Source organism: Streptomyces sp. NPDC002787 (genome assembly GCF_053592095.1).
In genome coordinates, this window is the sequence record NZ_JBSFVC010000002.1 from 370196 (window position 1) to 427689 (window position 57494).

Genomic DNA, 57494 nt, shown 5'->3' on the forward strand with positions numbered 1-57494 from the left:
GCAACAAGCTGCGCCGCGGACACTACGGCGTGGCAGCCGAGTTCGGTCACATCCGCATGGTCCCGGACGGGCTGCTGTGCGGCTGCGGCTCACAGGGCTGCTGGGAGCAGTACGCGTCCGGGCGGGCCCTGGTCAGGTACGCCAAGCAGCGCGCCAACGCCACCCCGGAGAACGCCGAACTCCTCCTCGGCCTCGGTGACGGCACCCCCGACGGCATCGAGGGCAAGCACATCTCCATGGCCGCCCGCCAGGGCGACCCCGTCGCCGTCGACTCCTACCGCGAACTCGCCCGCTGGGCCGGCGCCGGCCTCGCCGACCTCGCCTCCCTCTTCGACCCGTCGGCGTTCATCGTGGGCGGCGGCCTGTCGGACGAGGGCGAACTGGTCCTCGACCCCATCCGCAAGTCCTACAAGCGCTGGCTCGTGGGCGGCAACTGGCGCCCGGTGGCTGAGGTCATCGCCGCCCAACTGGGCAACGAGGCGGGCCTGGTGGGCGCGGCGGACCTGGCGAGAGAACCCGACCCGATCATGTAGACACCGGTCGGCGGCAACCCCGCGCCTTTCACGGGCGCGGGGCTGTGTCGATATGCGGCTCCGCCGCGTGGGCGCGACCAGCCCCCATCAGTCAGCCGAACGAACGACCCGTGGTTTCCCGGCGCTCCCGGCGGAGCGTTGCCGCGTATCTTGATCCGCATGGCGACCACCACGCTGCCCAACTCCCGTACCGACCCCGACGGTTCGGCAACCATCCGCGTCCTCAGCTACAACATCCGCTCCATGCGGGACGACACGGACGCCCTCGCCCGAGTGATCACCGCCTGCGCCCCCGACCTGGTCCTCATCCAGGAAGCCCCCCGCTTCTTCCGCTGGCAGAAGAAACTCGCGAGGCTCGCCGCCGCCTCCGGCCTGGTCACCCTCTCCGGCGGCGCCACCGCCTCCGGCCCCGCCCTGCTCTGCAACCTCCGCGCCACGGTCGAGCACACCGAGGACGTCCTCCTGCCCCTCACCCCCGGACTGCACAGGCGCGGCTTCGCCACGGCGGTGGTCCGTTTCGGCCGCGCCCGCCTCGGCGTCCTGTCCTGCCACCTCTCCCTGCAGAAGGACGAGCGGTACGAGCAGGGCGGCATGCTCCTCGACCGCCTGGCCGGCCTGGGCGTGACGCACGCGGTCGCCGGCGGCGACCTCAACGAACGCCCGGACGGCCGTACGTTCCGCCGCCTGGCCGGCGAACTCCAGGACTGCTGGACCACCTCCCCCTGGGGCGGCGAGTACACCTCCACCCCCGCCGACCCCCACCAGCGCATCGACGCGATCCTGGCCACCCCCGGCATCGAGGTCCTCGGCTGCGGCGTCCCCCTCGACCACCCCGGCATCACCGAGGGCGACCTGCGGGCGGCCACGGACCACCTGCCGGTCCTGGCCGCCCTCAGGGTGCCCGCCGAGTCCTGACAAGGGCGGGGGCCCACCCGGAACGCTCCCCGGGCGGGCCCTCGTACGGCTGTGGTGGTTCGGTCAGACGACCGCGCCCCGGCCGGGATCGTCGTCGTCCTCCTCGTCACCCTTCATGCGCATCACCAGCGTGGCGAAGCCGCCGAGGAAGCCGCCGATGCCGAGGGTGGTGAGCCACCAGGTCATCTCCCAGCCGAGCAGCACGGCGAGCAGCAGCAGGACGGGACCGCCGACCACCCCCAGCCAGGCGAACTTGGCGGTGGCGTCGGCCTCCGGCAGCGGGGGCGGCTCGGGCGGCACGAAGTGGCCCTCGTCGTCCTCGTCCTCGGAGTCCTTGTCGCCCTTGTCCGCCTTGTCGAGGTCCTCGCCGACCGGGTCGGGCACGCTGTAGTCGCGCGGACCCGCGCCGACGCCCGGGGCGAACGCGACCGAGCTGCCCAGCGGCTTCGGGGCCGCGGGCCCGGCCGTGTCGGGGGCCTTGTCCGCGGAGTCCTCCGGCTCGGCCTCCAGCAGGGCCAGGTCCTCCACCGACCTGAACGGCTTGGCGCCCGGCGGGTCCGGCGGCTCCTCGCCGAACCCGGCGACGATCGCCCGCCACGCGGCGTCCTCGTCGAACGGCACGTGCTGACCCTCGCCCACATGCGGCTCCTCGCCCGGCGACTCGCCGGACGAGGAGCTCACGGAGCCGCCTGCGGAGCCGCCCGGGGAGTCGCCCCGCGAGTCGCCGTGGCGCTCGCCGAGGGGCGCTCCCGTCTCCTCCGGCTCACGCTCGGAGTCGTGCTCAGCCACCAGTGGCCGTCCCTTCCCTCTGCCCCAAGGATCCCGGACCGATCTGCTCCACGGACCCCGAATCAGACTGCTGTACGGATTCCGCCTCGGACTCCTTCACACGTGCCGCACCGGACTCCGTCACACGCTCGGTCCCGGACTCCGCGACGAGCCGGGTGACGAACGCGTGGCTCTCCTCGAAAATGCGGTCCGCGTCGTGGTCCAACGTCGCGACATGATGGCTCTGTTCCAGCAGGATCTCCGTGACGTCCGTCGACGACACCCGGCCGAGGACGCGCTCGGAGTCGACGGGCGGCACCACATGGTCCCGCGCGCTGTGCAACAGCAGCAACGGCTGGGTGACCTGGGGCAGTTCACCGTCGACGAGGCGGAGGAAAGTGCGCAGCGAGTGCGCCGCGTGCAGCGGCACATGGCTGTACCCCACCTCCTCGACGCCCTCCTTCGCGATGTCGCTGGTGATGCCCTTCGTGGTGGGCACGAAGTGACGGAGCACGGGCAGGGCGTGCGCGGCCGGGCCGTGCACCTTGTTGGCCGGGTTGACGACCATCACGCCGTCGACCGCGTCCCCGTGCTTCGCGGCCAGGCGCAGCGCCAGCGCGCCGCCCATCGACAGCCCCGCCACGAAGACGTGCGCACAGCGCTCGCGCAGGGACCGCAGCTCGCGGTCCACCTCCGCGTACCAGTCCTGCCAGCCGGTCGGGCGGAGGTCCTCCCAGCGGGTGCCGTGTCCCGGCAGCAGGGGCAGCGCGACTGTCAGTCCCCGCGCGGCGAGGTACTCCGCCCAGGGGCGCAAGGACTGCGGGGACCCGGTGAAACCGTGGCAGAGGAGGACTCCGACCTCCCCTCCCTCGTGGTGGTACGGCTCTGCGCCAGGAAGGACCGGCACGGTTCGGTCTCCTGTTCATGAGAAGGGTGTGAATGAGTCCGGATGTGGTTCACCGTACGCGACCGCACTGACACCGACCAGGGGCTTCGCGCGGTGGAGGGCCGGTGAAGGAGCCGGTGGGGGAGCGGGCGGGGGCCATCGGGGTACTCGACTCCGGCCGGGCCTGTCGGACCCTTCCTCAGGCGTCCGGGTTAAGGTCTGATCCACAGAACACAGAGAGGCACTCGGTTGTTGTACGGCGCGATGAAGGTCGCTATCGGGGGACCGCTCAAGGTCACCTTCAGGCCCTGGGTGGAGGGCCTGGAGAACATTCCGGCCGAGGGCGCCGCGATCCTCGCGAGCAACCACCTCTCCTTCTCGGACTCGTTCTTCCTGCCCGCTGTCCTCGACCGCAAGGTCACGTTCATCGCGAAGGCCGAGTACTTCACCACCCCGGGAATCAAGGGCAAGCTGACGGCCGCCTTCTTCAAGGGTGTCGGTCAGCTCCCGGTGGACCGCTCCGGCGCGCGGGGCGCGGGCGAGGCCGCGATCAAGAGCGGCATAGAGGTCATCGAGAGCGGTGAACTGTTCGGTATCTACCCCGAGGGCACCCGCTCGCCCGACGGGCGGCTCTACCGCGGTAAACCGGGCGGCCTGGCCCGCGTGGCCCTCGCCACCGGCGCGCCCGTCATCCCCGTCGCCATGATCGACACGGAGAAGATCCAGCCCCCGGGCAAGGTCCTGCCGAAGGTCATGCGCCCCGGCATCCGGATCGGCAAGCCCCTCGACTTCAGCCGCTACCAGGGCATGGAGCACGACCGCTTCGTCCTGCGCGCGCTGACCGACGAGGTCATGTACGAGATCATGAAGCTCTCCGGCCAGGAGTACGTCGACATGTACGCGACCGCCGCCAAGCGGCAGATCGCGGACGCGGCCAAGGCGGAGAAGGGGGCCGAGAAGGCCGCCAAGGCCGCCCTCGCCAAGGCCGAGAAGGAGCAGGCGGCCAGGGAACTGAGGGAACAGGGTGAGAAGACCCGGGCGGACAAGGACCGCCCGGCTTCGTAACGGCCGCGTTCCCGGGTACGGTCGCGTTCCCGGACGGGACGTCGTGGGTGGGGTGGGGGAACATGCCGAGGCTTGAGCGAGTCATGACGATGTCGGTCGAGCAGCCGCTGTGGCGTGCGCTCACCGGCTACCGGGTCCTGACGATGATCTACGCGATCGGCCTCTTCGTCAGCGCGTACGACAAGTTCGAGCGCCCCTGGCTGGCCATGGCCTACTACGCCGTCCTGGCCGGCTGGACACTGCTGACCCTGCCCAAGGTCGCGGGCGCGGTCCACTGCACCAAGCGGTTCCTCGCGGCGGACCTCACCATCGCGATCGTCGGCATCCTGCTCACCCGGCTCGCCGACTCGGCCGCGCGGGTGGAGGCCGGGGGCCCGACGCTGCCGTCGATATGGACCGCGGGCGCCGTGCTGGCCTTCGCCATCAAGGGCGGCTGGCGCTGGGCCGCCTTCGCCTCCACGCTCGTCGCCGTCGCCAACCTGATCCACCGCGGCGCCCCCACCCGCGACACCATCCACAACGTGCTGCTGGTCTGGGTCGCCTCCATCGCCATCGGATACGTCGTCGAGGTGGCCCGCGCCTCCGAGCGCACCCTCGCCCGCGCCCTGGAGATCGAGGCCGCCACCCGCGAGCGGGAGCGCCTCGCCCGCGACATCCACGACAGCGTCCTGCAGGTCCTCGCCATGGTCCAGCGGCGTGGCACCGCCCTCGGCGGCGAGGCCGCCGAGCTGGGCCGGATGGCGGGCGAGCAGGAGGTCGCCCTGCGCACCCTGGTCTCCGGCGGCCTGGTCCCCGTCTCCCGGATCTCCGAGGACGCGGCCCAGGGAGCGCTCGTACGGGCGGTCGATGAACCGGACGACCCGGCGGTGGACGACAGCGCGACGGGCCCGGTGGACCTGCGCTCCCTCCTCGCCCCGTACGCCGGCGCGAAGGTCACCTTCTCCGAGCCCGGCGCCCCGGTGCCGCTCGCCCCGGGGGCCGCGCGGGAGCTGGCCGCCGCCGTCGGCGCCGCCCTGGACAATGTGCGCGCGCACGCGGGAGACGGGGCCCGGGCCTGGATCCTGGTCGAGGACTGGCCGGAGGAGATCATCGTGACCGTACGGGACGACGGCCCCGGCATTCCCGAGGGACGGCTCGCCCAGGCCGAGGGCGAGGGCCGGCTCGGGGTGGCCCTCTCCATCCGGGGGCGCCTGCGCGACATCGGCGGCACGGCCGAACTGATCTCGGTCCCGGGACAGGGCACGGAAGTCGAACTGAAGGTACCCAAGGCCGCGGAAGGGCCTAAGGGCGTACGGGGGAAGGCGGAGAAGCAGTGACGGAGAGCGTGGAGAGCGTGGGGAACGGCCGGCCGGTGGACGGACGGGCACAGCCCGGCGGGGGCGGCCCGATCAAGGTGATGGTGGTCGACGACCACCCCATGTGGCGCGACGCCGTCGCCCGCGACCTGACCGAGTCCGGCTTCGACGTGGTCGCCACGGCGGGCGACGGGGAGCAGGCGGTACGCCGCGCCCGGGCGGCCGCGCCCGATGTGCTCGTCCTGGACCTGAACCTGCCCGCCAAGCCGGGCGTGCAGGTCTGCAAGGAACTCGTCGGCGCCAACCCGGCGTTGCGGGTGCTGGTCCTGTCGGCGAGCGGGGAGCACGCGGACGTCCTGGAGGCGGTGAAGTCCGGCGCGACGGGCTACCTGCTGAAGTCGGCCTCGACCGAGGAACTGATCGACGCCGTACGCCGCACCGCGGTCGGCGACCCCGTCTTCACCCCCGGGCTCGCGGGCCTGGTCCTCGGTGAGTACCGCCGCCTCGCCTCCGAGCCCGCCCCGGCGCCGGGCGCCGACGAGCCGAAGGCCCCGCAGCTGACCGACCGCGAGACCGAGGTGCTGCGTCTCGTCGCCAAGGGCCTGAGCTACAAGCAGATCGCCGAGCGCCTCGTCATCTCGCACCGCACGGTTCAGAACCACGTCCAGAACACCCTCGGCAAGCTGCAGCTCCACAACCGGGTGGAGCTGGTCCGCTATGCCATAGAGCGCGGTCTCGACGACGAGTAAATGCCGTACATCACCCCATAGAGTGAAGGTGAGTTGATCGACTCCGATCAACTCACCCTCAATCAGCCGCAATTCGCCGGAATTGACCTGCCGTTCATGCCGAAGTGACCTGGATCACCATTAGCGTGACCCTCACACCAGGCAACCGCGGCGAAGGGACTTTTCCATGCGCGTCGGAGTACTGACCGGAGGCGGCGACTGCCCCGGGCTCAACGCCGTCATCCGGGGCGTCGTCCGCAAGGGCGTGCAGGAGTACGGCTACGACTTCGTCGGCTTCCGGGACGGCTGGCGGGGACCGCTGGAGAACGACACCGTCCGCCTCGACATCCCCGCCGTGCGCGGCATCCTGCCCCGTGGCGGCACCATCCTCGGCTCCTCGCGCACCAACCCCCTCAAGCAGGAGAACGGCATCCGCCGTATCAAGGACAACCTCGCCAAGCAGGAGGTCGAGGCGCTCATCACCATCGGCGGCGAGGACACGCTCGGCGTGGCCGCGCGCCTCTCGGACGAGTACGGCGTCCCTTGCGTGGGCGTTCCGAAGACGATCGACAACGACCTCTCGGCCACGGACTACACCTTCGGGTTCGACACGGCGGTGGGCATCGCCACGGAAGCGATCGACCGCCTGCACACCACCGCCGAGTCCCATATGCGCGTCCTCGTCGTGGAGGTGATGGGCCGTCACGCGGGCTGGATCGCGATCCACTCCGGCCTGGCCGGCGGCGCCAACGTCATCCTCATCCCCGAGCAGCGCTTCGACGTCGACAAGGTGTGCGCCTGGGTGACGTCCCGCTTCAAGGCGTCGTACGCGCCGATCGTGGTCGTGGCGGAGGGGGCCATGCCGAAGGACGGCGAGATGGTCCTGAAGGACGGGTCGCTGGACTCCTTCGGCCACGTCCGGCTCTCGGGCGTCGGCGAATGGCTGGCCAAGGAGATCGAGAAGCGCACGGGCAAGGAGGCCCGTACGACGGTCCTCGGCCACGTCCAGCGAGGCGGTACCCCCTCCGCGTTCGACCGCTGGCTCGCCACGCGCTTCGGGCTCCACGCGATCGACGCCGTCCACGACCGTGACTTCGGCAAGATGGTCGCGCTGCGGGGCACCGACATCGTCCGCGTCCCGATCGCCGACGCGACGGCCAGGCTGAAGACGGTGGATCCGAAGCTGTACGAGGAGGTCGGCGTCTTCTTCGGCTGAGGGCGCCTGACAGCTCGGGGGTGCGGGTGCGTCGGCGGGTGCGGGTGGGTGGGGCTTCTCGCGCAGTTCCCCGCGCCCCTGAAAAGCAGGGGCTGCGCCCCGTGCTTTTCGGCCCGCAGCCCCGTCGCCTTCCAGGCCCGCAGGGCCTGTGCTTCTAGGGGCGCGGGGAACTGCGCGACCAGCCCCCACCCACCCGCACCCGATCCACGACCCCGCGGCTCTAGATCGCCCGCAGCGACTGAACCCCCGTCACCAACTCCCGCACCACACTCACCCCGTCCAGCGTCAGCACCGACTCCGGATGGAACTGCACCCCCGCGAACCCGGGCCCACGCAGCGCATGCACCTCCCCACCTCCACTACGGCTGACCTCCACCCCGTGCGCCGCCAGCGCCACGGCCGTCTCGTCGTCGCAGTGGGCCACGAAGCTGTTGTAGAACCCGACGGTCTCAGGACGCCCGAACAGATCGATCGCGGTCTGCGCCCCCTGGTACGGCACTTCCTTCCGCACGATCGCCAGCCCCAACTCCGCCGCGATCAGCTCATGTCCGAGACACACCCCGAGCACCCCGTGCCGGTTCTCCCGGAGGGCCGACGCGGTCAGCGCCCGCAGGAACCGCATCCTGGGGTCGTCCACATCCCCCGGATCCCCGGGCCCGGGCCCCAGCACCACCACCCCCTCGTGCGCGAGCACCGCCTCCCGCAGCCCCGGCTCGTCGTACCGCCGCACCGTCACCTCCAGCCCGACCGACCGCAGCAGATGCGCGAGCATCGCGGTGAACGTGTCCTCCGCGTCCACGACGAGCGCGTGCCCCGCGAACTCCTCCGTCCGCTCCCGCATCCGCAGCCAGAACGGCGCCAACGACCCCCGCCGCGCGTCCAGCGCCGCCCGCACCCGGGGATCCTCGGCCAGCCCCGCCCGCACCCGCTCCCGAGCCGGCCGCCCCGGCCGTACCCCCAGCGCCGCCAGCACCCCCGCCGCCTTCGCGTGCGTCTCCGCGACCTCGCCCGCCGGGTCCGACCCCCGCACGAGCGTGGCCCCCACCGGCACCTTCAGCCGCCCGTCCACCGAGATGTCGGCGGTGCGGATCAGGATCGGCGAGTCCAGGGTCTGCGCACCCCCCGTGTCCCGCCCCACCAGTGCCAGCGCCCCGGCGTAGTACCCACGCCCACCCACCTCGTGCCGCTCGATCACCCGGCACGCGTTCTGCACCGGCGACCCGGTGACCGTCGCGGCGAACATCGTCTCCTTCAGCACGTCCCGCACATCCAGCGACGACCGCCCGCGCAGCTCGTACTCGGTGTGCGCGAGGTGTGCCATCTCCTTCAGCCGGGGGCCGATCACGACGCCGCCCATGTCGCCGACCGTGCACATCATCTTGAGCTCCTCGTCGACGACCATCGAGAGCTCCTCGATCTCCTTGCCATCGGCGAGGAAGGCCAGCAGGTCCTCCGGCGTCGGCCCGCCGGCCGGGTAGCGGTACGTCCCGCTGATCGGGTTCATCACCACCGTCCCGCCGGACATCCGGACGTGCACCTCCGGGCTGGCGCCCACGAGGGTCCGCTCACCGGTGTGCACCACGAACGTCCAGTACGCGCCCCGCTCGCCCTCCAGCAGCCGCCGGAACAGCGCGAGCGCGTCCGCGCGGCCGAACCCCGGGACAGAGCCCTCGTACGTCCGCCGGATCACGAAGTTCGCGCCCTCGCCCCGCCCGATCTCCTCGCGCAGCACCCGGCCGACGATCTCCGCGTACTCCTCGTCGTCCACGTCGAAGCCACCGCCCTCGACGCGGACGTCGTGCGCGGGCAGCTCCGCGAGAGCCCGGTCCAGCGGCAGCTCGTAGGACTCCTCCGGTGTCAGTACCGACAGGGGCGTCCCGTCGTCTCGGACGTCGAAGCCGCGTTCACGGATCTGCCGGAAGGGGACGAGTGCCAGCCCCTCGTCGGGGAGGTCGGAGAGCCGCTCGCAGGTGGTCACCGGGCCGATCAGCAGCTCCACCGTGTCGTGGTCGAGGCCGGGGGTGCGGCGGCGCAGCAGGGCGAACGGGCGGTCGTCGTACGGGAGCCGGGTCAGGTCCATGGGTTCCTCTTCCCTGGGGATCACGGATCGCGGTGAGGGTGGTGATCGGGGAGGAACGGCCGGGCCCTGGAAACACCGAAGGCCGCCCCTCCGGGCGGCCTTCGCGAAGTCTTGCGTACGCGCAGTCAGTGGGCCGCCGGATGAGCGGTCCACCACCAGTTCTGGATCGAGTGCGCGAACATGCGCCGCACCCTACCGGACAAGTTCCGAGAACTCACGTGATCGACACCCCGCGGTCTGCCTGTGATCACATCCGCATCCGCACTGAGGCGGCCCCCACGACAGGCGCCGATGGACCCGCTCCGATCGAGCGGGGTTCGTCTCACTTGATGAGCAAGGGGGTGGACGCCCGACACGACCCCGTAATGTGGACGTCGTGACCGTGAACGCTAAGTCCAGCGCGAGCGCTGGCAACACCTGGCGAGACCTGCCCGCGGCGCAGCAGCCCGAGTACCCCGACACCGAGGCTCTGCGCGCAGTCGTTGCGGAGCTCGAGTCGTATCCGCCGCTCGTCTTCGCGGGCGAGTGCGACCAGCTGCGCGCCCGGATGGCGTCCGTCGCCAAGGGAGAGGCGTTCCTCCTCCAGGGCGGCGACTGCGCCGAGGCCTTCGACGCCGTGTCGGCCGACCACATCCGCAACAAGCTGAAGACGCTGCTCCAGATGGGCGCGGTCCTCACGTACGCGGCCTCCGTGCCGGTCGTGAAGGTCGGCCGTATCGCCGGGCAGTACTCCAAGCCCCGCTCCAAGGGCACCGAGACCCGCGACGGCGTGACCCTGCCGACGTACCGCGGCGACTCGGTGAACGGCTTCGACTTCAACGAGGCCGCCCGGATCCCGGACCCCGAGCGCCTGAAGCGGATGTACAACGCCTCCGCCTCCACGCTCAACCTGGTCCGCGCCTTCACCACCGGCGGTTACGCCGACCTGCGCCAGGTGCACGCCTGGAACCAGGACTTCGTGAAGTCGTCCCCGTCCGGCCAGCGCTACGAGCAGCTCGCCCGCGAGATCGACAACGCGCTGAACTTCATGCACGCCTGCGGGGCCGACCCGGAGGAGTTCCGCACCGTCGAGTTCTTCTCCTCGCACGAGGCGCTGCTGCTCGACTACGAGTCGGCGCTGACCCGCGTGGACTCGCGCACGGGCCAGCTGTACGACGTCTCCGCGCACATGGTGTGGATCGGTGAGCGCACCCGGCAGCTGGACCACGCGCACATCGAGTTCGCCTCGCAGATCCGCAACCCGATCGGGATCAAGCTCGGCCCGACGACCACGGCCGAGGAGGCGCTGCAGTACATCGAGCGCCTCGACCCGGACCGTGAGCCCGGCCGCCTCACCTTCATCGTGCGGATGGGCGCGGACAAGGTCCGCGACAAGCTGCCCGAGCTGGTCGAGAAGGTCACCGCCTCCGGTGCGACCGTGGCCTGGGTGACCGACCCGATGCACGGCAACACCTTCGAGGCGGCTTCCGGCCACAAGACCCGCCGCTTCGACGACGTGCTCGACGAGGTCAAGGGCTTCTTCGAGGTCCACAAGGGTCTGGGCACCCACCCGGGCGGCATCCACGTGGAGCTCACCGGCGACGACGTCACCGAGTGCGTGGGCGGCGGCGACGAGATCTTCGTCGACGACCTGCACCAGCGCTACGAGACGGCCTGCGACCCGCGACTCAACCGCAGCCAGTCCCTGGACCTGGCGTTCCTCGTCGCGGAGCTGTACCGCGACTAGTGACGGCTGGGGCAGCGAAGTGGAGTGGGGCGCGGATCACATACGATCCGCGCCCCACTCCACTTTTGCGGTTCTTACGGGCCGGGTAAGGTTAGGTTAGCCTCACCGATCATCGGGATGGCGCTCTTATCGATCCCGGCGGGAGGTGAACCGCGTGTTCGTCTGCAGTTGCTTCGGCGTCACCGAGCAGCAGGTCAAGAAGCACGCGGCGGACGGCGCCTGCACCCCTCGCCAGATCGCCTCGGCCTGCAAGGCGGGCACGGACTGCGGCTCCTGCGTACGCCGGATCCAGGCGATCCTCGGCAGGGGCGCGTGCCCGCGCCGTGACTCGGCCGACCAGGGTGAGTCGGTCTTCAGCGAGCTCGAGGAAGCGGCGTAGCTCAGCTCTCGGGCTGCTCGATCAGCTGCGCGATGTAGAGCGCCTCGCCGAGCTTCTCCAGCAGCTCAAGCTGCGTGTCGAGGTAGTCGATGTGGTGCTCCTCGTCCGCGAGGATCGACTCGAAGATGTTCGCCGAGGTGATGTCGCCCTTGTTGCGCATCACCTCGATACCGCGCTTGAGGCGGTCGATGGCCTCCACCTCGATCTGCCGGTCGGCCTCGAACATCTCCTTGACCGTCTGGCCCACGCGGACGTGGAAGAGGCGCTGGTAGTTCGGCAGGCCCTCAAGGAAGAGGATCCGGTCGGTGAGGACCTCCGCGTGCTTCATCTCGTCGAACGACTCGTGCCGCGTGTACTTCGCGAGCTTCGTCCAGCCGAAGTTCTCCTGCATCTTCGCGTGCAGGAAGTACTGGTTGATCGCGGTCAGCTCGGCGGTCAGCTGCTCGTTGAGGAATTCGATGACCTCGGGGTCGCCCTGCATCGCAGAGGCTCCTTCCAAGCGGGGGACTGGGAGGTTGCGCCGCGATGATTGCACCGCTGTCGAAGATCGTCCAGTAAGTGCAAGCTTAGTAAGTAAGTGCAGCCTTAGTTTGAAATGTCCGAGTCGGGTGGGGGCTGGTCATGTGCACCACTCGGGGTCTGTCAGGATGGAGTCATGGGTCAGCCGGTGGAACGCGAATCAGGAGATCGCGCATCTGAGAACGCGACGTCGTCGCAGCTCCCGCCGGGACAGCGGCTCCAGCGCGGCTGGCCGGTCACACACTACGGGCCGGTCCCCAGGTTTCGCCCCGAGCGCTGGGACTTCCGGGTCTTCGGCGCCACCGCCGACGGCGAGAAGCACTGCTGGACCCACGACGAGTTCACCGCCCTGCCGTACGCCTCGATCGTGGCCGACCTGCACTGCGTGACGAAGTTCAGCATGGTCGGCGCCGAATGGGGCGGCATCCCGGCCCGTACGATCCTCGAGCACGCGCCGCCGGCGCCCCAGGTCACCCATGTGATGGTGTGGGCCGAGTACGGCTTCAGCTCCAACCTCCGCCTCGCCGACTTCGCCGACGACCGCACGATCTTCGCCACCCACAAGGACGGCGAACTCCTCACCGCCGAGCACGGCTTCCCCCTCCGCCTCGTCGTCCCCCACCTGTACGCCTGGAAGGGCCCCAAATGGGTCCGCGGCATCGAGTACATGACCGCCGACCGCCGCGGCTTCTGGGAGGAGCGCGGCTACCACAACATCGGCGACCCGTGGCAGGAACAGCGGTACTCGTACCAGGAAGAGCCGGGGGAGGGGCCCGAGCTCTGACCGGGCCGGTAGGCTCGGTGCCCGGTACGACACCGAACGGGCAGGGAGCCCTGATGGCAGTGTTCAACGTGACCTTCTCGGAGACTGCGGCGCGTGTGCGCGACAGCCTCCCGGACGACCGCCGTGAGCTGCTCCAGCGTGGCCTCGCCATACTGACCACGGACCCCCGTCACAAGATCTCGTCGCCCATCTCCGGTGACGAGAACACCCGCTCCCTCGCGCTGACTCACACCATGGCCATCGAATACGTCGTCAGCGACGGACTGCTGATCGTGCTCGTGGTGCACCTCATCGACACAACCCACGTACTGTTCGAGAACGAGGACTGACAGCGCGCGTCTCAGCCGTCCCGGAGCTTCTTCAGCCGCTCCACGTCCGCCGCATGGCCCTCCTTGCCGCCCGGTGTCTCGATGATCAGCGGGACGCCCGCCGTGGCGGGGTGGGTCATCAGGGCGCGGAACGGGTCCTCGCCGATGTGGCCGGCGCCGATGTTCTCGTGGCGGTCCTTGTGGGCGCCGACCACGTCCTTGGAGTCGTTGGCGTGGATCAGCTTCAGCCGGCCCTCGCCGACGGTGTCCACCAGCAGGTCGAGGGTCTGGTGCATACCGTTCGGACCGGTCAGGTCGTGCCCGGCCGCGAAGATGTGGCAGGTGTCCAGACAGACGCCCAGCTTGGGGTGGGCGTCCAGCGCCTCGAAGTACGGGCCGAAGTCCCAGGTGCGCGAGCACAGCGAGGCCCCCTGGCCAGCCGTCGACTCCAGCAGCAGATACGGGTCGTCGTCATGGGTCAGCTCGTCCAGCAGCGGCAGCAGATACTCCCGCACCTGCTTCAGCGCCACCGACCGGTCCCGTCCGCCGGTCGCGCTCCCCGTGTGCACGACGACCCCGAGCGCGCCGATCTCCCGCCCCCGGCGCAGCGAGTGGCGCATCGACTCCACGGATTTCTCCGCGGTCGCCTCGGTGTGAGAGCCGAAGTTGATCAGGTACGGCGCGTGCACGTACGCGGGGATCGACTCCTCGGCGCAGGCCGCGCGGAACTCCTCGTCCTGTCGGGGATTCCCGACCGGAGTCGCCCAGCCGCGCGGATTGGCCACGAAGACCTGCACCGTCTCGGCCTTCAGGTCACGGGCGTACGTCAGCCCCACGGAGTTCAGACCCCCGGCGACGGGGACATGCCCGCCGACGGGGTTGCGGGACGGGCCGGAGGGGCTGGGGGCGGGGTCGGGAAGGGCGGGGGACTGCTGAGTGCTCACCGCACCAGGGTGTCATGCGGCCCGCGGTGCCCGGCCGCCGGTTCGAGGCGACGGCCGGGCCGACCCCGTCAGCCGATCTCGATCGTGATCGTGGACCCCTTGGGCGCCGTGTCGCCGCCGTCCACCGACTGGCCCTTGACCTCGTCGCCGAAGAATCCGAGAAACCCTCGGTCCTCCTCGACCTCGAAGCCGGCGGCCTTGAGCCTCTGGGTCGCCTCGTCGACGCTGTCGCCCACGACGTCCGGGACCTCGACCATCACGGGGCCCTTGGAGACCGTCAGGGTGACGGTGTCGCCCTCGCCCACCTGCTTGCCCACGCCCGGCGACTGCTCGGCCACGAGCCCCTTGTCGAACTCGGAGTTGACCCGCTTCGAGGCGATCTCCACCTTGAGGCCCGCCTCCTCCAGCTCGGCGGTGGCGTCCTCGACCGAGGCACCGGACACCTCGGGCACCTCCACCGGCGCGCCCCTGCTCACCACGAGCCGGACGGCCGAGCCGGAGGAGACCTCGGTGCCGGAGCCGGGCTCGGTGCTGATCACCTGGCCCTTGATGACCTCGTCGCTGAAGTCCCGCGTCACGAGGCCCGGTTCGAGTCCGTCGTTCTGCAGCCGGGTCTTCGCGACGTCCAGCCGGTAGCCCTTCAGAGCGGGCACCTTCACGGTCTGCGGACCCCTGGAGATCGTCACCGTCACGGTGTCGTTGTCCCGGATCCGCTCCCCGGGCGCCGGATCGGTGCTGATCACCTTGCCGCGCTTGACGGTGTCACTGAACGCCTGCTTGACGTCGACGCCCAGCCCGGCGCCTTCGAGACGCTTCGTGGCGTCCGCCTGGCTCTGCTGCAGCACGGCCGGGACCTGCGTGAACTGGCCCGAGTTGATGTACCAGACGCCCCCGCCCACGCCGAGGACCAGCAGCACGGCGACGACGACCGCCACCAGTCCGCGCCGGGGCGCGGGGGCGTTGCGGGTGCGCCGGGGCGGCGGCGGAGGTGACTCGAACCGGCTCGTCCGGTTCAGCTGGTCGTCAGGGCCGACGGGGGCCGACCGCGACACGGACAGCGAGCGCGGGATCACGCTCGTCCGGTCCTCCGCGGTGGCGTGGCCGCCGGCTATCGCCTGCGGCGGTACCGCGTCCAGCTGCTCGGCGCTCAGCCCGGCCCGCGCCTCCAGCGTCTGCGCGAGCAGCGCGACGGCGTCGTACGGCCGCAGCTCCGGATTACGGGCCGTCGCCGAGGCGACCAGCGCGTCCAGCTCGTACGACAGCCCCGGCACCGCCGCCGACGGCGGCGGCACGTCGTCGTGCAGCGCGTGGTAGAGCACCTGCGCCGGGGAGTCCCCGGAGTGCGGCTTGCCGCCGGTGAGCATCTCGTAGAGCATCACGCCGCACGCGTACACGTCGACGCGGGTGTCGGTCGTGCCGTGCTCCAGCTGCTCCGGGGCGAGGTAGGAGACGGTGCCGAGGACGGAGCCGGTGGTGCTGGTGACGGTGTCCACGCCCCGGACCAGCCCGAAGTCGGCGACCTTGACCCGGCCGTCGTCCCCTATCAGCACGTTCTCCGGCTTCATGTCCCGGTGCACGAACCCGGCGCGGTGCGCGGCGCCGAGGGCGGCGAGCACCGGCTCCAGGATGTCCAGCGCCGCCCGGGGCTGCAGCGCCCCGCGCTCGCGCAGCACGTCACGCAGGGTGCAGCCGGCGACGTACTCCATCGCGAGGTAGACGTACGAGCCGTCGGTGCCCTGGTCGTAGACCCCCACCACGTTCGGGTGCGACAGCCGCGCCACCGACTTGGCCTCGCGGATGAACCGCTCGACGAACGTCCGGTCCGCGGCCAGCGTCGGATGCATCACCTTGAGCGCGAGCACGCGGTCGAGGCGGGTGTCCACGGTCCGGTAGACCGTGGCCATCCCGCCGACCGCGATCCGCGCCTCGACTCGATACCGGCCGTCGAGCACCTGGCCGACAAGCGGGTCCTGAAGGGTCGTGTCCACGCCGCGAGTCTACGAGCCGCCACCGACACCCGAATCACTTCCGTGCCGAACGGGACGGACTGCAGCAGACCTGTGACCAGTCGGGGAAGGCTCTGCGCCCCATAGTTCGGGGGTGCGTGTCGTTCGGCGGGTGCGGGTGGCGGGTGGTTGCTCGCGCAGTTCCCCGCGCCCCTGAACAGCAGGGGCTGCGCCCCTTGCTTTTCGGCGCGAACAGCCCTTGCGCACCCGCCGAACCACACGCGCCCCCGAGCCATGAGGTGCCGTTCAGAACGCCGGACGCTCAGGATCCAGCCACGCCATCCCCTCCCCTGGCGACGACGCCTGCGCGAAGTACCGCCGGGGAATCCGCCCCGCCCGCCACGCCAGCCGTCCCGCCTCCACCGCGTGCCGCATGCCCTCGGCCATCAGGACCGGCTCCTGGGCCCGGGTCACGGCGGAGGCGAGCATGACACCGGCGCACCCGAGCTCCATCGCGAGGGCGACGTCCGACGCCGTACCGGCCCCCGCGTCGAGGATCACCGGCACGCGCGCGTGCTCGACGATCAGCTGGAAGTTGTGCGGGTTGCGGATGCCGAGCCCCGACCCGATGGGCGACCCGAGCGGCATGATCGCGGCGCAGCCCACGTCCTCCAGCCTCCGCGCGAGGACGGGATCGTCGTTCGTGTACGGCAGCACGGTGAAACCGTCGTCGACGAGCGTCTCGGCGGCGTCGAGCAGCTCGATCGGATCGGGCAGCAGCGTGCGCTCGTCGGCGATGACCTCCAGCTTGACCAGCGAGGTGCCGAGCGCCTCGCGCGCGAGGCGGGCCGTCAGCACGGCCTCGCCCGCCGTGAAGCAGCCGGCCGTGTTGGGCAGCACCCGGATGCCCAGGCGGTCCAGCACGGACAGGACCGAGCCGTGCACGGACGCGTTCACCCGGCGCATCGCCACCGTCGTCAGCTCCGTGCCGGAGGCCACCAGTGCGCGCTCCAGGACGTCGAGGCCGGCCGCCCCGCCGGTGCCCATGATCAGGCGGGACGAGTAGGTGGTGCCGCCGAGGACGAAGGGGTCGTCTGCCATGGGATCAGCCTCCTTGGACGGCGGTGAGGACCTCGACGCGGTCCCCCTCGGCGAGGGCGGTGGTCGTCCACCGCGCGCGGGGGACGACGGTTTCGTTGAGCGCGGCGGCGACACCGGAGGCGGACGGCGTGAGCGTCCGTACGACCGTGTCGAGGGCCGTGCCGGGAGCGATCTGCCGCCGCTCCCCGTTGACGAGGATGCTCAGTGTTCCGGTGGCGCTCACGCGGGCTGCTCCATCAGTGCGTGGGCGGCGCCGGCGCGGAACCGCAGCGGAGTGAAGTCACGGGCCTCCTCGGGGAGTTCACCGGTGGTCAGGACATGTGCCATGACATCGCCGGTGACCGGCGTGAGGAGCACCCCGTTGCGGTAGTGGCCCGTCGCCAGGAGCAGGCCGTCGAGTCCGGTGGGGCCGAGGAGCGGGGCGTTGTCGGGGGAGGCGGGGCGCAGGCCCGCGCGGGTCTCGGTGAGCGGGAGTTCGGTGATGCCGGGGACGAGTTCATGGGCGTCGCGGAGCAGCTCGTAGACGCCGCCCGCGGTGACCGTCGTGTCCCAGCCCAGCTCCTCGCTGGTCGCACCGACGACGAGTTCGCCGTTCTCGCGCGGCACCAGGTAGACGTGGCTGCCGCGGACCACCGCCCGTACGGTCCGGCTCAGGAAGGGCGCGTAGGGCTTCGGCACGGTCAGCCGCAGCACCTGCCCCTTCACCGGCCGTACCGGCGGCAGCACCTCGGCCGGGACCCCCGCGAGCCGTGCGCTGAGGCTGCCCGCGGCGAGGACGACCTGCCCGGCGGCGAGCCGGTCGCCGTCGCCGGTCCGGACCCCGGCCGCCCGCTCCCGGACCACCGACAGCTCCTCCGCCCAGGCCCGGTGGAACACCACCCCCGCGCGCTCGCAGGCCGCGACGAGGGCCCTGGAGAGCCGCCTCGGGTCGATCTGATGGTCCCCGTCGACGCGCAGTCCGCCGCGAACGCCCGGTGCCAGCATCGGTTCCAGACGGCGGCAGTCGCGGCCGCTCAGCCACTCCGACTCCAGGCCCGACCGGCGCTGCAGGGCGTGCAGTTCGCGCAGGTGGGCGCGGTCGTCGGCGTCGAGCGCGACGGCGAGCGTGCCGGAGCGGCGGTAGCCGAGGTCGAGACCGGTCGCCTCCGTCAGCTCCGCCGCGAAGTCCGGGTAGCGGCGCGCGGACTCCACGTTGAGCCCCAGCAGCGTCTGCTCTCCGTAGTGCAGTTCGGTGACGGCGGCGAGCATCCCGGCCGCCACCCGCGCGGCCCCGCCGCCCGGTTCGGGATCGACCACGGCCGTGGCGAGCCCGCGCCGCGCGGCCCGCCACGCCGTGACGAGCCCGATGATTCCGCCCCCCACGACGAGGACGTCTGACGTGTGCGTACGCGACATGGGCGTCCAGCCCCTCCCTTCGCCGGCATGACCCGGATCAGGTTCGTACGGTCGGAGGCCGCCAGCCTCCCTCTCAGCCCGGTGCGTCCGGGCTCCCGCGAGTGCTCTACGGTGGCCCACCTTAGCCCTCGCCGTTCGTCCCAGTAAGGGAGCCTCCGCTGATGGCCCGCTCGCTCGACGGTCTCGTCCTCGTCCCCGTCGCGGACCAGTCCCCAGGTCAGGTGGGAACCCGCACCCGGTTCACGTACCACGAGAGGGACGGCGTGATCTGGGCCGAGTACGCGGGCGGCGACGTCGTACGCGGCCATCTCGTGGGCACGCGCGCGGGGGACCGGCTGGACTTCCGGTATGTGCAGCTGAGGACCGACGGGACCACCGCGTCCGGGCACTGCGCGTCCCTGGTGGTCGAGCTGCCCGACGGGCGTGTCCGCCTGGAGGAGACCTGGGAGTGGGAGTCGCGGCCCGGCAGCGGGACGAGCGTGGTGGAGCAGGCCGACGAGGCCGGCGCGGGTGTGCAGGAGTTCACGTGGCACGACCACTGACTGACCATTCGTCAGTTGTCTATGGTGATCAGGTGAGCGAGCAGACGCAGGCACCGGGACGGACCGCGCGACGGGTCGTCGTCGTGGGCGCGGGCATGGCCGGGGTGCAGACCGCGGTCGCCCTGCGCGAACAGGGCTTCACCGGCGACGTGACGCTGATCGGCGCCGAGCCGCACCAGCCGTACGACCGGCCGCCGCTGTCCAAGGCCGTCCTGCTCGGCAAGGCCGAGGGCTCTGCCTTCGACGTCGACTTCGAGGCGCTCGGCATCGAACTCCAGCTGGGCCGCGAGGTGTCGGGCCTGCGCCCCGCCGACCACGAACTCGACACGCCCACCGGCCCCGTCCCGTACGACCTCCTCGTCCTGGCGACCGGCGCGGAACCGATCCGGCTGCCGGGCGCTGAGGGCGTGCCCGGGGTACATCTGCTGCGCACCCTGGACGACGCCGAGCGGCTGCGGCCCGTGCTGGCCCGGCAGCACGACATCGTGGTCGTGGGCGCGGGCTGGATCGGCGCCGAGTTCGCCACGGCCGCCCGGGAGGCGGGCTGCGCGGTGACGGTCGTCGAGGCGGCCGACCGGCCCCTCGTGGGGGCGCTCCCGGCGGAGGTGGCCGCGCCGATGGCCGCCTGGTACGCCGACAGCGGTGCCACCCTGCGCACCCACGCGCGCGTGGAGCGCGTCGAGCCCGGGACGGTGGTCCTGGACGACGGCACGCGGATCTCGGCCGGGGCCGTCGTGGTCGGCATCGGCGCGCGCCCGGCGACTGCGTGGCTGACGGACTCGGGCGTCGAGCTGGGCGCCCACGGCGAAGTCGTGGCCGACGACCACCTGCGCACCTCCGCGCCGGACGTCTACGCGGTCGGCGACTGCGCCTCCTTCCCCTCGGGAAGGTACGGCCGGCGCCTCCTGGTCCACCACTGGGACAACGCCCTCCAGGGCCCCCGCACGGTCGCCGCGAACATCCTCGGCGAGACCCCCGAGCCCTACGATCCCGTCCCCTACTTCTGGTCCGAGCAGTTCGGCCGTTTCGTCCAGTACGCCGGCGACCACGCCTCGGCCGACACCACCGTCTGGCGCGGCGACCCGACCGGCGCCGCCTGGTCCGTCTGCTGGCTCCGCGACAGCCGCCTAGTCGCCCTCCTGGCCGTCGGGCGCCCCCGCGACCTGGCCCAGGGCCGCCGCCTGATCGAGGCCGGCACCCCGATGAACGCGGCCTGGCTGGAAGACCCCTCGCGACCACTGAAGGCGGCGACGGCCTAGCCCGACGCGGCCCGGCCTGCGCTCCTGCTCGTCGCTCGGCCTTTCCCCGCTCGTCGCTCGGCCTTCTCCGAGCGGCCGTGACACTCTGTCGGCCCCCGTCGGAGGTGGCTCGGCTACCCAGTGTCAGTCGCAGATGGCAGTCTTGGTGACGTGACCGAGATTGACGCAAAGATCGATGCTCTCGTCCCCGCGTGGCTGACCCTTCCCGACATCGCAGAGATGCTCGACGTCGAGGTGACGCGCGTACGGCAGCTGGTGAAGGAAGGCCAGCTCATCGCCGTACGCCGTGGTGAGAACCGCGCGCTGCACGTCCCCGCCGCCTTCATCGACGGGGACAAGGTGGTCAAGGGCCTGTCCGGCACCCTGACCCTGCTGAGGGACGACGGCTTCACCGACGAAGAGATGCTGGAGTGGCTCTTCACTCCGGACCCCAGCCTGCCCGGCACCCCGGCCCAGGCCCTGAGCGAGAATCGCGGCACGGAGGTGAAGCGCCGTGCCCAGGCGCTCGCCGTCTGATCCGAGACAGCCGAACACCTGAGCACCATTTGAGCACCACCTGAAGCACCCGAAGCACCTGGAACAGTCGCCCGTGCGGTGTACGGACTGCCCCCCGATCGGGCAGCGGTCCGTGCACCGCACCGCACCGACACGTCACCGACACACAGCGAAACGCACCGAAACGCACCGACAACGGGGGACCCACGCATGTCCGACGCCGCCTCCCGGCTCGCCGACGCCCGGCTCTACCTCTGCACGGACGCCCGCACCCGCCAGGGCGACCTCCCGGAGTTCCTGGACGCGGTCCTGAGCGGTGGCGTGGACATCGTGCAGCTGCGCGACAAGGGCATGGAGGCCGCCGAGGAGCTGGAACACCTCGAGGTCTTCGCGGACGCCTGCCGCCGACACGGGAAGCTGCTCGCCGTCAACGACCGCGCGGACGTCGCCCACGCCATCGGCTCGGACGTCCTGCACCTCGGCCAGGGGGATCTCCCGGTCCCCGCCGCCCGCGCGATCCTCGGCGACGGCGTCCTCATGGGCCGCTCCACCCACGCCGAGCAGGAGGCCGCGGCAGCCGCCGTCCAGGAGGGCGTCGACTACTTCTGCACGGGCCCCTGCTGGCCCACCCCCACCAAGCCCGGCCGCCACGCCCCCGGCCTGGACCTCGTGCGGTACACCGCCGCCCTCGGCACCGACCGCCCCTGGTTCGCCATCGGCGGCATCGACCTCGGCAACCTCGACGAGGTCGTCGAGGCGGGCGCCCGCCGGGCCGTCGTCGTCCGGGCGATCACGGAGGCCGACGACCCCGGCGCCGCGGCGGCGGAGTTCACCAAGCGCCTGCGCGCCCTCTAGCGGGTTCACGGCTGTCCAAGGCGTGGACAACAGGACGACAAAAGGGATAAACGCCCTGCTCTGGTTGGGGGACGGCCCCGACCTGACTAACCTGCCGGTATGGCCCTAGGAACCGCTTCCACCAGGACTGATCGCGCACGGACCGTGCGCGACATGCTCGCCACGGGCAAGACCACGTACTCCTTCGAGTTCTGGGCGCCCAAGACGGAGAAGGGCGAGCGGAACCTGTGGAACGCCCTCCGCAGGATCGAGGCGGTCGCCCCCAGCTTCGTCTCCGTGACGTACGGCGCCGGCGGCTCCACCCGGGCCGGCACGGTCAAGGCGACCGAGCAGATCGCCGCCGACACCACCCTCACGCCGGTCGCCCACCTCACCGCGGTCAGCCACTCCGTCGCCGAGCTGCGCAACATCATCGGCCAGTACGCGGACGCCGGGATCCGTAACATGCTCGCGGTCCGCGGCGACCCGCCCGGCGACCCCATGGCCGAGTGGGTACCGCATCCGCAGGGCCTGACGTACGCCGCCGAACTCGTCCGGCTCATCAAGGAGTCGGGGGACTTCTGCGTAGGTGTCGCGGCCTTCCCGGAGATGCACCCGCGCTCCCCGGACTGGGACAGCGACGTCGCGCACTTCGTCGACAAGTGCCGGGCCGGCGCCGACTACGCGATCACGCAGATGTTCTTCCACCCGGACTCGTACCTGCGTCTGAGGGACGCCGTCGCGAAGGCCGGTTGTGAAACCCCTGTCATTCCCGAGGTCATGCCCGTCACCAGCGTGAAGATGCTGGAGCGGTTGCCCCAACTCAGCAACGCCGCCATCCCGAACGCCCTGAAAGAGCGGATCGTCACAGCCAAAGCGGATCCGGTCGCTGTACGCTCCATTGGTATCGAGTTCGCCACGGAGTTCTGCGCCAGGCTGCTGGACGAAGGAGTCCCCGGACTTCACTTCATCACCCTGAACAACTCCACCGCGACTCTGGAAATCTACGAGAACCTGGGCCCGCACCTTTCACCTCGGGCCTAGACCGGTCGCACTCGCGTACGACACACTGCGTAGCGGCCACCGGGAGAGGGGCGTACATGGGCTGGACGGTCCTCTACATCGCGTTCGGCGTCGTCGCGTTGTGGCTGCTGGGTGAGGTGCTGCTGCAGTACAAGGCCCGGCTGCGCTGGCGGCTGCTCGCCTTCGCCGGCTTCCTCGGTGTCGTCCTCGGTGTGCTGATCCCCAACGTGATCGTCATCGCGCTGGGCGCGATCGGGTTCGCGGTCGGGCAGACCTATGTGACGCTGTCGTTCCGCCGCGGCTTCGAGGCCGGCTGGGCCGTCCGTCCGCGTCCCGGCGAGGGCGAGGACGACGGCAAGAGCGCCAAGATCGGCAAGGCCGGCAAGAAGCGGCGGCGCGGCGAGCCGGAGCGCCAGGACCCGACCCTGGAGGTCACCGACCTGGAGGCCACGGCTGCGGGAACGTACCACCAGGGCGAGGACCCGCTCGACGACGACCGCGACGACGACGTGTTCGTCCGCCCCCGGTCCACGCCCGCCGCGGCCGGGGCGACCACCGTGTACTCCCCGGAGCCCATGCCCGACGACACCAGCTCGTACGGCGTCTACGGCGACGACAACGCCTACGCGGGCGCCCCCGAGCAGCCCTACGCGACCGCCGGCCAGTCCGCGCAGGACGAGGCCTTCGCCTACTACGGCTACGACCAGCAGGGCTACGGCTACGACCAGGCCCAGCAGCAGTACGCCGCCTACTCCGACCCGTACATCGGCACGCAGACGTACGACGCCACCGCCTCGTACGACCAGTCCTACGGCCAGCAGGGATACGGTCAACAGGGCTACGGCCAGGACCAGTACGGCAACGGCGGCTACGGCGGCGAGACCCCGCCCGGCGGTGTCTGGGTCCCGCAGCAGCGCAACACCGACGACGCGTTCGACCCGTTCGGCACGAACCACCCGCCAGAGCAGTCGTACCCGCACCAGGAGACCGGCAACAGCGGGAACAACGGCTACGACGAGCAGCAGTACCGTTTCTGAAGGACCACCAGGCCCTTTGGGCAGCCCACCGTGGTGAGCCTCACTGCGAGCCGCGGAAGTCCGGTCCCTCCACGATCAGTCCGGCCACCAGCGCGCCCGACATCCCGGCGTGCGGGAGGCCGCCGCCGGGGTGGGACCAGCCGCCGACCAGATACAGCCCCGGGAGCCGGGTCGCGTTGGACGGGTGCAGGAAGCGGCCGTCGGCCGCGGCGAGCGCCGGTGCGGGTACGGCTCCGCGCTCGGCACCCGTCTCCCGGGCCGTGTCGACCGGGGTGCGCACCTCGCGCCAGAGCAGCCGCTCCCGCAGACCGGGCACGGCGGCCTCGGCGGCGGTGACGAGCGACTCCGCGCACCGCTCGGCCACATCGCCCGCCACCCAGTCGATCTCGGTCGGCACCGCGGCCGAGACGACCACGGACTCGTGCTCCTCGTCCGGGCGCAGCGCCGGGTCGTCGGGCCGCAGCACGGTCACCGTGAGCGGCACCGGGTCGTCGGTGTCGCGCAGGTGGCTCAGGAAGTCCAGCTCGGCACTCCGGTCGGGCGCGTGCACGACGGTGCGGTGCGCCGCGCCGGCCTCGCGGGCGCCGCGCAGGGCCAGCAGCACGGTCAGCCGGCCGGACCGCGGCGACTCCAGGTCCGGCCGTACGTCGCCGTCACCCTGTACACCGTGCTCCGTCAGGCCGTTGAGCCGTACCGGATCGATGCCGGCGACCACGTGGTCCGCTTCCGTCACCGCCCGGTCCCCGGTGTCCACCTCGGCCAGGACCTCCACACCGGCCGCCCGGCCGTCCCTGACGACGATCCCCGTGACCTCGGCGCCGAAGACGAACTCGACCTTCCGGGCCAGGCACCGCTCGTACAGCGCCCGCGCCAACTCCCGTATGCCGCCCCGGACGTACCACGTCCCGAAGGCGTGCTCCATGTACGGCAGGACCGCCGCGCTCGCCGGGATGCTCCTCGGGTCCAGGCCGTAGGTGAGGGCGTGGCTCTCCAGCAGGGCCGTCAGCCGGGGGTCGCGCAGCTCCCAGGCGCCGACCTCGGCGAGGGTGCGGGCGCGGCGGGTGCGCAGGAGGCGCTTGTGGGGCACGGCGGGGTACGGCTCGCGCTCGGCGAGGACCTTCCAGTCGGGCCACAGCGGCTCCTCCAGGAGGGGGCGCCGGGTGCGGTCCCAGGCCTCGCGGGCGCGTACCAGGAAGTCGCCCCAGCGGTCGCCGGCGCCCGAGCCGAGGGCGGTGTTCAGAGCCGTGACCACGCCCGCGCGGGAGGCGTTCGGCAGCGACAGGTCCGTGCCGTCCGCGAAGACGTGCCGGGCCGCCGGGTCGACCTGGACCAGGTCGACGCACTTCTCCAGCGGCTCCTTGCCGGTCTTGAGGAAGAGGTCGCGATAGACGGCGGGCAGGGGGAGCAGTCCCGGGCCGGTGTCGAACGCGAAGCCGTCGCGCTCGTAGTGACCCACGGCTCCGCCGTAGGTCGCCGTGCTCTCGTACACCACCACTCGGTGGCCCGCGACGGCCAGCCGGGCGGCGGTTGCCATGGCGCCCAGCCCGGCGCCGATCACCGCGATTCTTGCCATGCCAGGGACTTTATCGGCCGCCGCCGACATCTCGGTTCGTGGGAGAGCCCGGGGCGCGGTTGCCTGGCGACCGCGGGGCGGTCGTGGCTGGTCGCGCGGTTCCCCGCGCCCCCATTTCGGCGGCTGCGCCGCCGTCCAGGGGAGTACGAGGGCGGGCGCGATCGTCACCAGTCGGCAACAGCGTGCCCTGGGGCTGAGTGCGCAGGGCTGAGTACCCGTACTCAGGCGGTGAGATGAGTACGCGCGCGGATGGCCTCCGACCTGCGCGAACGAGAAGGTGGAGGCACGGGAAGGGGCGCGGCTCCGGTACCGCCGACACGGGGCGGCGGAACGGTTCGCGCTCCCACCGCTCCTTCCGTCGACGGGAGTCGGCGGGAGCGAGGCACGGGGGAGACGGGGGAACGGGGAAGCGCCGGTTCGAGGTGGCCCGCGGGGGGGACGCGGCCAGTTCGGACCGGCGCTCTCGTGCGCGCCCGGCCCAGCTAGCGGTTCCCGCTCACCCGGCCCTGGAGCAGCCGGGACAGCGCCGCGTGGACGTCGTCCAGGGAGCGTTCCGGCTGGAAGGCCTTCCAGTCCAGGGCCGCCACCAGGACCATGCCGACCAGGGCCGACGCCGTCAGCCCGACATCGATCTCGTCGCTCAGCTCGCCCCCCTCGACGCCCTCGCGGAGCACGTCCTCGACGACCGCGACCGCCTCCTGCCGGACGACCATCAGCGTGGACTGCCAGGCCCGGTTGGTGCGCCACAGTTCGGCCACGTAGAGCTGGGTGAAGGACGGGTAGCGGTCGATGAAGACGAGCCCGGCCCGGATCATCGCGTCGAGGGAGTCGACCCTGCCGCCGCCCTCCTTCGCGGTCCGCTCGGCCGCCTCCCGGAGGGAGGCCGTGAGGAGTCCCACGCCGTGCCGCAGCAGCTCCTCGAAGAGGACCGACTTGCTCGCGAAGTTGTAGTAGACCGTGCCCTTGGCGACACCGGCGCGCTCGGCGATCTCGTCCACCGTGGTGGCGGAGAACCCCTGCTCCGCGATGAGGGTGACGGCCGCTTCGTAGAGTTTCTGCCGGGTCGCCTCGCGGCGGCCCCCGCCTGCGCCGCCGGGGGCGTTGCTGCTTTCCATGGCCCTGATTGTCACAGGAACCGCGCGGTGCGCGGACCCTGTTGCCCGCTCGCTCACAGACTCAGCTCCGGGTGCAGCCGGTCCAGGGTCCACACCTGCTTGCGGCGGGCGGAGACGGCGGTCAGTGCGAGGGCGCCGACGGTGAAGGCCACCAGCACCGCGCACGCCTGCCAGACCGGGCCCAGACCGCCGCCCGTGATCAGCCTCCTGAGGGCGTCGACGACATGGCTCATCGGCAGGAAGGGGTGGACCGCGTTGAAGAAGTCCGGGCTGGTCTGCACGGGATACGTGCCGCCCGCGGACGTCAACTGGAGCATCAGGAAGGCGAGGACGAGGATCCGGCCGGCCGCCCCGAAGCGCGCGTTGAGCCACTGCACGATCGCCGCGAAGCACGCCGTGACCAGGAACAGGAAGCCCACCGTCCCGGCCGCCCGCGCCATCTCCAGCCCGACCGCCCAGTGCAGCACCGCCATCAACGCGACCGTCTGCAGCACGCCCAGGGCGGCCACCGGGAGCCAGCCCGCCAGCGCGATCCGCCAGGCCGAGGCACCGGCCGCGAGGGCCCGCCGGTTGAGCGGCTGGATCAGCATGTACGCCACCATCGCGCCCACCCACAGGGACAGCGGGATGAAGTACGGGGCGAACCCGGTGCCGTAGTTGGGCGCCTTGTGCGGGTCGCTGGTGGCCAACCGCACCGGGTCGGCCATCACTTCGGTGCGCCGGTCGCGGTCCTGCCGGTCGTAGTCCGGGATCTGCTCGGCCCCGTCGTGCAGACCGCCCGCGAGCTTCCCGGAGCCGTCGGCCAGCTTGTACATGCCGCCCTTGAGGTCGACCGCGCCCGTCTTCAGGTCGCCGACGCCCGTGTCGAGGTCCTCCGCGCCGGTCTTGGCCGTGCCGAGCCCGGTGTGGAGCGTCTTGGCACCCTTGGCGACCTTCGCGGCGCCCTTGTCGAGTGCGTTCACCTTGGCGACGGCGTCGTCGAGGTCCTCGGAGAGGGTGGGCGCCGCCTTCGCGAGGGCGCGGGCCTGCTTCTCCAGGGTCTCCAGGTCCTTGTCGAACGCCTTCATGTCACCGCCGTAGTTCTTCACCACGGTGTTGACGTCCGCGGCGAGCACCGCCGCCTCCGCCGCCGCGTCCTTCGCCTTCTTCAGGTCCGCGCAGGCCGCGTCGGGCAGTACGGCCTTCTCGCACCGGCGCTCGTAGACGTCGTCCAGGGTGTCGGAGGCGGCCCGGGTGCCGGTCTCGGCGGCCGGCGCCGTCTTGACGAAGGCGTCGAGGTGCCCGCGGATCGTGGCCGCCGAGTCGGCGACCAGGGTGGCGGTGTCGGCGATTGTGTCGCCGTTCTCGTCGAGGAAGGGCCGCACCCGGTCCGCCGCGCCGCCGACCTTGTCGGCGAGCTTCCCGGTGCCGTCCGCGACCTGCTGGGCACCGTCCTCCAGATCGCCCGCGCCCTCGTCCAGCTCCCGCAGACCGCCGGACAGCTTCCCGCTGCCGTCCTTGGCCTCCTTCAGCCCGTCCGCGAGGTCCTTGGAGCCCTGCTCCGCCTTGTCGATACCGCCCTTGAGGTCGTCGGCGCCGTCCGCCGCCTTCCGGGTCTCGTCATGGATGTCGGAGAACGAGATGAAGATCCGGTCCAGGAACGACCGCGACGCCTTCGTCGACGCCGCCGTCCGCACCTCCGAGAACACCGTCCGAGAGATCTGCCCGACGATGTAGTTGTTCGCGTCGTTCGTCCGCACCTGGAGGGCGCCCGTCTCCGGCACGTCCCCGGAGCTGGACGCGACCCGCTCGCTGAAGTCCTCCGGCATGGTCAACGACAGGTAGTACGTGCCGTCCTCGACGCCCTTCCGGGCCTCGGCGGCGCTCACCCGGTGCCACTCGAAGGTGTCGCTGTCCCGCAGCCCCTTGGCGATGTCGTCGCCGGCGGTCAGCTTCTGCTTGCCGACCGACGCCCCCCGGTCGTCGTTCACCAACGCCACGGGGATGCGGTCCAGACGGCCGTACGGGTCCCAGAAGGACCACAGGTACAGGGCGCCGTACAGCAGCGGCAGCAGCAGGAGCGAGACCAGCGCGGCCCGCGGCAGCTTGCCCCGGCCGAACCGCCTGAGCTCAAGCGCGGCGAGTTTCGGCGAGCGCATCGGCCGTCTCCTTGTCGTCGTCGGGGTTCTCGTCGTTTCGGTTCTCGTGGGTGGGGTTCGCGTGGGCGGGGTTCTCGTCGTCGGGGTTCTCGTCGTCGGGGTTCTCGTCGGTCTCGGGTTTCTCCGGTTTCCCGGGTGCCGTCGAGACGACGACCGCCCCCTCCGGGGCCTCGCTGCACACCGCCACCACCGTGGTCCCGGACTCGGTGAGGGACCTCAACAGGGCCCACACCTCGACCCGTTCGGCGTCGGAGAGCTTCAGGTCGGTGTCGTCGATCCCGAGCAGCCGGGGCCGGCCGATGAGGGCGAGGGCGACGGACAGCCGCAGGGCCTCCAGCCGGTCCAGGTCGCGCACGGCGGTCCGCGTGCCCTTGGGCAGCGCGTCGCGGTCGAGCCCGGCGGCGGTCAGGGCGGCCTCGACGCGGAGCTTCGCCTCGGTGGCGCGCTCGGCCCGGGGCCGCAGCAGCCCGCGCAGGGAGCCGTCGAACCGCCGCTGCAGCAGCGCCCGTTCACGCAGGTGCTCGCCGACGGTCAGTGCCGGGTCGAGGTCGGTCACACCGGGGACGTGGGCGAGGGCGCTGATCCTGCGGACGGCGGCCATCCGCTTCGGCAGCCGGAGGGAGCCGACCGTGGCGTGGCCCTCGCTCGGCTTCATGCGCCCGGTGAGCGCGAGCAGCAGACAGGTCCGGCCCGACCCGGACGGCCCCTCGACGGCGACCAGCGAACCTGCCTCCGCACGGAACGCGACACTCCTGAACGCCCAGCCGCGCGGCCCCTTGAGCCCGAAGCCCTCGGCATCGACAGCGACTCCACCGACCGTCTCCGGCCCGGTGTCGTCCGCCACCCGTGGTTCGTCCATTACCCCCGGACCCCCTGCAAGTTTTTGAACTGACTGGTCAGTGCAAAAACTACTCCGAACCTCTGATCGAAGCAAAAGTGCAGGTCAGAACGGATTGTCAGTGGCATACCGCACGATGAACACATACGGCACCTCGTGTCAGGGCGTGCCGTCACGAAGACGACAGGAGGTTCGTCATGGCCAGTCACCACGCAGCAGCCGCCCATCGGCGCCGCGCCCCCGGCCCTGCCCCCTCACTGACCGGCCCGGCGAGCGACGTGCACCCCGTGCTGCGCCGGGCGACGGCCCCGCCCGCCGCCCTCGACCTGCTCGCCAAGGCCCGCTCCGGCCTCGACGAGGCGTCCGGACTCCCGACGCCCAACGAGCGATACGCCACCGCCCACCTCGCCGCCCTGCGCACGGCCGCCGCGGTGCTCGCCGCCCGGGGCCGCCCGGAGCCCACCCCGAAGCGCCGGGCCAAGATCCGGAGCGCCTGGGAAGTGCTCCCCGAGATAGCGCCCGAACTCGCCGAATGGAGCGCGCTGTTCGCCTCCGGGGCCGCCCGCCGGGCACGCGCCGAGGCGGGCATACAGGGCGCGGCGAGCGCACGTGACGCCGACGACCTCATACGTGACGTCGCGATGTTCCTGCGCCTCGTCGAGCGGATGCTGGTGCTCCAGCCGGTGCTGCCGCACCCCCGGCAGGACGGCGCCCCGGGCGTCCCGGACGCGGGCTGACCGGCCGCCCCGGCGCCGCCCATTAGGGTTGGGGCATCCGCAATACTCCGCCGCGGCCACGGCCCCGGCGGAGACGCAAGCCCATCGCTCCGCCGCACGCCAGGCGGTGCCCCGCCGAGGAGTCAACTGCCGTGTCGGACCCGATGCGCCCACCCGTCTCCCACCACCACCCTGAGCCGACGTCGCTGCGCTCCGATCCCTTCCGGCCCCGCGCCTCCCTCCGTACCGCCGTGGTCTGGGAGGTCCTCCAGGACGCCCTCGACCGCCGGGTGAAGGCCGCCGGACGAGAGTCGCTCGACGTGCTGGACACCGGTGGCGGCAGCGGCAAGTTCGCGGTGCCCGTGGCCCGCCTCGGCCACCGCGTCACCGTCGTCGACCCCAGCCCCAACGCGCTGTTCGCGTTGGAGCGCCGGGCCGCCGAGGCCGGTGTCGCCGAGCGCGTCCAGGGCGTCCAGGGCGACGCGCACGGCCTCTTCGACGTCGTCGACCGCGGCGGATACGACGCGGTGCTGTGCCACGGCGTCCTGGAGTACGTGGACGACCCGGCCGAGGGCATCGGCAACGCGGTCGCCGCGCTGCGCGCCGAGGGGGTGCTCAGCCTGCTCGCCGCCGGTCTGGGCGGCGCGGTGCTCGCGCGGGCCCTCGCCGGCCACTTCAAGGAGGCCAGGCAGGCGCTCGACGACCCGAACGGACGCTGGGGCGAGGGTGATCCGGTGCCCCACCGCTTCACCGCCGAGCAGCTCACCTCGCTTGTCGAGGGCGCGGGCCTCCGGGTCGCCGCCGTGCACGGAGTCCGGGTCTTCGCCGACCTGGTTCCCGGCGTCCTCGTGGACACCGAACCCGGCGCGCTGGACGCCCTGCTCAAGCTGGAGGCGGCGGCCGCCGAACTGCCCGCCTTCCACTCCGTGGCGACGCAACTCCATGTGCTGGGCGAGACGCGAGGGGCCGCCGAGTCCTGACCCGTCTCCCGAGGCGAATGAGGGTGACCCGCTGATCAGGGGCTGGGCGGCGGATGGAGTACGCCACAGGCCACCCCATCGGGCGCTCGGAGCCGTATGATCGAGGGAGACCGTTCCGGCATGACGGGCCGTTCGCTGGGGAATTCACACCTCAGCGAGTCGGGGTGCCATGGCGGGTTCCGGTTGGCGAATTGGCGTAGAGGGGCGGGTTTCAAGGGGGCGATTCCCTGCCTATCCTGAAGAGGACCCCCCGGGTCGCTCCGGCGACCGCACGATGAGGAGGACTCCGTGCCGCTCTCAGAGCACGAGCAGCGCATGCTCGAGCAGATGGAGCGAGCGCTGTACGCCGAAGATCCCAAGTTCGCGTCAGCGCTTGAGGGAAGCGGGCTGCGTACGTACACCCGGCGGCGGGTCTACCAGGCGGTCGCGGGCTTTCTGGTGGGTATCGCGCTCCTCATGGCCGGAATGGTCGCACAGCAGATCTGGGTCAGCGTGGTGGGGTTCCTCGTCATGCTGGGCTGTGCGGTGCTCGCCGTCACCGGTTGGCGCAAGGCCCCCAAGCCGGGTGAGCAGCCCACCGGTGCCGCAGCAGGCTCCGCCGGTGCGGGTCGTCAGACACGACAGCGCCGCTCCATGATGGACCGAATCGAACAGCGCTGGCAGCGCCGTCGTGACGAGCAGGGCGGCCACTGAGCCCGCCGGATCGCCGATTCGCCAGCCACAGCTGAAGACGGACGAAGGGTGACCACCCTCAGGGCGGTCACCCTTCACGCACGCCCGGAAATCGAACGGCCGCGTATCGTCCCCTACCGGTAAAGCCGGCTCCAGACATCCGCCCCCGCCGGGCGAACCTGGTGGCTGCATATGTCTGCCCTCACCGAGGGAACCTGGTGGCTGCATACCTTTGCCCCCACCGGGCGAACCCGGTGGGGGCAGACCTATGCGTCGCCTCAGCCGTTCTGGCTCGTCGAGGGGCGTCGCCAGGGCAGGCGCGGTGTCGGCATGCGGGCCAGCAGATCGTCCCTGGCCGCCGCCCAGCGGGCGGAGAGGGCCCAGGCCACACGGACGGTCGAACGGGGCAGCAGCAGTGCCCGCAGCTTCGTCCGGCGGTCGGCGTGCGCCCGCAGGCCCACCTCGATCTGGTGCGTGTCCCGGGCGAGACCCGACGGGACCTGCGGCCGCGGAGCGAAGAGAACCTGCTCCACCGCCGCCGCCACCCGGTGCACCGCGTCTGCGGCCGACGGCTCCAGCTGCCCCAGTCGCACGATCCGCGCGGCGGCCATGCGGGGCGTCTGCGACTCGTCCGGCGCGATCCCGTAGTCCCACGCCGTGTCGGTCACCTCCTGCCACGCGGCCAGCGCATGGGCCGCCGCGGCCTCCGAGCGGCTGTACGCGGGAGCCTGGCCCGGTGGCGCCTGGGGTCCCCCCACCACGCCACCTTCGTCGGTCACCTCCCGCGCGGCGGGCGAGCCGAGGGCCGCCTTGGGCAGCGCACCCTCGTGCGCGCCGAGCCGTACGGACCGGACCCTGAGCCGCCACAGCATCGGCAGCAACGGGATCGCCAGCACCAATAGCGCTCCTGGAACGGTCAGCAAGGTCCAGGGCGAGAAGAACAGCAGACTCCAGAGCGAGCCCTCGTCGTCGTCGGAGCCCGCCACCGCCGCCGCGGACGCGCTCCCGCAGGCCCCCAGCTTGGCCTCCTGCGGCGTGCAGCTCTCGCTCGCCGACGGCTCGGCAGACGGCTCCGCGGACGCCGACTGCGAGGGCCGGGGCACCTCGGGCAGACCGCCGGTCCCGGTGTCCTCCGGCACCGTGTACGGAGGGGTCGTGCCCCGGTTCGGGGTGGGCTCGAAGCGGGTCCAGCCCACCCCCTCGAAGTACAGCTCCGGCCAGGCGTGCGCGTCGCGCAGGCCCACCGACATCGTGCCGTTCGTCTGCGGCGTACCGGGCGTGAAGCCCACCGCGACCCGGGCCGGTATGCCCAGCGTGCGGGCCATGGACGCCATCGCGAAGGAGAAGTGGACGCAGAAGCCCTCCTTCTCCTCCAGGAACCGGGCTATCGCCCGCGCGCCCGTGCCGGACCGCACCTCGGTGTCGTAGGTGAACTCGCCGCTGAACGCGAACCAGTCCTGCAGCTTCACGGCCCGCTCGTAGTCGTTCGTAGCGCCCTTGGTGACCTCCAGCGCCGTCCGCGACACCACCGACGGCAGCGAGGCGGGCACCTTGGTGTACTCCCGCCGCAGGGACGGCGGCGGCTCCGGCGCCGAGGAGAGCTGCTCCGCCGTGGGCTGCACGATCAGGCTCTCGACCGTGTACTGGGCACCCTTGGTGTCCTGCTCGTGATCACCGACGAGGGTGCGCCCCACGGGCTCGTACCGCCAGTCGCCGTCGATGTCCACACCGGTCACCGGATACGGCATCGGCAGCCAGTCCTGCTCGTAGTCCTCCGCCGCGGCGATGCGGGTCGTGATCGTCGACCGCTTGACGTCGGTGCTGAGGCCGGTCGGCGTGCCGAAGTCGTCCGGCACCTCCGTGATGGAGCGCTCGGTCGGCTTCCAGGAGGTGCCGTCGAAGTCGTCCAGGGAGACGATCCGCAGATACATCTCCTGCACGTTGTCCGTGTTGGTGCGGTAGGACAGGACCTGGCGGTCCTCGTCCACGTTCAGGCTGTCGCGCAGCGACACCAGGGGGTTCACCGCGGAGATCGTGCCGCCGCCACCGGAGCCTGCGCCGATGCCGGCGCCCGCACCGTCCAGCAGCCCGCCGTCGAGGGAGGGCAGCCCGAGCGGCACCACCAGGGCGATGCCCAGCGCGACGGCGCCGATGCGTCGCCCGGTGCGCACCGGGGCGACGGCCGCGTCCCCCGACTCCGGGCGCGGGCCGTTGGGGGCGCCGCCGAAGACACGGCCCCACTGCGAGAGCCGGTCACGGCTCTCGGTCAGGAGCAGCAGCAGATAGCCGGCGGACGCCAGCACGAACCACAGCCACGCGGCGCCGTCGGAGAGGCCCGCGGCGACCGAGTACAGCGCGAGCAGCGGCAGACCGGCCGGGGCCGCGCTGCGGAACGTCACCGCGAGCGCGTCGACCAGGAGGCCGACCACCAGCACCCCGCCGATGATCATCAGCCGGATGCCCTCGCTCAGCGGCGCCGGGATGGCGTACCGCCCGACGTCCTCGGCACCGGTCTGCAGCAACGTCCCGAAGTGCTGGAACGCCTCCGGGCCGGGGACGATCCCGGCCACCGCCTGCTCCCGGGCGAAGACCAGCGTCAGCATCATCAGCGCGACCAGCGCCTGCGCGGCCACGGTCAGCGGCCGGGCCAGCGGCACCCGCCGGGTGAGCGCTCCCACACCGGCCTGCACGCCCAGCATGAGGGCCGCCTGGAAGATCCAGGTCGCCGGGTCGACCAGCGGCAGCAGCGCGCACGCCGCCATGATCGTGGCGGCCCAGGCGCACAGCGCCATCCTCGCCCGACCGCTCATGACCACCCCTCCCCGGCGCTCCCGGACATCACGCCCGTGCGCTGCTGGTCCGCCTGGCGCCACAGGTCCGTCAGCGAGGCGCCACGCGGCACCGTCAGCGCCGTCCAGCCCGCGTCGTGCAGCAGACGCAGCGACTCCTCGCCGGCGCCGCCGGCACCGGGCACCTCGCCCGGTTCGGTCGTCCATGCCTCGCTGTCCAGCAGGAAGGCGACCGCCCCGCCGCTGCGCTGACGCATCTTGCCGATCACCGTCGCCTGCTCCTCGTCGAGGTCGCCGAGGAAGGCGACCAGCAGCCCCTCGTTGCCGCCCCGCAGCACCTCGTACGCGGGCGACAGGCCCGTGCCGTCCGAGTGGTCGACGACCGCGAGGGTGTCCATCATCAGCCCGGCCGCGTCGGCCGACTCCTGGCTGGCGCCCGCGAAACCGTCGGCGCCCTCACCGGGCACGGAGTTGCCGGTGTCGGTCAACAGCCTTACGGAGAAGCCTCGTTCGAGCATGTGCACCAGCATGGACGCGGCGCCGGAGACGGCCCACTCGAAGGCCGAGTCCGGGCCCGCGCCGAGATACGCCTCGGCGCGGGTGTCCAGCAGCACCGTGCAGCGGGCGCGCTGCGGCTGTTCCTCGCGGCGGACCATCAGCTCGCCGTAGCGCGCGGTCGAGCGCCAGTGCACCCGGCGCAGGTCGTCGCCGTGCCGGTAGCCGCGGGGGATCACGTCGTCCTCGCCGGCCAGCGCCAGCGAGCGCTGCCGGCCGTCGCCGTACCCCTTCGCCTCCCCGCTCAGCCGCACCGGCGGCAGCGCCTCCACGCGCGGGACGACCGTGAGCGTGTCGTACGTCGAGAAGGAACGGGTCAGCTCGCACATCCCGAACGGATCGGTCAGGCGCAGCTGGAGCGGGCCCAGAGGGTAGCGGCCGCGCAGATCGGAGCGGACGCGGTACGACACCTCACGGCGGCCGCCCGCCTCCACCCGGTCCAGGACGAACCGGGGACGCGGACCGAGCACGTACGGCACCCGGTCCTGCAGCATCAGCAGCCCGGTGGGCAGCCGCGAGACGTTGTCCATCCGCAGATGGACACGGGCCTCGCTGCCGGCGGGCACGCGCGAGGGGGAGAGGCGGCGGCTGCCCGCGACCCGGTAGCGGGTGCGGTACAGCACGGTCGCGCAGACCAGCGGCAGCACGGCCAGCAGCAGGCCGACCCGGAGCAGATCGCTCTGCCCGAGGACGTACGCGCATATGGCGGCGGCTATGCCGGCGGCCAGGAAGGAGCGCCCGCGTGTGGTGAGGCCGGCGAGGGCCGTGCGCGGCCCGCCCTTGTCCTGCTCCGGGGTGGGCGCCGGCCCGGCGGTGGTCATCCAAGCCTCCGCGGCGGTTGCTGCGGGTACGCGGGCGCGGTGTGGACCGAGCCGAAGCCGCTCTGCGCCTGGGGAGCCTGCGGCACGGGCGTGCGCTGAAGGATCTCCTGGACCACCTGCTCCGGCGTACGGCGGTTGAGCTGGGCCTGGGCGGTGGGCAGCAGCCGGTGGGCGAGGATGGCCACGGCGAGCGACTGGATGTCGTCCGGCAGCGCGTACTCCCGGCCGCTCAGGGCGGCGGTCGCCCTCGCCGCGCGCAGCAGATGCAGCGTGGCACGCGGCGAGGCGCCGAGTCTGAGGTCCGGGTGGGTGCGGGTGGCGCCCACCAGGTCCACCGCGTAGCGCCGGACCGTTTCCGCGACGTGCACATTGCGGACGGCCTCGATCAGCTTCACGATCTCGTGCGCGTGCGCCACCGGCTGCATGTCCTCCAGCGGCGAGACCCCGCCGTGGACGTCGAGCATCTGCAGCTCGGCCTCCGGGCTGGGGTAGCCGACGGAGACGCGCGCCATGAAGCGGTCGCGCTGTGCCTCCGGCAGCGGGTAGGTGCCCTCCATCTCGACCGGGTTCTGCGTGGCCACCACCATGAAGGGGCTCGGCAGCTCGTAGGTCTGGCCGTCGATCGTGACCTGGCGCTCCTCCAGGGACTCCAGGAGCGCGGACTGCGTCTTCGGCGAGGCGCGGTTGATCTCGTCGCCGATCACGATCTGCGAGAAGATCGCGCCCGGCTTGAACTCGAACTCCTTGCGCTGCTGGTCCCAGATGGACACACCCGTGATGTCCGACGGCAGCAGGTCCGGCGTGAACTGGATACGCCGCACGGAACAGTCGATGGACCGCGCCAGTGCCTTGGCCAGCATGGTCTTGCCGACGCCGGGGACGTCTTCGATCAGAAGATGTCCCTCGGCGAGCAGCACTGTCAGCGAAAGCCGTACGACCTCAGGCTTGCCCTCGATCACTCCTTCGACCGAACTGCGGACTCGCTCCACAGTGCTGGTCAGATCAGTGAGGCTCGCTCGATCGTCATAGGTCGTCACCCGGCCCTCCTCGGCCCGTTCTTTCTCCGGGCCGTCGCTCTGCGATGCGGACCGGCCCACCCCGAAACACGGACACCACGCGCGAACTGCTCAGCGTGACGTCACACACGCATTCTTGCTGCCGTTACCAATCCGTGTCACTCGCCTGTGGATAACTGGCCGCGATATGTCAGACTTGCGGCTCTTTGAACGGCGAAATGCCAGGAGATTGACAGGAAACCCGGGCTGCGCGGGACCGCCCGCGGGCTGTACGGGCCCCACGGGCGGGCCGGTTCGACCGCGCTCAGACCGGGTCGACCTCCCGGAGCAGGCCCGTCTTCACGTCGAAGACGAAGCCGCGTACGTCGTCGGTGTGCAGCAGGAACGGGTTGGTCCGCACGCGCTGCATGGACTGCCGTACGTCCTGGTCGACGTCCCGGAAGGACTCCACCGCCCAGGCCGGGCGCTGGCCGACCTCGGCCTCCAGTTCGGTGCGGAAGTCCTCGGTGAGGGCCTCCAGGCCGCAGCCGGTGTGGTGGATGAGGACGATGCTGCGGGTGCCGAGCTTGCGCTGGCTGATGGTGAGGGAGCGGATCACGTCGTCGGTGACCACACCGCCCGCGTTACGGATGGTGTGACAGTCGCCCAGCTCCAGGCCGAGCGCGTCGTGCAGGTCGAGGCGGGCGTCCATACAGGCCACGACCGCGACACGGAGGACGGGGCGGGCGTCCATCCCCGGGTCGGTGAACGCGGCGGCGTACCGCTCGTTCGCCTCGACGAGGCGGTCGGTGACGGTGCCGTCGGATATGGCGCCTTCGGGCCCGGTGGGAACTGCTGCGGAGGTCGTCATAACCATGACGGTACTGGTCACGCCCCCGGAGGGCGCTCTGTGAGAGAGGACAAAGAACGTCATTGGCGCTTGTTGTGAGGTAACCCACAGGAGTGGCGGGATCACGGCCGTACGGGTGATTTATCCGCATGCGCGGCCTCGGCGGGACCGTGTCGCGACGCGCAGGCCGGTTGATTGACCGCGCAGGGGCGTGGACTAAAGTGGCGCCGAGCGAGGGGCGAGGCCCCCTGCTGGACCGAAACCCCAAGGAGAACCGGTGACAGCCCGGCGTCTCCCCGCGTGCGCGGCGCGTACGTGCGGCTCGCGCCGGACCTGAGAGGGCCCCTTGAGCAACAGCCGCCACGTCCCCGTCATGCTCCAGCGATGCCTGGACATGCTGGCCCCGGCCCTCACGGAGCCCGGCGCGGTGGTGGTCGACTGCACACTCGGCCTCGGCGGCCACAGCGAGGCGCTGCTCACCCGGTTCCCCGAGGCCCGGCTCGTCGCCCTCGACCGCGACAAGGAGGCCCTGCGCCTCTCCGGCGAACGGCTCGCCCCCTTCGGTGAGCGCGCCACGCTCGTGCACGCCGTCTACGACGAACTCCCCGACGTGCTCGACCGCCTGGGAATGCCTCGGGTCCAGGGCGTCCTGTTCGACCTCGGCGTCTCCTCCATGCAACTCGACGAGGCCGGCCGGGGCTTCGCCTACGCCCAGGACGCGCCCCTCGACATGCGGATGGACCAGACGACCGGCATCAGCGCCGCCGAGGTCCTCAACACCTACCCGGCGGGCGAACTCGTCCGGATCCTCCGGGCGTACGGCGAGGAGAAGCAGGCCAAGCGGATCGTCTCCGCGATCGTGCGCGAGCGCGACAAGGAGCCCTTCAGCAACAGCGCCCGCCTCGTCGAACTGATCCGCGACTCCCTGCCGCAGGCCGCCAAGCGCACCGGCGGCAACCCCGCCAAGCGCACCTTCCAGGCCCTGCGCATCGAGGTCAACGGCGAACTCACCGTCCTGGAACGGGCGATCCCCGCCGCCGTGAAGGCCCTCGCGGTCGGTGGCCGGATCGCCGTGCTGTCGTACCACTCGCTCGAGGACCGCCTCGTCAAGCACGTCTTCGCGGCGGGCGCCGCCACCACCGCGCCCCCCGGACTGCCCGTCGTCCCCGAGCGGTACCAGCCGCGGCTCAAGCTCCTCACCCGTGGTGCCGAACTTCCCACCGAGGAAGAGGTCGCCGAGAACCGGCGCGCCGCCCCCGCACGCCTGCGCGGAGCGGAGCGCGTGCGGGAGGACGTCGAATGAGGCGTACGAGGCGGCCCCACACGGTGTGTGAAGGGGACGGTGAGTGAGTCCGAAAAGCGAACTCGCGGGGACGGTGAGTGAGTTGGGAGAACGAACTCACAGGGAGGGTGCGTGAACAGGAAACCCGAACTGAGGGGCCGGGCCGCCCGTCTCGCACGGCTCCTGCCCATGAGGCCCAAGGGAGCCGCCCGCACCCCGTTCGTCCTCCTGGTCGTCCTGCTGCTGGGCGGCGGCCTCATCGGCCTCCTCGTGCTGAACTCCGCGCTGAGCGAAGGGTCGTTCAAGCTCGACGACCTCCAGGACGACGTGAAGAGCTACACCGACGAGGAACAGGCGCTCCAGCGGGACGTGGACGCCTACTCCGCGCCCGAGGCCCTTCAGCGCCGCGCCCGCGAGCTGGGCATGGTCCCCGGCGGCGACCCGGCCTTCCTGAACCCCGACGGCACAGTCAAGGGCGTACCGAGCGCCGCCCGGCAGGCCGTGGCCCGCGTGCCGCTCGTCCTCGCACCCGAGGTCCTCGACCCCGGCCCGCCCGCGAACCCGACCCCCACCCCGAGCTCCACGTCGAGCCCCACGCCCGCGGACTCCCCGACGCGGACACAGCCGCAGCCGCAGACGTACACACAGCCGCAGCCACAGACGCCGGAGCCCGCGGCCACCCCCAGCCCCGCCCTCACCCCCACCACCCCGTCCGTACAGTCCACCCAGCTCCCGACGACCCCCGGCAGGTGACGGAAGTGGCCGATTCAGGCAGGCAACCCCCCCGCCGCCGCGTACCCGGACCCGCCCGGCCCGTGCGTCCGAGCGGCCAGCAGCGCCGCCCCGGCCCCGGCGCCCGCCCCGGCGCGCAGCGCCGCCCGGCCAAGCCCTGGCAGCCGCCCGGGCGCACCATCCGCCTGGGCAGCCCCCGCCCCCGGCTGCGCATGGTGAGCCTCGCGCTGACGCTGGTGATGCTCGCCTTCGTCGTACGGCTCCTTCAGGTGCAGGCCGTCGACGCGAGCGAGTACGCGGCCAAGGCCGACCAGAACCGGTACGTCGGCCGGGTGCTGGCCGCCGAGCGCGGCGGGATCACCGACCGCAACGGCGTCGCCCTCGCCATCAGCACCGACGCCAACGACATCACGGCCGACCCGACGATGTTCACGCGCGAGCAGCTCAAGATCGACGACGGGCCCGAGCAGGCCGCCGCACTCCTCGCGCCGATCCTCGGCGCCGACCAGGAGACGGTCACCGAGAAGCTGCGCACCAAGAACACCCGCTACGTGCTGCTCGCCCGCCGGCAGACCCCGCAGGTCTGGAACCAGATCAGCGACCTGAAGACAGCGCTCGTCAAGAAGGCCCAGAAGGACAAGACCACGGTCAACGTCCTGGCGGGCGTCTTCCAGGAGCCCAGCAGCAAGCGCGTGTACCCCAACGGCGACCTCGCCGCCGGGATACTGGGCTGGGTGAACGCCGAGGGCAAGGGCGGCGGCGGCATCGAGCAGCAGCTGAACACTTCCCTGTCGGGCAAGGACGGCAAGATCCGCTACGCCCAGTCCGGGGGCCGTCTGGTGCCCACCGCCGGCTCCACCGAGACCCCCGCCGTGGCCGGGTCCGACGTCGAGCTGACCATCGACCGCGACATCCAGTGGGCCGCGCAGAGCGCCATCAGCGAGCAGGTGAAGAAGTCCGGGGCGGACCGCGGCTATGTCATCGTGCAGGACACCCGCACCGGCGAGATCCTCGCCATGGCCAACTCGCCCGGCTTCGACCCCAACGACCTCACCAAGGCGAACCCGGACGCCCTCGGCAACGCGGCCCTCCAGGACGCCTACGAGCCCGGCTCCACCGCCAAGGTCATGTCGATGGCGGCCGTACTGGAGGAGAACGTCGCCACGCCGGACACGCACGTCACCGTGCCCAACCGGCTGCACCGCGGCGACCGGCTCTTCCAGGACGACATCGACCACCCGACCTGGTACCTGACGCTCAACGGCGTCCTCGCCAAGTCGAGCAACATCGGCACCATCCTCGCCACCGGCGAACTCGGCAGGAACCAGCGGGAGTCCAACCAGATCCTTTACTCGTACCTGCGGAAGTTCGGCATCGGCGGCTCCACCGGTCTCGGTTTCCCCGGCGAGACCAAGGGCATCCTCGCCCCGCCCGGCGACTGGTCCACCTCGCAGCAGTACACGATCCCTTTCGGCCAGGGCATGTCGATCAACGCGATGCAGGCGGCCTCCGTCTACTCGACGGTCGCCAACGGCGGCGTACGCGTCGAACCCACCCTCGTACGCGGCACCAAGGGCCCCGACGGCCGCTTCACCCCCGCCGCGAAGCCCGAGAAGACCCGGGTCGTGAGCGAGAAGACGGCGAAGACCCTCGCCCGGATGCTGGAGTCCGTCGTGGACGACCGCGAGGGCACGGGCACCAAGGCACGCATCCCCGGCTACCGGGTCGCGGGCAAGACGGGTACGGCCAACCGTGTGGATCCGGCCACCGGCAGATACCGCGGCTACACCTCGTCGTTCGCCGGGTTCGCGCCCGCCGACAAGCCACGGGTCACCGTCTACTGCGCGATCCAGAACGCCACCAAGGGCAGCTACTTCGGCGGCCAGATCTGCGGGCCCATCTACAAGGAGGTCATGGAGTTCGCCCTGAAGACCCTCCAGGTCCCGCCCACCGGGGCCAAGCCCGCAAAGCTGCCCGTCACCTTCGCCCCCTGACCCGTCTGCCGCCCCGCCTCCTGACCACATCCTGATCCACCCGCTGATCAGCGCAACCAGCGAGGAACCGACTCGTGACCATGATCACTCCCGACCCCGGGAACCACGCATCCCAGCCCCGCTCGCACAAACCCTCGCTTCGCTCCGGCGGGGGTACGCCCGGTACGCTCACCGCCGTGCCACACGCTGATCAGTCCCAAACCACCCAGAAGGACGTTCCCGTGACATACCCGGGACCGCCCCGGCCGGCCCATGTCTCCGCCACACCCCTCGCGGAACTCGCCGGTCAACTGGGTGCCGAACAGCCGGCGAGCGCGGACACCGTCGAGGTCACGGGCATCACCCACGACTCGCGCGCCGTCCGCCCCGGCGACCTGTACGCCGCCCTGCCCGGTGCCCGTCTGCACGGCGCCGACTTCGTGAACCAGGCGGCCGGCCTCGGCGCCGTCGCCGTGCTCACGGACCCGAGCGGCGCCGAGCGCGCCGCCGCGGCCGGGCTGCCCGCCCTCGTCGTGGAGAACCCGCGCACGCGGATGGGCGAGCTGGCGGCCACGATCTACGGCCGCCCCGGCGGCGACCTGCTCCAGATCGGCATCACCGGCACCTCGGGCAAGACCACCACCGCGTACCTCATCGAGGGCGGCCTGCGGACCGTCCGCTCCACCGGACTCATCGGTACGGTCGAGATGCGCATCGGCGACGAGCGCATCAAGTCCGAGCGGACCACCCCCGAGGCCACCGACCTACAGGCCCTGTTCGCGGTCATGCGCGAACGCGGCGTCGACTCGGTCGTCATGGAGGTCTCCAGCCACGCCCTGGTCCTCGGCCGGGTCGACGGCTGCGTCTTCGACGTCGCCGTCTTCAACAACCTCAGCCCGGAACACATGGAGTTCCACTCCGGCATGGAGGACTACTTCCAGGCCAAGGCGCGGCTCTTCACACCGGAACGCAGCAGGCTCGGCGTCGTCAATGTCGACGACGAGTACGGCCGCCGGCTCGTCGAGGAGGCCACGGTCCCGGTCGTCACCTTCTCCGCCGAGGGACACCCCGACGCCGACTGGCGCGCCGAGGAGGTCCAGGTCGGGCCGATGGACTCGACGTTCACGGTGGTCGGGCCCAAGGGCGAGCGGATCACCGCCAGGTCGCCGCTGCCGGGCACCTTCAACGTGGCCAACACCCTGGCGGCCGTCGCCGCGCTGGCCGTCGCCGGCCTCGACCCGCAGACCGCCGCCGACGGCATCGCCGCGGTGCCGGGCGTGCCGGGCCGGCTGGAGCGCGTGGACGCCGGGCAGCCGTACCTCGCGGTCGTCGACTACGCGCACAAGACGGACGCCGTCGAGTCGGTCCTCAAGGCGCTGCGCAAGGTCACGGAGGGCAGGCTGCACGTCGTGCTCGGCTGCGGCGGCGACCGGGACAGGACCAAGCGCGGCCCCATGGGCGCCGCCATGGCCCGGTTCTCCGACACCGCTGTACTGACCTCCGACAACCCCCGCTCCGAGGACCCCCTCGCGATCCTCGCCACCATGCTCGAGGGCGCGGCCTCCGTGCCGGCGCACGAGCGCGGCGAGGTCCTCCTCTTCGAGGACCGGGCCGCCGCGATCGCCGCGGTGGTGGCCCGCGCACAGCCGGGCGACACCGTGCTGGTCGCGGGCAAGGGCCACGAGCAGGGCCAGGACATCGCCGGCGTGGTCCGTCCCTTCGACGACCGCCAGGTGCTTCGCGAAGCTATCCAGCAGACCCAGGGATGAACTTGTGATCGCCCTCTCTCTCGCCGAGATCGCAGAAGTCGTCGGCGGGCAGACGCACGACATACCGGATCCGTCGGTCCAGGTCACGGGACCGGTCGTCCGGGACTCCCGTGAGGTGGAGCCCGGCAGCCTCTTCGTCGCCTTCGTCGGCGAGCGGGCGGACGGACACGACTACGCGGCCGCGGTCGTCGAGGCGGGCGCGGCAGCGGTGCTGGCGTCCCGTCCCGTCGGCGTGCCCGCGATCGTCGTGGCCGACGTCCAGGCGGCCCTCGGCGCCCTCGCCCGGCACGTCGTGCGGAAACTCGGTACGACCCTCGTGGCCCTCACCGGCTCCGCGGGCAAGACCAGCACCAAGGACCTGATCGCCCAGGTACTCCGCCGCAAGGCGCCGACGGTCTTCACACCCGGCTCCCTCAACAACGAGATCGGACTGCCCCTCACCGCGCTCAGCGCCACCGAGGAAACCCGTTTCCTCGTCCTGGAGATGGGCGCCCGTGGCATCGGCCACATCCGGTACCTCACCGAGCTGACGCCGCCGAGCATCGGCCTCGTGCTCAACGTCGGCACCGCCCACATCGGCGAGTTCGGCGGCCGCGAGCAGATCGCGCAGGCCAAGGGCGAACTCGTCGAGGCCCTGCCCGCCGCGAGTGAGGGCGGCGTCGCGATTCTCAACGCCGACGACCCGCTCGTCCGGGCCATGGCGTCCCGTACGAAGGCCAAGGTGACCCTCTTCGGAGAGTCCGGCGAAGCGGACGTACGCGCCGAGAACGTGACGCTCACGGACGCCGGACAGCCCGCGTTCAGGCTTCACACACCCTCCGGTGCAAGCGATGTGACCATGCGCCTGTACGGTGAGCACCACGTGTCGAACGCGCTCGCCGCGGCCGCCGTCGCCCATGAGCTGGGCATGTCCGCAGACGAGATCGCCACCGCGCTCTCCGAGGCGGGCTCCCTCTCCCGCTGGCGGATGGAGGTCACCGAGCGCCCGGACGGCGTGACGGTCGTCAACGACGCCTACAACGCGAACCCCGAGTCCATGCGAGCCGCTCTGCGCGCGCTCGCGGCGATGGGCAAGGGGCGGCGGACCTGGGCGGTGCTCGGCAAGATGGCCGAGCTCGGGGACGAATCGCTCGCCGAGCACGACGCGGTCGGACGGCTCGCCGTCCGGCTCAATGTCGGCAAGCTCGTCGCGGTCGGGGGCAGGGAAGCGTCCTGGCTCCAACTGGGCGCATATAACGAGGGTTCGTGGGGTGAGGAGTCGGTGCACGTGTCCGACGCACAGGCGGCGATCGACCTGTTGCGCAGTCAGTTGCGCCCGGGAGACGTCGTACTCGTGAAGGCGTCCCGGTCGGTCGGGCTCGAGAGCGTGGCGCAGGCGCTGCTCGACGGCGGCAACGAGGGTGAGGTTGCCGCGCGATGATGAAGCAGATCCTGTTCGCAGGAGTCATCGGTCTCTTCCTGACCCTGGTCGGCACCCCGCTGCTGATCAAGCTGCTGGCCCGCAAGGGCTACGGCCAGTACATCCGAGACGACGGCCCGCGCGAGCACGCCAGCAAGCGCGGTACGCCGACCATGGGCGGTATCGCCTTCATCCTGGCGACGATCATCGCGTACTTCCTGGCCAAGCTGATCACGGGCCAGACGCCGGCGTTCTCCGGTCTGCTGGTGCTCGGCCTGATGGCCGGCATGGGCCTCGTCGGCTTCCTCGACGACTACATCAAGATCGTCAAGCGCCGCTCGCTCGGCCTGCGGGCCAAGGCGAAGATGGCCGGCCAGCTGATCGTCGGCATCGGCTTCGCTGTCCTCGCGCTGCAGTTCCCCGACGCCCGCGACCAGACGCCGGCCTCCACCAAGATCTCCTTCGTCCAGGACTTCGGCTGGAGCATCGGCCCGGTGCTGTTCGTCATCTGGGCGCTGTTCATGATCCTCGCGATGTCGAACGGCGTGAACCTGACCGACGGTCTGGACGGTCTCGCCACCGGCGCCTCCGTCCTCGTCTTCGGCGCGTACACCTTCATCGGCGTCTGGCAGTTCCAGGAGTCCTGCGCCAACACGATGACGCTGACCAACCCGTCGGCCTGTTACGAGGTACGAGATCCACTCGACCTGGCGATCGTGGCCTCCGCGCTGATGGGCGCCTGCCTCGGCTTCCTGTGGTGGAACACCTCGCCGGCCAAGATCTTCATGGGTGACACCGGTTCGCTGGCCCTCGGCGGCGCGCTCGCCGGTCTCGCGATCTGCTCCCGCACCGAGCTGCTGCTCGCGCTCCTCGGCGGTCTGTTCGTCCTCATCACGATGTCGGTCGTCATCCAGGTCGGCTCGTTCAAACTCACCGGCAAGCGCGTCTTCCGCATGGCCCCGCTCCAGCACCACTTCGAGCTCAAGGGCTGGTCCGAGGTCCTTGTCGTGGTCCGCTTCTGGATCATCCAGGGCATCTGTGTGATCGTCGGACTGGGCCTCTTCTACGCGGGATGGGCGGCCGACAAGTGACCGACTGGCAGGGCAAGCACGTCACCGTCGCCGGGCTCGGCGTCTCCGGCATCCCGGCGGCCAAGATCCTGCACGGCCTCGGCGCCGTCGTCACGGTCGTCAACGACGGCGACGACGAACGCGCCCGGGCGCAGGCCGCCGACCTGGAGGCGCTCGGCATCACCGTGCGCCTCGGCGACGGCGCCACCCTGCCGGCGGGCACCGAACTCGTCGTCACCACGCCCGGCTGGAAGCCGGACAAGCCGCTCTTCACCGCGGCCGCCGAGGCAGGCGTCCCGGTCTGGGGCGATGTCGAACTGGCGTGGCAGCTGCGGGGCCCCGACGCGGCGCCCTGGCTGGCCGTCACGGGCACCAACGGCAAGACCACGACCGTGCAGATGCTCGCCTCGATCCTGACGGCGGCGGGCCTGCGCACGGCCGCCGTCGGCAACATCGGGGTCTCGCTGCTGGACGTCGTCCTCGGCGACGAGCGGTACGACGTCCTGGCCGTCGAGTTGTCCAGCTACCAGCTCCACTGGGCACCCTCCCTGCGCGCCCACTCCGCCGTCGTCCTCAACCTCGCCCCGGACCACCTCGACTGGCACGGCTCGATGGAGGCGTACGCCGCCGACAAAGGCCGTATCTACGAGGGCAACCAGGTCGCCTGCGTCTACAACGTGGCCGACAAGGCCACCGAGGACCTGGTGCGCGAGGCGGACGTCGAGGAGGGCTGCCGGGCCGTCGGGTTCACGCTCGGCACGCCCGGTCCGTCCCAACTCGGCGTCGTGGACGGCATCCTGGTCGACCGCGCCTTCGTCGAGAACCGGCAGAAGAACGCCCAGGAGCTCGCCGAGGTCTCCGACGTGAACCCGCCGGCCCCGCACAACATCGCCAACGCCCTCGCGGCGGCGGCCCTCGCCCGGGCCTTCGGGGTGCCCGCCGCGGCCGTACGGGACGGCCTGCGGGCCTTCACGCCGGACGCGCACCGCATCGCGCACGTGGCCGACGTGGACGGCGTGGCGTACGTCGACGACTCCAAGGCCACCAACACGCATGCGGCGCAAGCCTCGTTGGCGGCGTACGAGTCGATCGTGTGGATCGCCGGCGGGCTCGCCAAGGGCGCGACCTTCGACGAACTCGTCGCCAGTGCGGCGAAGCGGCTGCGCGGGGTCGTGCTGATCGGCGCGGATCGCGCCCTGATCCGCGAAGCGCTCGCGCGACACGCGCCCGAAGTGCCGGTCGTCGACCTCGACCGGACCGACACTGGGGCGATGCTCGCGGCTGTCCGCGAGGCGCGGACACTGGCGCGAGCGGGCGACACGGTGCTGCTGGCGCCGGCCTGTGCGTCGATGGACATGTTCGTCAACTACAACAAGCGCGGGGACGCTTTCGCGGATGCCGTTCGTGAACTCGCCGCCGCGGACGGCTGAACCGGCCCGCCTGCCTGGCGGCCGTGCCGGGTGGACTCGGGAGGGAACGCGTGACACGGATGTGGTCGGTGCACAGCGGGGAAGGCGCCCTCGATGCCCAGTAGCCGTACCGGGCGCCCTCCCGTCCAGCGCCTCACCCGGCGGCCGCCCGTCCCCCGGCCGCCGCGCGAGAACCCCGTCCGGCGGTTCCACACCCGGGCCCGCAAGGCCTGGGACCGGCCGCTGACCGCCTACTACCTGATCCTCGGCGGCAGTCTGCTGATCACCGTGCTGGGGCTGGTGATGGTCTACTCGGCCTCGCAGATCACCGCCCTGCAGAAGTCGCTGCCCGGGACCTTCTTCTTCCGCAAGCAGTTCCTCGCGGCCGCGATCGGCACCGTGCTGCTGCTCCTGGCCTCGCGGATGCCGGTCAAGCTGCACCGGGCGCTGGCGTACCCGATCCTGGCCGGCTGTGTGTTCCTGATGGCCCTGGTGCAGGTGCCGGGGATAGGGCAGTCGATCAACGGCAACCAGAACTGGATCGCCGTCGGCGGCTCGTTCCAGATCCAGCCCAGCGAGTTCGGCAAGCTGGCGCTCGTGCTGTGGGGCGCGGACCTGCTGGCCCGCAAGGAGGACAAACGGCTCCTCACGCAGTGGAAGCACATGCTGGTGCCGCTCGTTCCGGTGGCGTTCATGCTCCTCGGGCTGATCATGCTCGGCGGCGACATGGGCACCGCGATCATTCTCACGGCGATCCTCTTCGGGCTGCTGTGGCTGGCAGGCGCCCCGACGCGGCTCTTCGCGGGCGTGCTGTCCGTCGCCGGACTCCTCGGGTTCGTCCTGATCACGACCAGCGAGAACCGTATGGCCCGCCTGGCCTGCATCGGAGCCACCGAACCCCGGACGGACGGCGCCGACTGCTGGCAGGCCGTGCACGGCATCTACGCCCTCGCCTCGGGCGGAATCTTCGGCTCCGGGCTCGGTGCCAGTGTGGAAAAATGGGGCCAACTCCCGGAAGCGCACACCGACTTCATCTTCGCCGTCACCGGTGAGGAACTGGGCCTCGCGGGGACGCTGTCGGTGCTCGCCCTCTTCGCGGCTCTAGGCTATGCGGGTATCCGCGTGGCCGGACGCACGGAGGACCCCTTCGTCAGGTATGCCGCGGGAGGCGTGACCACCTGGATCACCGCGCAGGCGGTGATCAACATCGGTGCGGTGCTCGGTCTGCTGCCGATCGCCGGAGTCCCGCTCCCGCTGTTCTCCTACGGAGGTTCCGCCCTGCTGCCGACCATGTTCGCCATCGGGTTGCTGATCGCGTTCGCGCGCGACGAGCCCGCTGCGCGGGCGGCGCTTGCGATGCGGCAACCTCGCTTTGGTAGAAAACGGGGCGGCGGCCCTTCGGGGCCCGGGAGATGGAACACGATGCGACGGCGTGTCTCGGCACGTTCGTCCGGAGAGCGGTGAATTTCGGTGCATGTCGTACTCGCCGGTGGCGGAACCGCCGGACACATCGAGCCCGCGCTCGCCCTCGCGGACGCCCTGCGCAGGCAGGACCCGACCGTGGGCATCACGGCCCTGGGCACCGAGCGCGGCCTGGAGACTCGCCTCGTCCCCGAGCGCGGCTACGATCTCGCGCTGATCCCCGCCGTGCCCCTGCCGCGCAAGCCCACCCCCGAGCTGATCACCGTGCCCGGCCGGCTGCGCGGCACGATCAAGGCGACCGAGCAGATCCTGGAGCGCACCAAGGCGGACGCCGTCGTCGGCTTCGGCGGCTACGTCGCCCTGCCCGGCTACCTCGCCGCCAAGCGCCTCGGCGTGCCGATCATCGTCCACGAGGCCAACGCCCGCCCCGGCCTCGCCAACAAGATCGGCTCCCGGTACGCCGCCCAGGTCGCCGTCTCCACCCCGGACAGCAAGCTCCGCGACGCCCGCTACATCGGCATCCCGCTGCGCCGCGCCATCGCCACCCTCGACCGCGCCGCCGCGCGCCCCGAGGCCCGCGCGCTGTTCGGCCTCGACCCCAACCTGCCGACGCTGCTGGTCTCCGGCGGCTCGCAGGGCGCCCGCCGCCTCAACGAGGTCGTCCAGCAGGTCGCCCCCTACCTCCAGCAGGCCGGGATCCAGATCCTGCACGCGGTCGGCCCGAAGAACGAACTGCCGCAGGTGCACCAGATGCCGGGGATGCCTCCGTACATCCCGGTACCGTACGTGGACCGGATGGACCTCGCGTACGCTGCGGCCGACATGATGCTCTGCCGCGCGGGCGCGATGACCGTCGCCGAACTCTCCGCCGTCGGGCTCCCCGCCGCCTACGTCCCGCTGCCCATCGGCAACGGCGAACAGCGGCTGAACGCCCAGCCGGTGGTCAAGGCCGGCGGCGGACTGCTGGTCGACGACGCGGAACTGACTCCCCAGTGGGTCCAGCAGAACGTCCTGCCCGTGCTCGCCGACCCGCACCGGCTGTACGAGATGTCCCGCGCCGCCAGCGAGTTCGGCCGCCGGGACGCCGACGACCTGCTCGTCGGGATGGTGTACGAGGCGATCGCGTCGCGCCGGTAGGCAGGGCCGGAAGGCGCTAACGGGAGGCAGGGGAGCGTGGCCGGAGCGACCACCGCCGAGCGCGGTGCGGACGAGGAACTGGACTCCGGCCCGCCGCCGCGGCGGCGGCTCCCCGGCCCCCGGGCGCTGATCGTCGCCGCCGTCGTCCTGGTGCTGATCGGCGGCGCCTCGATCTGGGTCCTCTACGGCTCTTCCTGGCTGCGGGCCGAGCGGGTGCCCGTGTCGGGCACTCTGGTGCTGACCGAGGCCCAGGTGCGCGAGGCGGCCGAAGTGCCACTCGGCGACCCGCTCATTTCCATCGACACCGAGGCGATGGAATCGAGATTGCTCCGGAAATTGCCCCGAATCGACTCGGTTGAGGTCATCCGTTCCTGGCCTCATGAAATCGGGCTGAAAGTGAGCGAACGTACTCCGGTTCTGATTGTCGAAGCAGCCGGAAATTCGGGCAAGTACGTCGAAGTGGACGCGAAAGGTGTGCGTTTTGCCACGGTTTCGCGGGCCCCGAAGGGCGTTCCCGTACTGCGATTGACGCTGCCCCGCTCCGGTTCGTCCGCCGCCAGTCTGCGGCGATTCGGCGAGGACCGGCTCGTACGGGAGGCCGTGCGGGTCGCCGGTGCCATTCCGGCCGCGATCGCGCGCGACACCCTGGTCGTCAAGGTCCGCTCCTACGACTCCATCTCGCTGGAGCTGAGCAGAGCCCGTACGGTCGCGTGGGGGAGTGCGGAGAAGGGGCGCGCGAAGGGCCGTGCGCTCACTGCCCTGATGAAAGCCGCCCCGGACGCGGGGCGCTTCGACGTGAGCGTGCCCACCGCGCCTGCGTCATCAGGGAGTTGACGCACATCCGCGCAGGCCAGCACCCTGGTTGGGCACCGCTACGGCTGATCACATAGGGTGAAAAGAAAAACGGGAGGTTCGGCGTGTTCGTTGAACGTGCGCCACTTGTCGACTTAGTGTCCTGTTCGGAAGAGTCCAAGGAACAGTCACACTGGTAACCCTAAACTTCAGCGTTAGGGTTCGGGTCGGCGTTCGGACCGTCCCACTTCGGCATCAGTCGTCGGATCGCGGGTCCCTCGCGAGGCGGCGACACGTAACTCGAGGCGAGAGGCCTTCGACGTGGCAGCACCGCAGAACTACCTCGCAGTCATCAAAGTCATCGGTGTCGGCGGCGGTGGTGTCAATGCCATCAACCGGATGATCGAGGTCGGTCTCAAGGGCGTCGAGTTCATCGCCATCAACACCGACGCGCAAGCTCTGTTGATGAGCGACGCCGACGTCAAGCTCGACGTCGGCCGCGAACTCACCCGCGGACTCGGCGCCGGCGCCAATCCGGCCGTCGGCCGCAAGGCCGCCGAGGACCACCGCGAGGAGATCGAGGAGGTCCTCAAGGGGGCCGACATGGTCTTCGTGACGGCCGGCGAGGGCGGCGGCACCGGCACCGGCGGCGCGCCCGTCGTGGCCAACATCGCCCGCTCGCTGGGCGCACTCACCATCGGCGTGGTCACCCGCCCCTTCACCTTCGAGGGCCGCCGCCGCGCCAACCAGGCCGAGGACGGCATCGCCGAGCTCCGCGAAGAGGTCGACACCCTCATCGTCATCCCGAACGACCGGCTGTTGTCCATCTCGGACCGCCAGGTCTCCGTCCTGGACGCGTTCAAGTCGGCCGACCAGGTCCTGCTCTCCGGTGTCCAGGGCATCACCGACCTCATCACCACCCCTGGGCTGATCAACCTCGACTTCGCCGACGTCAAGTCGGTCATGTCCGAGGCCGGTTCGGCACTCATGGGCATCGGCTCGGCCCGCGGCGACGACCGTGCGGTGGCCGCCGCCGAGATGGCGATCTCCTCGCCGCTGCTGGAGGCCTCCATCGACGGCGCCCGGGGTGTGCTGCTCTCCATCTCCGGTGGCTCCGACCTCGGTCTGTTCGAGATCAACGAGGCCGCCCAGCTGGTCAGCGAGGCCGCCCACCCCGAGGCCAACATCATCTTCGGCGCGGTCATCGACGACGCGCTCGGCGACGAGGTCCGGGTCACGGTGATCGCGGCCGGGTTCGACGGCGGTCAGCCCCCGGCCAAGCGGGACAACATCCTCGGCTCGGCCGCGGCCAAGCGCGAGGAGCCGGCGCCGGTACGGCCCGCCGAGACCCGTCCGTCCTTCGGTTCGCTCGGCAGCGTCAAGCCGAAGGAGGAGCCGGCGCCCGCCCCGGAGCCGGTGAACGACGTTCCGGTCGCCCCGCCCGTCCCGCCGTCCCGGTCCTACACGGACAGCGCGGCGGAGGAGCTGGACGTGCCGGACTTCCTCAAGTGATAAGAGAGCGCGAGAACGTGAGCGGCGCCCACTTCGCCTTCACCGACCGGTGGGGCGGGGTGAGCGCCGCTCCGTATGAGGAGCTCAATCTCGGCGGGGCGGTCGGGGACGACGCCGAAGCCGTGCTCACGAACCGGGAGCTGGCGGCCAAGTCGCTGGGCCTGGAGCCGGACCGGGTCGTCTGGATGAACCAGGTGCACGGCGCGGACGTGGCCGTGGTCGAGGGCCCGTGGGGCTCGGACGACATCCCGTCCGTCGACGCGCTCGTCACCACCCGGCGCGGTCTCGCGCTCGCCGTCCTCACCGCCGACTGTGTGCCTGTCCTGCTGACCGACCCCGTCGCCGGGGTCGCGGCCGCCGCCCACGCGGGCCGGCCCGGCATGGTCGCCGGGGTCGTCCCCGCCGCCGTACGGGCCATGACCGAACTCGGCGCCGACCCCGCCCGGATCGTCGCCCGCACCGGACCCACCGTCTGCGGCCGGTGTTACGAAGTGCCCGAAGCGATGCGCGCCGAAGTGGCCTCCGTCGAGCCGGCGGCGTACGCCGAGACCAGTTGGGGCACGCCCTCGGTGGATGTGTGCGCCGGAGTGCACGCACAGCTTGAGCGCCTCGGGGTGTACAACCGGGAGCAGTCGCCGGTGTGCACGCTGGAGTCGCTCGATCACTTCTCGTACCGCCGCGACCGCGCCACAGGGCGACTCGCGGGATATGTCTGGCTGGACTGATGGGCATGACGGACCGTAAGGCGCAACTCGCCGGAAACCTGGCGAAGGTGGAGGAGCGGATCGCGGCGGCCTGCGTGGCCGCGGGCCGCAAGCGGGACGAGGTGACCCTGATCGTGGTCACCAAGACCTACCCGGCGAGCGATGTGCGGATCCTGTCGGAACTCGGTGTGCGCCATGTCGCCGAGAACAAGGACCAGGACGCGGCGCCGAAGGCGACCGAATGCTCGGATCTGCCCCTTGTGTGGCACTTCGTGGGGCAACTGCAGACCAACAAAGTCCGTTCCGTGGTGCGTTACGCGGATGTCGTGCAGTCCGTCGATCGTTCCAGGCTTGTCACGACTCTCTCGAAAGAGGCCGTTCGGGCCGGGCGTGAGGTGGGATGTCTCATCCAGGTCGCGCTCGACGCCGACGAGAGCGGCCGGGGAGAGCGAGGAGGTGTCGGGCCGGACGGAATCGAAGAGTTGGCCGACCTCCTGGCGGGGGCGCCGGGGCTGCGGGTCGATGGTCTGATGACCGTCGCGCCGCTCACCGGGGAGTACGCAGGACGCCAACGGGCCGCCTTCGAGCGGTTGATGGATTTGTCGACCTACCTGCGCCGAGCCCATCCGGCTGCGAACATGGTCTCCGCAGGAATGAGTGCGGACCTCGAGGAGGCCGTGGCGGCCGGAGCGACACATGTGCGCGTCGGCACTGCGGTACTCGGAGTCCGTCCCAGGCTCGGGTAACGTCGCCAAGAAGTCGGACCACAGCAGAAAATATGGTCATTCCGTCGAAGGGCGGGCGCAACGACCTCGTGGATCGCGGGCACTTGGGAAGTCGTCAGTCGATCCACCACAGAGCGGAGGACTCAGAGCATGGCCGGCGCGATGCGCAAGATGGCGGTCTACCTCGGCCTCGTGGAGGACGATGGGTACGACGGCAGGGGATTCGACCCCGATGACGACTTCGAGCCCGAGCTCGACCCCGAGCCCGAGCGGGACCACCGGCGCCACGAGCCGGTACATCAGGCGCACCAGCCACATCAGTCCCAAAGGGACGAATCGGTACGAGTGGTGCAGGCGCCGGTACAGCGCGAGCCGGTGGCGCACGCCACATCGCTCCCCGCGGAATCGGTGCGACCCGCCCGGATCGCACCCGTGGCGTCCATCACACAAGAACGTTCGAGTCTGGAGAAGAACGCACCGGTGATCATGCCCAAGGTCGTGTCCGAGCGAGAGCCTTACCGGATCACCACGTTGCACCCGCGGACCTACAACGAGGCCCGTACCATCGGGGAACACTTCCGTGAGGGCACCCCGGTGATCATGAATCTGACTGAGATGGATGACACAGACGCGAAGCGACTTGTCGACTTTGCGGCCGGTTTGGTGTTTGGTCTTCACGGCAGCATCGAGCGGGTGACGCAGAAGGTGTTCCTGTTGTCGCCTGCTAACGTCGATGTCACGGCGGAGGACAAGGCCCGCATCGCAGAGGGCGGGTTCTTCAACCAGAGCTGAGACGCACCACCGGAAATCGCACGGAACAGGGGAGAGGGAAGCACCAGACATGAGCGTGGTTCTGCAAGTTCTCTACATCGCGCTGATGGTCTTCCTCATCGTGCTCATCTTCCGGTTGGTCATGGACTACGTCTTCCAGTTCGCCCGCTCGTGGCAACCCGGCAAGGCGATGGTGGTCGTTCTGGAGGCCACCTACACTGTCACCGATCCACCGTTGAAGCTTCTGCGGCGGTTCATCCCGCCGCTGCGTCTCGGGGGCGTGGCGCTCGACCTGTCCTTCTTCGTACTGATGATCATCGTCTACATCCTGATCTACATCGTGGGCGGACTCGCGACGTGATGGTGGACGAACCGGTCTTGCCGACTGCCGATGACTACGTTGAGGTGAAGAGATGCCGTTGACCCCCGAGGACGTGCGGAACAAGCAGTTCACGACCGTCCGCCTCCGAGAAGGCTATGACGAGGACGAGGTCGATGCCTTCCTCGACGAGGTCGAAGCCGAACTGACGCGCCTGCTCCGCGAGAACGAGGACCTCCGCGCCAAACTGGCCGCGGCCACGCGGGCCGCTGCTCAGAACCAGCAGAACATGCGCAAGCCTCCGGAGCCTCAGGACCAGCAGCAGGGCGGCATGCAGCAAGGCGGCATGCAGCAGGGTGGCATGCAGCAACAGGGCGGTATGCAGCAGCAGGGTATGCGCGGTCCCGGTGGACCCGTACCCGCTGGGATATCGGGCCCGCCGCAGCAGATGGGGGGCCCCATGGGTGGCCCGCCCCAGCTGCCGAGCGGTGCTCCGCAGCTGCCCGCCGGCCCCGGTGGCCAGGGTGGGCAGCAGGGTCCCGGCCCGATGGGTCAGGGACCGATGGGCCAGGGCCCGATGGGTCAGGGCCAGATGCAGCCGCAGATGGGCCAGGGCCCGATGGGCCAGGGCCCCATGGGCGGCCAGCCTCCCATGCAGCAGCAGATGGGTGGCCCGATGGGCGGCCCCATGGGTGGTCCGATGGGCGGCCCCGGTCAGGGCCCCGGCGGCGACAGCGCCGCGCGGGTGCTCTCGCTGGCCCAGCAGACCGCCGACCAGGCGATCGCCGAGGCCCGTTCCGAGGCCAACAAGATCGTCGGCGAGGCCCGTAGCCGCGCCGAGGGTCTGGAGCGGGACGCCCGTGCCAAGGCCGACGCGCTGGAGCGGGACGCGCAGGAGAAGCACCGCGTCGCGATGGGCTCCCTGGAGTCCGCCCGCGCCACGCTGGAGCGCAAGGTCGAGGACCTGCGTGGCTTCGAGCGCGAGTACCGCACGCGTCTGAAGTCCTACCTGGAGTCGCAGCTGCGTCAGCTGGAGACCCAGGCGGACGACTCGCTGGCCCCGCCGCGCACTCCGGCGACCGCGTCGCTGCCGCCGTCCCCGGCGCCCTCCATGGCTCCGGCCGGCGCGAGCGCCCCGTCGTACGGCGGCAACCAGGGCGGTATGGGTGGAGGCATGGGTGGCGCCCCCGCGCCGGCCGCGCCCTCCTACGGCGGTCAGCAGCAGATGTCGCCGGCCATGACCCAGCCGATGGCTCCGGTCCGTCCGCAGGGTCCCTCTCCGATGGGGCAGGCTCCCTCGCCGATGCGTGGGTTCCTCATCGACGAGGACGACAACTGACGACTACTGGTACGCCGTAGGCGTCGGCAGCGTTCAGGGCGGGGCCCCGGATTTTTCATCCGGGGCCCCGCCCTTTCGCTGTGTGCGGTCGGTTGCGGGCTGGGGTTCTGGGGTGGTTGTTCGGGGGTGGGTGCGGGTGTGCGGCGTACGCAACGCCGAAGGCCCGGGGCGCCGGATTTCTTGACGGCGCCCCGGGCCTTCGGCGGGTGCACGGTGGCTGGGAGCGGGCGGGGTGGGCTGCGCAACTCAGCGCTACCGAGGTGCCGCTGCGCCCACCCGTGCCGCCCCAGCGGCACGATTGCCCGCAGTTAGGGACAGCGAAGACAGCTAGGACAGCCAGGGAGCGGCCAGGGAGGTGGGGCCGCTGAGCCCGCGCCCCTTCAAGGGGCGCGGGGACTGTGCGATCAGCCACATCTCGGCCGCGGTGCGAGGACGGCCTTGCCGGGCAGGGCGTGGCTTGGCCCGGCGCGGGACGTTACGCCTTGCGGAGGCGGAACGTCAGCGTCAGGGCCTCGTCCGTGAACGGGCTGCCGTACGTCTCGTCGACCTCGCCGGAGGCGAAGTCCGTCGCGAGGACCTCGTCCCCGATCAACTCCGAGTGCTCGGTCAGGGCCGCGGTCACCGCCGGGTCCGTTGCCGTCCAGCGGAGCGCGATCCGGTCGGCGACATCCAGGCCGCTGTTCTTGCGGGCCTCCTGGATCAGGCGGATCGCGTCGCGGGCGAGGCCCGCCCGGCGGAGTTCCTCCGTGATCTCCAGGTCCAGGGCGACCGTGGCACCGGAGTCGGAGGCCACCGACCAGCCCTCGCGCGGGGTCTCCGTGATGATGACCTCGTCGGGGGCGAGGGTGATGGTCTCGCCGTCGACCTCGACCGAGGCCGTGCCCGCGCGGAGGGCGAGGGACAGGGCGGCCGCGTCGGCGCCCGCCACGGCCTTGGCCACGTCCTGGACGCGCTTGCCGAACCGCTTGCCCAGGGCGCGGAAGTTGGCCTTGGCGGTGGTGTCCACCAGGGAACCGCCGACCTCGCTCAGCGACGCCAGCGAGCTGACGTTCAGCTCTTCCGTGATCTGGGTGTGCAGCTCGGGGTCCAGGGCGTCGAAGCCGCTCGCCGCCACCAGGGCACGCGACAGGGGCTGACGGGTCTTGACGCCCGACTCCGCGCGCGTGGCGCGGCCCAGCTCCACGAGACGGCGTACGAGCACCATCTGCTTCGACAGCTCCGGGTCGATGGCGGTCAGGTCCGCCTCCGGCCACGAGGCCAGGTGCACGGACTCCGGCGCGCCCGGGGACACCGGCACGATCAGGTCCTGCCAGACCCGC

54 protein-coding genes and 1 riboswitch (2 of these 55 running past the window's edge) are annotated in these 57494 nt (G+C 71.2%); of the genes, 35 read left to right on the forward strand and 19 right to left on the reverse strand.

What is annotated here, in order from left to right:
* Together ACWD26_RS03745 and ACWD26_RS03750 are read left to right on the forward strand one after the other, a co-directional pair.
* Positions 1-533: the 3' portion of an ROK family glucokinase gene (locus ACWD26_RS03745; RefSeq protein WP_451265846.1), read on the forward strand. The gene continues 421 nt to the left of window position 1, outside the view; the window shows 533 of its 954 coding nt (coding positions 422-954); the start codon falls outside the window, past its left edge; its stop codon occupies positions 531-533.
* Between the two features lie 159 nt (positions 534-692).
* The gene (locus ACWD26_RS03750; RefSeq protein WP_451265848.1) at positions 693-1448 is read left to right on the forward strand and encodes an endonuclease/exonuclease/phosphatase family protein; all 756 of its coding nucleotides are present in this window, start codon (positions 693-695) and stop codon (positions 1446-1448) included.
* Between the two features lie 63 nt (positions 1449-1511).
* Here ACWD26_RS03750 and ACWD26_RS03755 read toward each other — a convergent pair whose 3' ends face one another.
* Positions 1512-2237: a hypothetical protein gene (locus ACWD26_RS03755; RefSeq protein WP_451265849.1), complete on the reverse strand. Its 726-nt coding sequence runs from the start codon at positions 2235-2237 to the stop codon at positions 1512-1514.
* Complete coding sequence (locus ACWD26_RS03760) at positions 2230-3123, reverse strand: alpha/beta hydrolase (RefSeq protein WP_451265851.1); 894 nt, start codon at positions 3121-3123, stop codon at positions 2230-2232. Before ACWD26_RS03760 ends, ACWD26_RS03755 begins: the two co-directional genes overlap by 8 nt.
* A gap of 243 nt (positions 3124-3366) precedes the next feature.
* On the opposite strand from ACWD26_RS03760, the gene ACWD26_RS03765 reads away from it, so the two are divergent.
* The 4 genes from ACWD26_RS03765 (at position 3367) to ACWD26_RS03780 (ending at position 7406) form a co-directional block, all read left to right on the forward strand.
* On the forward strand, positions 3367-4167 hold the full coding sequence (locus tag ACWD26_RS03765) for a lysophospholipid acyltransferase family protein (protein WP_451265853.1): 801 nt from the start codon (positions 3367-3369) through the stop codon (positions 4165-4167).
* 62 nt (positions 4168-4229) lie between these two features.
* Positions 4230-5483, forward strand: coding sequence for a MacS family sensor histidine kinase (gene macS / locus ACWD26_RS03770; protein WP_451265855.1), 1254 nt, complete (start codon positions 4230-4232; stop codon positions 5481-5483).
* An 80-nt stretch (positions 5484-5563) separates the two neighbouring features.
* Positions 5564-6211, forward strand: coding sequence for a response regulator (locus tag ACWD26_RS03775; RefSeq protein ID WP_451266000.1), 648 nt, complete (start codon positions 5564-5566; stop codon positions 6209-6211).
* 166 nt (positions 6212-6377) lie between these two features.
* The gene (locus tag ACWD26_RS03780) at positions 6378-7406 is read left to right on the forward strand and encodes a 6-phosphofructokinase (RefSeq protein WP_451265857.1); all 1029 of its coding nucleotides are present in this window, start codon (positions 6378-6380) and stop codon (positions 7404-7406) included.
* A gap of 220 nt (positions 7407-7626) precedes the next feature.
* Here ACWD26_RS03780 and ACWD26_RS03785 read toward each other — a convergent pair whose 3' ends face one another.
* Both ACWD26_RS03785 and ACWD26_RS03790 read right to left on the reverse strand, forming a co-directional pair.
* Positions 7627-9486, reverse strand: a complete 1860-nt coding sequence (locus ACWD26_RS03785; protein ID WP_451265859.1) for an anthranilate synthase family protein — start codon at positions 9484-9486, stop codon at positions 7627-7629.
* A 125-nt stretch (positions 9487-9611) separates the two neighbouring features.
* The gene (locus ACWD26_RS03790; RefSeq protein WP_076973970.1) at positions 9612-9668 is read right to left on the reverse strand and encodes a trp operon leader peptide; all 57 of its coding nucleotides are present in this window, start codon (positions 9666-9668) and stop codon (positions 9612-9614) included.
* Between the two features lie 194 nt (positions 9669-9862).
* Between ACWD26_RS03790 and ACWD26_RS03795 the strand changes: the two genes are divergently transcribed.
* Entirely contained in the window at positions 9863-11212 is a 1350-nt protein-coding gene (locus tag ACWD26_RS03795) for a class II 3-deoxy-7-phosphoheptulonate synthase (RefSeq protein WP_451265861.1), read from the forward strand.
* Between the two features lie 154 nt (positions 11213-11366).
* Positions 11367-11591, forward strand: coding sequence for a (2Fe-2S)-binding protein (locus ACWD26_RS03800; protein ID WP_451265863.1), 225 nt, complete (start codon positions 11367-11369; stop codon positions 11589-11591).
* Between the two features lies 1 nt (position 11592).
* On the opposite strand, the gene bfr is transcribed toward ACWD26_RS03800, so the two are convergent.
* Positions 11593-12072, reverse strand: a complete 480-nt coding sequence (gene bfr, locus ACWD26_RS03805) for a bacterioferritin (protein WP_391006891.1) — start codon at positions 12070-12072, stop codon at positions 11593-11595.
* Positions 12073-12246: 174 nt separating this feature from the next.
* Here bfr and ACWD26_RS03810 point away from each other — a divergent pair, with 174 nt between their 5' ends.
* Complete coding sequence (locus ACWD26_RS03810; RefSeq protein WP_451265865.1) at positions 12247-12894, forward strand: sulfite oxidase-like oxidoreductase; 648 nt, start codon at positions 12247-12249, stop codon at positions 12892-12894.
* A gap of 53 nt (positions 12895-12947) precedes the next feature.
* Complete coding sequence (locus ACWD26_RS03815; protein ID WP_451265867.1) at positions 12948-13223, forward strand: hypothetical protein; 276 nt, start codon at positions 12948-12950, stop codon at positions 13221-13223.
* Positions 13224-13234: 11 nt separating this feature from the next.
* On the opposite strand, the gene ACWD26_RS03820 is transcribed toward ACWD26_RS03815, so the two are convergent.
* The 5 genes from ACWD26_RS03820 to thiO form a co-directional block, all read right to left on the reverse strand.
* Positions 13235-14146, reverse strand: coding sequence for a deoxyribonuclease IV (locus ACWD26_RS03820; RefSeq protein ID WP_451265869.1), 912 nt, complete (start codon positions 14144-14146; stop codon positions 13235-13237).
* A 68-nt stretch (positions 14147-14214) separates the two neighbouring features.
* Complete coding sequence (gene pknB / locus ACWD26_RS03825; protein ID WP_451265871.1) at positions 14215-16134, reverse strand: Stk1 family PASTA domain-containing Ser/Thr kinase; 1920 nt, start codon at positions 16132-16134, stop codon at positions 14215-14217.
* A 264-nt stretch (positions 16135-16398) separates the two neighbouring features.
* Complete coding sequence (locus tag ACWD26_RS03830; RefSeq protein ID WP_451265873.1) at positions 16399-17193, reverse strand: thiazole synthase; 795 nt, start codon at positions 17191-17193, stop codon at positions 16399-16401.
* Positions 17194-17197: 4 nt separating this feature from the next.
* Positions 17198-17398: a sulfur carrier protein ThiS gene (gene thiS, locus ACWD26_RS03835; RefSeq protein ID WP_451266002.1), complete on the reverse strand. Its 201-nt coding sequence runs from the start codon at positions 17396-17398 to the stop codon at positions 17198-17200.
* A gap of 14 nt (positions 17399-17412) precedes the next feature.
* On the reverse strand, positions 17413-18588 hold the full coding sequence (thiO, locus tag ACWD26_RS03840) for a glycine oxidase ThiO (RefSeq protein ID WP_451265875.1): 1176 nt from the start codon (positions 18586-18588) through the stop codon (positions 17413-17415).
* A riboswitch (TPP riboswitch) is annotated at positions 18586-18697 on the reverse strand. (Overlaps the previous gene by 3 nt.)
* Before the next feature lie 52 nt (positions 18698-18749).
* Between thiO and ACWD26_RS03845 the strand changes: the two genes are divergently transcribed.
* From ACWD26_RS03845 to ACWD26_RS03870, 6 genes are all read left to right on the forward strand, one after another.
* The gene (locus ACWD26_RS03845; protein ID WP_451265877.1) at positions 18750-19130 is read left to right on the forward strand and encodes a hypothetical protein; all 381 of its coding nucleotides are present in this window, start codon (positions 18750-18752) and stop codon (positions 19128-19130) included.
* 32 nt (positions 19131-19162) lie between these two features.
* On the forward strand, positions 19163-20389 hold the full coding sequence (locus ACWD26_RS03850) for an NAD(P)/FAD-dependent oxidoreductase (RefSeq protein ID WP_451265879.1): 1227 nt from the start codon (positions 19163-19165) through the stop codon (positions 20387-20389).
* A gap of 150 nt (positions 20390-20539) precedes the next feature.
* Entirely contained in the window at positions 20540-20905 is a 366-nt protein-coding gene (locus ACWD26_RS03855) for a helix-turn-helix domain-containing protein (protein ID WP_149822629.1), read from the forward strand.
* 189 nt (positions 20906-21094) lie between these two features.
* Positions 21095-21739: a thiamine phosphate synthase gene (gene thiE, locus ACWD26_RS03860; protein ID WP_451265882.1), complete on the forward strand. Its 645-nt coding sequence runs from the start codon at positions 21095-21097 to the stop codon at positions 21737-21739.
* Positions 21740-21838: 99 nt separating this feature from the next.
* Positions 21839-22762 carry a methylenetetrahydrofolate reductase [NAD(P)H] gene (gene metF, locus ACWD26_RS03865; RefSeq protein ID WP_451265884.1) on the forward strand — a complete coding sequence of 308 codons (924 nt, stop codon included), beginning with the start codon at positions 21839-21841 and terminating at the stop codon, positions 22760-22762.
* Between the two features lie 56 nt (positions 22763-22818).
* Positions 22819-23778, forward strand: a complete 960-nt coding sequence (locus ACWD26_RS03870; RefSeq protein ID WP_451265886.1) for an SCO2102 family sporulation regulator — start codon at positions 22819-22821, stop codon at positions 23776-23778.
* A 40-nt stretch (positions 23779-23818) separates the two neighbouring features.
* Here ACWD26_RS03870 and ACWD26_RS03875 read toward each other — a convergent pair whose 3' ends face one another.
* The 4 genes from ACWD26_RS03875 to ACWD26_RS03890 all read right to left on the reverse strand — a co-directional run bounded on the left by ACWD26_RS03875 (position 23819) and on the right by ACWD26_RS03890 (position 29463).
* On the reverse strand, positions 23819-25351 hold the full coding sequence (locus ACWD26_RS03875) for a phytoene desaturase family protein (RefSeq protein WP_451265888.1): 1533 nt from the start codon (positions 25349-25351) through the stop codon (positions 23819-23821).
* Positions 25352-25833: 482 nt separating this feature from the next.
* The gene (locus tag ACWD26_RS03880) at positions 25834-26466 is read right to left on the reverse strand and encodes a TetR/AcrR family transcriptional regulator (RefSeq protein WP_451265890.1); all 633 of its coding nucleotides are present in this window, start codon (positions 26464-26466) and stop codon (positions 25834-25836) included.
* 53 nt (positions 26467-26519) lie between these two features.
* Positions 26520-28604, reverse strand: a complete 2085-nt coding sequence (locus tag ACWD26_RS03885; RefSeq protein ID WP_451265892.1) for a YhgE/Pip family protein — start codon at positions 28602-28604, stop codon at positions 26520-26522.
* Complete coding sequence (locus ACWD26_RS03890; RefSeq protein WP_451265894.1) at positions 28576-29463, reverse strand: ATP-binding cassette domain-containing protein; 888 nt, start codon at positions 29461-29463, stop codon at positions 28576-28578. Before ACWD26_RS03890 ends, ACWD26_RS03885 begins: the two co-directional genes overlap by 29 nt.
* A 176-nt stretch (positions 29464-29639) precedes the next feature.
* On the opposite strand from ACWD26_RS03890, the gene ACWD26_RS03895 reads away from it, so the two are divergent.
* From ACWD26_RS03895 to ACWD26_RS03905, 3 genes are all read left to right on the forward strand, one after another.
* Complete coding sequence (locus ACWD26_RS03895) at positions 29640-30179, forward strand: SAV_6107 family HEPN domain-containing protein (protein ID WP_451265896.1); 540 nt, start codon at positions 29640-29642, stop codon at positions 30177-30179.
* 131 nt (positions 30180-30310) lie between these two features.
* Entirely contained in the window at positions 30311-31138 is an 828-nt protein-coding gene (locus ACWD26_RS03900; protein ID WP_451265898.1) for a methyltransferase, read from the forward strand.
* Positions 31139-31426: 288 nt separating this feature from the next.
* Complete coding sequence (locus tag ACWD26_RS03905; RefSeq protein ID WP_451265900.1) at positions 31427-31831, forward strand: DUF3040 domain-containing protein; 405 nt, start codon at positions 31427-31429, stop codon at positions 31829-31831.
* Between the two features lie 257 nt (positions 31832-32088).
* Here the strand turns inward: ACWD26_RS03905 and ACWD26_RS03910 are convergent, their stop codons facing one another.
* The 4 genes from ACWD26_RS03910 to ACWD26_RS03925 form a co-directional block, all read right to left on the reverse strand.
* Entirely contained in the window at positions 32089-34620 is a 2532-nt protein-coding gene (locus ACWD26_RS03910; protein ID WP_451265901.1) for a transglutaminase TgpA family protein, read from the reverse strand.
* On the reverse strand, positions 34617-35975 hold the full coding sequence (locus ACWD26_RS03915; protein ID WP_451265903.1) for a DUF58 domain-containing protein: 1359 nt from the start codon (positions 35973-35975) through the stop codon (positions 34617-34619). The genes ACWD26_RS03910 and ACWD26_RS03915 overlap by 4 nt, the downstream gene beginning before the upstream one ends.
* Positions 35972-37012: an AAA family ATPase gene (locus ACWD26_RS03920; protein ID WP_451265905.1), complete on the reverse strand. Its 1041-nt coding sequence runs from the start codon at positions 37010-37012 to the stop codon at positions 35972-35974. The genes ACWD26_RS03915 and ACWD26_RS03920 overlap by 4 nt, the downstream gene beginning before the upstream one ends.
* A gap of 283 nt (positions 37013-37295) precedes the next feature.
* Positions 37296-37841 (reverse strand): beta-class carbonic anhydrase, encoded by a 546-nt coding sequence (locus ACWD26_RS03925; RefSeq protein WP_451265907.1) that lies wholly within the window; start codon positions 37839-37841, stop codon positions 37296-37298.
* Between the two features lie 325 nt (positions 37842-38166).
* Here ACWD26_RS03925 and rsmH point away from each other — a divergent pair, with 325 nt between their 5' ends.
* The 16 genes from rsmH (at position 38167) to ACWD26_RS04005 (ending at position 56175) form a co-directional block, all read left to right on the forward strand.
* Complete coding sequence (rsmH, locus tag ACWD26_RS03930) at positions 38167-39123, forward strand: 16S rRNA (cytosine(1402)-N(4))-methyltransferase RsmH (RefSeq protein ID WP_451265909.1); 957 nt, start codon at positions 38167-38169, stop codon at positions 39121-39123.
* Positions 39124-39234: 111 nt separating this feature from the next.
* Complete coding sequence (locus tag ACWD26_RS03935) at positions 39235-39855, forward strand: hypothetical protein (protein ID WP_451265911.1); 621 nt, start codon at positions 39235-39237, stop codon at positions 39853-39855.
* 191 nt (positions 39856-40046) lie between these two features.
* Positions 40047-41828 carry a peptidoglycan D,D-transpeptidase FtsI family protein gene (locus tag ACWD26_RS03940; RefSeq protein ID WP_451266004.1) on the forward strand — a complete coding sequence of 594 codons (1782 nt, stop codon included), beginning with the start codon at positions 40047-40049 and terminating at the stop codon, positions 41826-41828.
* Positions 41829-41902: 74 nt separating this feature from the next.
* On the forward strand, positions 41903-43576 hold the full coding sequence (locus tag ACWD26_RS03945; protein WP_451265913.1) for a UDP-N-acetylmuramoyl-L-alanyl-D-glutamate--2,6-diaminopimelate ligase: 1674 nt from the start codon (positions 41903-41905) through the stop codon (positions 43574-43576).
* 4 nt (positions 43577-43580) lie between these two features.
* Positions 43581-44996, forward strand: coding sequence for a UDP-N-acetylmuramoyl-tripeptide--D-alanyl-D-alanine ligase (locus ACWD26_RS03950; RefSeq protein WP_451265915.1), 1416 nt, complete (start codon positions 43581-43583; stop codon positions 44994-44996).
* A complete protein-coding gene (gene mraY / locus ACWD26_RS03955; RefSeq protein ID WP_451265917.1) occupies positions 44993-46066 on the forward strand; it encodes a phospho-N-acetylmuramoyl-pentapeptide-transferase in 1074 nt (357 codons plus the stop codon). Before ACWD26_RS03950 ends, mraY begins: the two co-directional genes overlap by 4 nt.
* Positions 46048-47475, forward strand: coding sequence for a UDP-N-acetylmuramoyl-L-alanine--D-glutamate ligase (gene murD / locus ACWD26_RS03960; RefSeq protein ID WP_451265919.1), 1428 nt, complete (start codon positions 46048-46050; stop codon positions 47473-47475). Before mraY ends, murD begins: the two co-directional genes overlap by 19 nt.
* A 93-nt stretch (positions 47476-47568) precedes the next feature.
* Positions 47569-48918: a putative lipid II flippase FtsW gene (gene ftsW / locus ACWD26_RS03965; RefSeq protein ID WP_451265921.1), complete on the forward strand. Its 1350-nt coding sequence runs from the start codon at positions 47569-47571 to the stop codon at positions 48916-48918.
* A gap of 6 nt (positions 48919-48924) precedes the next feature.
* A complete protein-coding gene (gene murG / locus ACWD26_RS03970; protein WP_451265923.1) occupies positions 48925-50013 on the forward strand; it encodes an undecaprenyldiphospho-muramoylpentapeptide beta-N-acetylglucosaminyltransferase in 1089 nt (362 codons plus the stop codon).
* Between the two features lie 36 nt (positions 50014-50049).
* A complete protein-coding gene (locus ACWD26_RS03975; protein WP_451265925.1) occupies positions 50050-50847 on the forward strand; it encodes a cell division protein FtsQ/DivIB in 798 nt (265 codons plus the stop codon).
* A 279-nt stretch (positions 50848-51126) separates the two neighbouring features.
* A complete protein-coding gene (gene ftsZ / locus ACWD26_RS03980; RefSeq protein ID WP_451265927.1) occupies positions 51127-52317 on the forward strand; it encodes a cell division protein FtsZ in 1191 nt (396 codons plus the stop codon).
* Positions 52314-53042 carry a peptidoglycan editing factor PgeF gene (pgeF, locus tag ACWD26_RS03985; protein WP_451265929.1) on the forward strand — a complete coding sequence of 243 codons (729 nt, stop codon included), beginning with the start codon at positions 52314-52316 and terminating at the stop codon, positions 53040-53042. Before ftsZ ends, pgeF begins: the two co-directional genes overlap by 4 nt.
* A 5-nt stretch (positions 53043-53047) precedes the next feature.
* The gene (locus ACWD26_RS03990) at positions 53048-53767 is read left to right on the forward strand and encodes a YggS family pyridoxal phosphate-dependent enzyme (protein WP_451265931.1); all 720 of its coding nucleotides are present in this window, start codon (positions 53048-53050) and stop codon (positions 53765-53767) included.
* Positions 53768-53896: 129 nt separating this feature from the next.
* Positions 53897-54538: a cell division protein SepF gene (locus ACWD26_RS03995; RefSeq protein ID WP_451265933.1), complete on the forward strand. Its 642-nt coding sequence runs from the start codon at positions 53897-53899 to the stop codon at positions 54536-54538.
* A 49-nt stretch (positions 54539-54587) separates the two neighbouring features.
* A complete protein-coding gene (locus tag ACWD26_RS04000) occupies positions 54588-54878 on the forward strand; it encodes a YggT family protein (protein ID WP_451265935.1) in 291 nt (96 codons plus the stop codon).
* Positions 54879-54930: 52 nt separating this feature from the next.
* Positions 54931-56175, forward strand: coding sequence for a DivIVA domain-containing protein (locus tag ACWD26_RS04005; protein WP_451265937.1), 1245 nt, complete (start codon positions 54931-54933; stop codon positions 56173-56175).
* 475 nt (positions 56176-56650) lie between these two features.
* On the opposite strand, the gene ileS is transcribed toward ACWD26_RS04005, so the two are convergent.
* Positions 56651-57494 carry the final stretch of an isoleucine--tRNA ligase gene (ileS, locus tag ACWD26_RS04010; RefSeq protein ID WP_451265939.1) on the reverse strand. It continues 2300 nt past the right edge of the window, so 844 of the gene's 3144 nt are visible here — the last part of the coding sequence; its start codon lies off the right edge, out of view; it ends in the stop codon at positions 56651-56653.

Excerpts from the sequence above, each read along its gene's own strand:
- ACWD26_RS03750 (WP_451265848.1), top strand. The coding sequence starts at position 693 with ATGGCGACCACCACGCTGCCCAACTCCCGTACCGACCCCGACGGTTCG.
- ACWD26_RS03765 (WP_451265853.1), top strand. The coding sequence starts at position 3,367 with ATGAAGGTCGCTATCGGGGGACCGCTCAAGGTCACCTTCAGGCCCTGG.
- macS (WP_451265855.1), top strand. The coding sequence starts at position 4,230 with ATGCCGAGGCTTGAGCGAGTCATGACGATGTCGGTCGAGCAGCCGCTG.
- ACWD26_RS03775 (WP_451266000.1), top strand. The coding sequence starts at position 5,564 with ATGGTGGTCGACGACCACCCCATGTGGCGCGACGCCGTCGCCCGCGAC.
- ACWD26_RS03780 (WP_451265857.1), top strand. The coding sequence starts at position 6,378 with ATGCGCGTCGGAGTACTGACCGGAGGCGGCGACTGCCCCGGGCTCAAC.
- ACWD26_RS03785 (WP_451265859.1), bottom strand. The coding sequence starts at position 9,486 with ATGGACCTGACCCGGCTCCCGTACGACGACCGCCCGTTCGCCCTGCTG.
- bfr (WP_391006891.1), bottom strand. The coding sequence starts at position 12,072 with ATGCAGGGCGACCCCGAGGTCATCGAATTCCTCAACGAGCAGCTGACC.
- ACWD26_RS03810 (WP_451265865.1), top strand. The coding sequence starts at position 12,247 with ATGGGTCAGCCGGTGGAACGCGAATCAGGAGATCGCGCATCTGAGAAC.
- ACWD26_RS03815 (WP_451265867.1), top strand. The coding sequence starts at position 12,948 with ATGGCAGTGTTCAACGTGACCTTCTCGGAGACTGCGGCGCGTGTGCGC.
- ACWD26_RS03830 (WP_451265873.1), bottom strand. The coding sequence starts at position 17,193 with ATGGCAGACGACCCCTTCGTCCTCGGCGGCACCACCTACTCGTCCCGC.
- thiO (WP_451265875.1), bottom strand. The coding sequence starts at position 18,588 with ATGTCGCGTACGCACACGTCAGACGTCCTCGTCGTGGGGGGCGGAATC.
- ACWD26_RS03845 (WP_451265877.1), top strand. The coding sequence starts at position 18,750 with ATGGCCCGCTCGCTCGACGGTCTCGTCCTCGTCCCCGTCGCGGACCAG.
- thiE (WP_451265882.1), top strand. The coding sequence starts at position 21,095 with ATGTCCGACGCCGCCTCCCGGCTCGCCGACGCCCGGCTCTACCTCTGC.
- metF (WP_451265884.1), top strand. The coding sequence starts at position 21,839 with ATGGCCCTAGGAACCGCTTCCACCAGGACTGATCGCGCACGGACCGTG.
- ACWD26_RS03870 (WP_451265886.1), top strand. The coding sequence starts at position 22,819 with ATGGGCTGGACGGTCCTCTACATCGCGTTCGGCGTCGTCGCGTTGTGG.
- ACWD26_RS03875 (WP_451265888.1), bottom strand. The coding sequence starts at position 25,351 with ATGGCAAGAATCGCGGTGATCGGCGCCGGGCTGGGCGCCATGGCAACC.
- ACWD26_RS03880 (WP_451265890.1), bottom strand. The coding sequence starts at position 26,466 with ATGGAAAGCAGCAACGCCCCCGGCGGCGCAGGCGGGGGCCGCCGCGAG.
- ACWD26_RS03885 (WP_451265892.1), bottom strand. The coding sequence starts at position 28,604 with ATGCGCTCGCCGAAACTCGCCGCGCTTGAGCTCAGGCGGTTCGGCCGG.
- ACWD26_RS03890 (WP_451265894.1), bottom strand. The coding sequence starts at position 29,463 with ATGGACGAACCACGGGTGGCGGACGACACCGGGCCGGAGACGGTCGGT.
- ACWD26_RS03895 (WP_451265896.1), top strand. The coding sequence starts at position 29,640 with ATGGCCAGTCACCACGCAGCAGCCGCCCATCGGCGCCGCGCCCCCGGC.
- ACWD26_RS03910 (WP_451265901.1), bottom strand. The coding sequence starts at position 34,620 with ATGAGCGGTCGGGCGAGGATGGCGCTGTGCGCCTGGGCCGCCACGATC.
- ACWD26_RS03915 (WP_451265903.1), bottom strand. The coding sequence starts at position 35,975 with ATGACCACCGCCGGGCCGGCGCCCACCCCGGAGCAGGACAAGGGCGGG.
- ACWD26_RS03925 (WP_451265907.1), bottom strand. The coding sequence starts at position 37,841 with ATGACGACCTCCGCAGCAGTTCCCACCGGGCCCGAAGGCGCCATATCC.
- ACWD26_RS03940 (WP_451266004.1), top strand. The coding sequence starts at position 40,047 with ATGGTGAGCCTCGCGCTGACGCTGGTGATGCTCGCCTTCGTCGTACGG.
- mraY (WP_451265917.1), top strand. The coding sequence starts at position 44,993 with ATGATGAAGCAGATCCTGTTCGCAGGAGTCATCGGTCTCTTCCTGACC.
- murD (WP_451265919.1), top strand. The coding sequence starts at position 46,048 with ATGGGCGGCCGACAAGTGACCGACTGGCAGGGCAAGCACGTCACCGTC.
- ftsW (WP_451265921.1), top strand. The coding sequence starts at position 47,569 with ATGCCCAGTAGCCGTACCGGGCGCCCTCCCGTCCAGCGCCTCACCCGG.
- ACWD26_RS03990 (WP_451265931.1), top strand. The coding sequence starts at position 53,048 with ATGACGGACCGTAAGGCGCAACTCGCCGGAAACCTGGCGAAGGTGGAG.
- ACWD26_RS03995 (WP_451265933.1), top strand. The coding sequence starts at position 53,897 with ATGGCCGGCGCGATGCGCAAGATGGCGGTCTACCTCGGCCTCGTGGAG.
- ACWD26_RS04000 (WP_451265935.1), top strand. The coding sequence starts at position 54,588 with ATGAGCGTGGTTCTGCAAGTTCTCTACATCGCGCTGATGGTCTTCCTC.
- ACWD26_RS04005 (WP_451265937.1), top strand. The coding sequence starts at position 54,931 with ATGCCGTTGACCCCCGAGGACGTGCGGAACAAGCAGTTCACGACCGTC.